37 protein-coding genes and 1 rRNA gene are annotated in these 41,742 nt (G+C 55.0%); 14 read left to right on the top strand and 24 right to left on the bottom strand.

Translation table 11 applies throughout. From position 1 onward, the window contains the following. The 5 genes from BT114_RS15340 to BT114_RS14410 form a co-directional block, all read right to left on the bottom strand. On the bottom strand, positions 1 to 175 hold a 175-nt coding region (locus BT114_RS15340), incomplete at its 3' end, for a helix-turn-helix domain-containing protein (RefSeq protein ID WP_425434794.1). Between the two features lie 267 nt (positions 176 to 442). After that, a complete protein-coding gene (locus tag BT114_RS14425) occupies positions 443 to 724 on the bottom strand; it encodes a type II toxin-antitoxin system RelE/ParE family toxin (protein ID WP_072327202.1) in 282 nt (93 codons plus the stop codon). Next, a complete protein-coding gene (locus BT114_RS14420) occupies positions 721 to 993 on the bottom strand; it encodes a CopG family ribbon-helix-helix protein (RefSeq protein ID WP_054640921.1) in 273 nt (90 codons plus the stop codon). Before BT114_RS14420 ends, BT114_RS14425 begins: the two co-directional genes overlap by 4 nt. A gap of 131 nt (positions 994 to 1,124) precedes the next feature. Beyond that, the gene (locus BT114_RS14415; protein ID WP_245770458.1) at positions 1,125 to 1,607 is read right to left on the bottom strand and encodes a toll/interleukin-1 receptor domain-containing protein; all 483 of its coding nucleotides are present in this window, start codon (positions 1,605 to 1,607) and stop codon (positions 1,125 to 1,127) included. 311 nt (positions 1,608 to 1,918) lie between these two features. Then, entirely contained in the window at positions 1,919 to 2,611 is a 693-nt protein-coding gene (locus BT114_RS14410; protein ID WP_072327200.1) for an HNH endonuclease, read from the bottom strand. 81 nt (positions 2,612 to 2,692) lie between these two features. Between BT114_RS14410 and BT114_RS14405 the strand changes: the two genes are divergently transcribed. Further along, on the top strand, positions 2,693 to 2,899 hold the full coding sequence (locus BT114_RS14405; RefSeq protein ID WP_218163528.1) for a hypothetical protein: 207 nt from the start codon (positions 2,693 to 2,695) through the stop codon (positions 2,897 to 2,899). A gap of 708 nt (positions 2,900 to 3,607) precedes the next feature. Here BT114_RS14405 and BT114_RS14400 read toward each other — a convergent pair. From BT114_RS14400 to BT114_RS14380, 5 genes are all read right to left on the bottom strand, one after another. Beyond that, positions 3,608 to 6,433 (bottom strand): FAD-binding and (Fe-S)-binding domain-containing protein, encoded by a 2,826-nt coding sequence (locus BT114_RS14400; protein WP_072327198.1) that lies wholly within the window; start codon positions 6,431 to 6,433, stop codon positions 3,608 to 3,610. A gap of 302 nt (positions 6,434 to 6,735) precedes the next feature. Further along, entirely contained in the window at positions 6,736 to 8,430 is a 1,695-nt protein-coding gene (locus tag BT114_RS14395; protein ID WP_072327197.1) for an L-lactate permease, read from the bottom strand. Positions 8,431 to 8,781: 351 nt separating this feature from the next. Continuing rightward, a complete protein-coding gene (locus BT114_RS14390; RefSeq protein ID WP_072327196.1) occupies positions 8,782 to 9,441 on the bottom strand; it encodes a LutC/YkgG family protein in 660 nt (219 codons plus the stop codon). Continuing rightward, positions 9,438 to 10,892 (bottom strand): LutB/LldF family L-lactate oxidation iron-sulfur protein, encoded by a 1,455-nt coding sequence (locus BT114_RS14385; RefSeq protein WP_072327195.1) that lies wholly within the window; start codon positions 10,890 to 10,892, stop codon positions 9,438 to 9,440. Before BT114_RS14385 ends, BT114_RS14390 begins: the two co-directional genes overlap by 4 nt. Then, the gene (locus BT114_RS14380) at positions 10,889 to 11,671 is read right to left on the bottom strand and encodes a (Fe-S)-binding protein (protein ID WP_245770457.1); all 783 of its coding nucleotides are present in this window, start codon (positions 11,669 to 11,671) and stop codon (positions 10,889 to 10,891) included. The genes BT114_RS14385 and BT114_RS14380 overlap by 4 nt, the downstream gene beginning before the upstream one ends. 378 nt (positions 11,672 to 12,049) lie before the next feature. Here BT114_RS14380 and BT114_RS14375 point away from each other — a divergent pair, with 378 nt between their 5' ends. The 3 genes from BT114_RS14375 to BT114_RS14365 are packed head-to-tail and all read left to right on the top strand — an operon-like array spanning position 12,050 to position 16,123. Beyond that, complete coding sequence (locus BT114_RS14375; protein ID WP_072327194.1) at positions 12,050 to 12,811, top strand: FCD domain-containing protein; 762 nt, start codon at positions 12,050 to 12,052, stop codon at positions 12,809 to 12,811. Between the two features lie 14 nt (positions 12,812 to 12,825). After that, complete coding sequence (locus BT114_RS14370) at positions 12,826 to 14,763, top strand: sensor histidine kinase (protein ID WP_072327193.1); 1,938 nt, start codon at positions 12,826 to 12,828, stop codon at positions 14,761 to 14,763. Continuing rightward, positions 14,756 to 16,123, top strand: coding sequence for a sigma-54-dependent transcriptional regulator (locus BT114_RS14365; RefSeq protein WP_072327192.1), 1,368 nt, complete (start codon positions 14,756 to 14,758; stop codon positions 16,121 to 16,123). The genes BT114_RS14370 and BT114_RS14365 overlap by 8 nt, the downstream gene beginning before the upstream one ends. A gap of 180 nt (positions 16,124 to 16,303) precedes the next feature. Here the strand turns inward: BT114_RS14365 and ybaK are convergent, their stop codons facing one another. The 9 genes from ybaK to BT114_RS14320 form a co-directional block, all read right to left on the bottom strand. Then, positions 16,304 to 16,771: a Cys-tRNA(Pro) deacylase gene (ybaK, locus tag BT114_RS14360; protein ID WP_072327191.1), complete on the bottom strand. Its 468-nt coding sequence runs from the start codon at positions 16,769 to 16,771 to the stop codon at positions 16,304 to 16,306. Positions 16,772 to 16,796: 25 nt separating this feature from the next. Beyond that, the gene (dgt, locus tag BT114_RS14355) at positions 16,797 to 18,323 is read right to left on the bottom strand and encodes a dGTPase (protein WP_084662304.1); all 1,527 of its coding nucleotides are present in this window, start codon (positions 18,321 to 18,323) and stop codon (positions 16,797 to 16,799) included. A 1-nt stretch (position 18,324) separates the two neighbouring features. Beyond that, complete coding sequence (locus BT114_RS14350; RefSeq protein WP_072327190.1) at positions 18,325 to 19,119, bottom strand: MOSC domain-containing protein; 795 nt, start codon at positions 19,117 to 19,119, stop codon at positions 18,325 to 18,327. A 2-nt stretch (positions 19,120 to 19,121) separates the two neighbouring features. Continuing rightward, entirely contained in the window at positions 19,122 to 19,958 is an 837-nt protein-coding gene (gene aroE, locus BT114_RS14345; protein WP_072327209.1) for a shikimate dehydrogenase, read from the bottom strand. A 5-nt stretch (positions 19,959 to 19,963) separates the two neighbouring features. Beyond that, the gene (locus tag BT114_RS14340) at positions 19,964 to 21,079 is read right to left on the bottom strand and encodes an NAD(P)/FAD-dependent oxidoreductase (protein WP_072327189.1); all 1,116 of its coding nucleotides are present in this window, start codon (positions 21,077 to 21,079) and stop codon (positions 19,964 to 19,966) included. Positions 21,080 to 21,102: 23 nt separating this feature from the next. Beyond that, positions 21,103 to 22,035 (bottom strand): oxygen-dependent coproporphyrinogen oxidase, encoded by a 933-nt coding sequence (hemF, locus tag BT114_RS14335; protein WP_245770456.1) that lies wholly within the window; start codon positions 22,033 to 22,035, stop codon positions 21,103 to 21,105. 34 nt (positions 22,036 to 22,069) lie between these two features. Continuing rightward, positions 22,070 to 22,669, bottom strand: coding sequence for an L-threonylcarbamoyladenylate synthase type 1 TsaC (gene tsaC / locus BT114_RS14330; RefSeq protein ID WP_084662306.1), 600 nt, complete (start codon positions 22,667 to 22,669; stop codon positions 22,070 to 22,072). A gap of 87 nt (positions 22,670 to 22,756) precedes the next feature. Beyond that, on the bottom strand, positions 22,757 to 23,923 hold the full coding sequence (gene dprA, locus BT114_RS14325) for a DNA-processing protein DprA (RefSeq protein WP_084662302.1): 1,167 nt from the start codon (positions 23,921 to 23,923) through the stop codon (positions 22,757 to 22,759). A gap of 31 nt (positions 23,924 to 23,954) precedes the next feature. Then, positions 23,955 to 24,968, bottom strand: a complete 1,014-nt coding sequence (locus BT114_RS14320) for a LysM peptidoglycan-binding domain-containing protein (RefSeq protein ID WP_072327188.1) — start codon at positions 24,966 to 24,968, stop codon at positions 23,955 to 23,957. A gap of 158 nt (positions 24,969 to 25,126) precedes the next feature. Here BT114_RS14320 and def point away from each other — a divergent pair, with 158 nt between their 5' ends. The 3 genes from def to rsmB are packed head-to-tail and all read left to right on the top strand — an operon-like array spanning position 25,127 to position 27,888. Next, positions 25,127 to 25,633, top strand: coding sequence for a peptide deformylase (gene def, locus BT114_RS14315; protein ID WP_072327187.1), 507 nt, complete (start codon positions 25,127 to 25,129; stop codon positions 25,631 to 25,633). Positions 25,634 to 25,636: 3 nt separating this feature from the next. Continuing rightward, on the top strand, positions 25,637 to 26,581 hold the full coding sequence (gene fmt, locus BT114_RS14310) for a methionyl-tRNA formyltransferase (protein WP_072327186.1): 945 nt from the start codon (positions 25,637 to 25,639) through the stop codon (positions 26,579 to 26,581). Then, a complete protein-coding gene (rsmB, locus tag BT114_RS14305; RefSeq protein ID WP_072327185.1) occupies positions 26,578 to 27,888 on the top strand; it encodes a 16S rRNA (cytosine(967)-C(5))-methyltransferase RsmB in 1,311 nt (436 codons plus the stop codon). Before fmt ends, rsmB begins: the two co-directional genes overlap by 4 nt. On the opposite strand, the gene BT114_RS14300 is transcribed toward rsmB, so the two are convergent. Together BT114_RS14300 and BT114_RS14295 are read right to left on the bottom strand one after the other, a co-directional pair. Further along, the gene (locus BT114_RS14300; protein WP_072327205.1) at positions 27,867 to 28,811 is read right to left on the bottom strand and encodes a lysophospholipid acyltransferase family protein; all 945 of its coding nucleotides are present in this window, start codon (positions 28,809 to 28,811) and stop codon (positions 27,867 to 27,869) included. The two genes, rsmB and BT114_RS14300, sit on opposite strands and share 22 nt — an antisense overlap. Positions 28,812 to 28,824: 13 nt before the next feature. After that, complete coding sequence (locus BT114_RS14295; RefSeq protein WP_084662300.1) at positions 28,825 to 29,106, bottom strand: DUF2782 domain-containing protein; 282 nt, start codon at positions 29,104 to 29,106, stop codon at positions 28,825 to 28,827. A gap of 123 nt (positions 29,107 to 29,229) precedes the next feature. Here BT114_RS14295 and polA point away from each other — a divergent pair, with 123 nt between their 5' ends. The 3 genes from polA to BT114_RS14280 all read left to right on the top strand — a co-directional run bounded on the left by polA (position 29,230) and on the right by BT114_RS14280 (position 34,136). Beyond that, entirely contained in the window at positions 29,230 to 31,983 is a 2,754-nt protein-coding gene (polA, locus tag BT114_RS14290; protein ID WP_072327184.1) for a DNA polymerase I, read from the top strand. Between the two features lies 1 nt (position 31,984). Then, positions 31,985 to 32,272, top strand: coding sequence for a 2Fe-2S iron-sulfur cluster-binding protein (locus tag BT114_RS14285; protein WP_072327203.1), 288 nt, complete (start codon positions 31,985 to 31,987; stop codon positions 32,270 to 32,272). 235 nt (positions 32,273 to 32,507) lie between these two features. Further along, positions 32,508 to 34,136 (top strand): methyl-accepting chemotaxis protein, encoded by a 1,629-nt coding sequence (locus BT114_RS14280; protein ID WP_072327183.1) that lies wholly within the window; start codon positions 32,508 to 32,510, stop codon positions 34,134 to 34,136. Positions 34,137 to 34,227: 91 nt separating this feature from the next. Here BT114_RS14280 and fabV read toward each other — a convergent pair whose 3' ends face one another. Further along, positions 34,228 to 35,436: an enoyl-ACP reductase FabV gene (gene fabV, locus BT114_RS14275; protein WP_072327182.1), complete on the bottom strand. Its 1,209-nt coding sequence runs from the start codon at positions 35,434 to 35,436 to the stop codon at positions 34,228 to 34,230. A gap of 184 nt (positions 35,437 to 35,620) precedes the next feature. Here fabV and BT114_RS14270 point away from each other — a divergent pair, with 184 nt between their 5' ends. The 3 genes from BT114_RS14270 to BT114_RS14260 all read left to right on the top strand — a co-directional run bounded on the left by BT114_RS14270 (position 35,621) and on the right by BT114_RS14260 (position 39,138). Continuing rightward, on the top strand, positions 35,621 to 36,052 hold the full coding sequence (locus tag BT114_RS14270; protein WP_072327181.1) for a hypothetical protein: 432 nt from the start codon (positions 35,621 to 35,623) through the stop codon (positions 36,050 to 36,052). A 100-nt stretch (positions 36,053 to 36,152) separates the two neighbouring features. Continuing rightward, positions 36,153 to 36,581 (top strand): TraR/DksA C4-type zinc finger protein, encoded by a 429-nt coding sequence (locus BT114_RS14265; protein ID WP_072327180.1) that lies wholly within the window; start codon positions 36,153 to 36,155, stop codon positions 36,579 to 36,581. A gap of 133 nt (positions 36,582 to 36,714) precedes the next feature. Then, entirely contained in the window at positions 36,715 to 39,138 is a 2,424-nt protein-coding gene (locus BT114_RS14260) for an AsmA family protein (RefSeq protein WP_072327179.1), read from the top strand. 8 nt (positions 39,139 to 39,146) lie between these two features. Here BT114_RS14260 and BT114_RS14255 read toward each other — a convergent pair whose 3' ends face one another. After that, entirely contained in the window at positions 39,147 to 39,998 is an 852-nt protein-coding gene (locus tag BT114_RS14255) for an AEC family transporter (protein ID WP_342715852.1), read from the bottom strand. Between the two features lie 116 nt (positions 39,999 to 40,114). Here BT114_RS14255 and BT114_RS14250 point away from each other — a divergent pair, with 116 nt between their 5' ends. Further along, positions 40,115 to 41,110 carry a zinc-dependent alcohol dehydrogenase family protein gene (locus tag BT114_RS14250; RefSeq protein WP_072327177.1) on the top strand — a complete coding sequence of 332 codons (996 nt, stop codon included), beginning with the start codon at positions 40,115 to 40,117 and terminating at the stop codon, positions 41,108 to 41,110. Between the two features lie 321 nt (positions 41,111 to 41,431). Here the strand turns inward: BT114_RS14250 and rrf are convergent. Next, positions 41,432 to 41,547: ribosomal RNA gene (gene rrf / locus BT114_RS14245) — 5S ribosomal RNA — on the bottom strand. Positions 41,548 to 41,742 lie beyond the last annotated feature (195 nt).

Below are 41,742 nucleotides of genomic sequence, written 5' to 3'. Positions count from 1 at the left end.
GGTAATCATCCAGCTTTTTAGTGCGGCTGGGATCGGACTGCTGACCATGAATGGCTGCTTCCGATAGGCGCAGATACTTGCGAACGGTATTGCGAGAAATGGACAACTGCTTACTGATGGCTCGGACGGAAAGGCCCTGGCCGTTGTCGTGTAGTGCTTTGATTTTATGAATCACAACCCACTCCTTCAAACCCCTTCCCCTTGAGCAAAATGATTCAGGGAAGGTACTGGTTCTGGTGGCCAAAGCCACCCCGGAGGTGGGTCAAAATTAATGGCCAGAAGAGGGTCAGTTTAGTTGGCCATTAACACCTCCTTTGCCTGAAAAACCCGATCAAAGCATAGTTCGGGTGGTTTTTCTACAGCCTGAACGCAGAGCGCACCGGCAACCTTGATGTAGCGAAGCGGAGACAAGGGCGTCCGAGTGCCGTGTTTGGTTAAATTACTATCGTTCACCCTCAAGGTCATGCCACACCCGGAGAATAATGATGGCACTGGCATGAACTGAATATCGAACGACGTATTTTCCGAAAACCATATCTCGAATAGAGTCAGGCACCGGTGCCATTTCAACTGGTGTGCCCATTTTGGGGAATTCTGGAAGTAATTCGATTTTGCCAACCAGTTCGGTGGCAATCCTGGCTGCCGCCGACGGGCTGTGCACCGCAATGAACTCCCTGAGGCGTTTCAAATCATCAATGGCTTCGTCCGTGTAAACCAGCTTCACTTACCTGACCTCGGCGCATCTTGCTCGTTTTCGGTTCCCCAGCTATTAAGCCAACTGTGGACCTCGCTGGCATCAACAACCTTGCCTTGGGCAGCAGACTCCATTGCCTCTAACGTTTGTTTCCACCGCTCTTGCTCAAGCTGCTGCTTTTCTATGTATTCCGACAATGCCTGGTTGATTACCCAGCCTTTGCTACGGTGCAGCCTGCTGGCGATTGCTTCCAGATGCTGTTCAACTTCTGCTTGAAGGCGAACTGTGGTGACGCTCATGACTATGACCCTCGAATTTGGTGACTACAGTGTATTACAGCATAGTCTACAAGGGTAGGCAAAAAATTTAACGCCTTGCTCACCGGTAAATCAGGAGCGTAGTGAGTGATTTATCCGTGTGCAGCAAATTGTTAGAGCGCAACCAGCTCGGCGAGCTTGGCAGCGACGTCATCCATTGGATCTTCTGCTGTGCTCAGCCCGCTTCGTGAGCCAAGCAGAGGGCTTACATCGCGGAGGGCCTCGTACGTCGTGTTGTGAACGATGGGGACGAGCAGGTCACGCGCCAAGAGTGCCGAAAGCTCTTTATCGGCGATACCTTCCCCGCGAACACGACTCAAAAATGAAGGGGTCACCAAAACGATGCCGACTCGTGACTTCGCCAATCCTTTGTCGATCTCGCGCAGCAAACTTGAGCCGAGGAGGACATCCTTTTCGCTAAACCACACAGAAACTCCGCGTGCCTCAAGCAGATCGTGCAATTCCTTGGCGGCACCTCCTCGGTCGTCCCATGCGTGGCAGAGAAAAACGTCTCTTATGTCCGGTGCAGGAGTTCGCGTCTCGACGCTACGACGGATCGGCGTGAGAGCCTGCACTTCAGCAGGGGTGTACCACACGGACGACCCGGGTTTCGACCACCTCGGCTTTGCGCTGCGGCTCAACCCGCCGCTGCTTCCAATGCTTCGTGGGGGGGAGGGGGAGTAGGGCGAAGGCGTGTGTGAGCCGTAGCCGCCGTACCCACCATAGCTTCTTCCATAACGTCCACCGCATGCAGGGCAGTTGGCTGCGCCACTCGCCGTTCGATGACCATGTACTGGTGCAGTGCATCTTGCCATGTTGTGCTCCCTTAGTTTAGGACTCGCTCTAACGCCTTGCTCACCGGTAAATTAGGCGCGCAGCGAATAATTTATCCGAGTGCAGCAACTGGTTATACATTCGCTGCGCTCGTCCCTCGAAACCGGGCAATTTTTGCGCGTACTTTATTTGCCAATTCTCGCTTCTCAGCGCCGTAATGCAACTCACGATGGCAGTTCGGGCAAAGTGCTACAGCATTATTCACGGTATCTTCACCGCCATCTGCCAAGCGCTGGACGTGATGCACCTCCAGGAAAGGTGAACCGTCCTCTCGATAGAATGGAGCAGGAGCTTCGCAGCACTCACAATGTCCAGATGCTTGATCCAGGACCCATGCAACCACAGCAGGATCTCTGACATATTGCGTCACTGAAGCCTGAACTGATTCCGGTTTTTTCTTGCCCTTTGGAGGTGATGCCGGTGGTTTTTTCCTCAGCTTCTCAACTTTCGCGTCAAAGTCTGTATTTGAGCCAAGCTGCTGCCCCTCACTGGCAGCTATTAGCCGCTCAAGGTGCTGGATAACATTACTCCCAACATTCCGAGCTGGCTTTAATCCATAAACCCACTGGCGACCTTGTAGCGAATAGACGTAGGAAATATTCTGCATGCGATATTCATACGACTTTACGGTCCGCCCAAACCTATTAGCCAAATCTTCATAGTACGACTTTTTTGTGAACGGCTGACCAGCAGCCTCAAGTCGATGCATTTCAACATAGGCATCAACCGATGCACGCAGCTCTTCTTCAGTCCAATTATCGCTCAAGGCTTACCTCGATATGTATAACGCCGCAATCAGCGGTTTATCCGCTGCATTGCTTTGTTAAATCCGAACCGAGGAATGAGAATGAAAAAAGCACCGTGGAAAGATTATCAAGGCGAAGATATTTTTGAGGGTAGCGTAATATCCCACCCCAGCGGACAACAAGGAACCGTTGTTTTTGATGGTACGCGTCTCCACGTAGAAGATCAGTGGCTTGTTGACTACGGTAGTGAAATCAAATCACGACTGATACTGCAAATCGGAGCTAAGGGCCAAGCTATAAGGATTTAACGCCGTGGACAGCGGTGGCCTTGCAGCGCAGCGGAAAGGACATCCGGCCGCCGCAGGCGGCGAACTGCTGCACTTTGTTATTGCCAACACCACCTAAAATAACCACTGCCGCCCTACTGGCTGAACCACTGAATGTATAGATGCACCAATCCGGACAACAGCACCTGAATTTCTGACTGCGTTACCCGCAACAGCTCAACAGCTCAACAGCTCAACAGCTCAACAGCTCAACAGCTCAACAGCTCAACAGCTCAACAGCACGATGCTGGCAACGACCTAAAACAAAGCCCGATACTGCGGCGGCGACCTGAACATTTTTCCGAAGTCGCCAGCCTGAACCGATGCAACCAAGCCCCGGCAATAACATTTTGTTCAAAGGCATGCTTGATTGGTCACGCTGGATAGCAGCCTGAAATTACACTCAACTTACCGATTTCACTGGTAAAAGTCTATTGATCCATCGCAGGGGCGGGGGTGTAAACCCGCAAGCTCGGTTTTATCCTTTTTGCTTGCGCGTTATTTTCTCAGGGGCGATCTCAATATATTGTTTTTATTGAGTATTGCGCTTAAATCCTGGGTGTAAATGAGCAGACGCAGTTTGCATACGTGCAGTTTCTGAGGATGCGACCAAAATAGACTGTATAGAAGAGCAGAATCTGTGTAACGGGTTCACCATGCGTGGGGACCCGTTACGACAGGTGTTTTGTTTTACCTGCTGACTTCATCCACCAGGTAAAGAATGGACTGGTAGTGAATCCCGGCATGTTCGGTCAGGCCAATTTCACAGGTGCGGCTGTTGGAATAACCCGCTTCACAACCGGCCACTTCTTTCGCCAGGTCTTGCAAGGATGAGGCGTTCAGTTCCGGTTGCTGGAAGCCACGATCTCCGGCAAAGCCACAGCAGGTTACGGATTCCGGCAATACCACTTCCTCTACACAGGCTCGCGCCAGTTGCACCAGCAGCTCACCCTTGCCGCGTCGGGTGGTGGAGCAGGTGACATGCACCGCCACCTTGCCGGGTTTACGACGGATGTTCAGTTTCGGCAGCAGGTTATTGGCAACAAACTCGCTGGCCTCCATCAACTGCAAGTGTTTTAACCCACCTTCATTCACCCGCAGATTACAGGGGCTGGTATCGGTGATCACCGGCCATCGGCCCTGCTCTGAAGCCTGCATCAGTGCAGCCAGCAGTTCAGTCTGTTTCTGGTCGGCCACTTCAAACAAGCCCTTGGACTGAAACGGCATGCCACAGCACAGGCTGTTGATGCCTTCGGGGATAATCACCCGATATCCGGCCTTGTGCAGCAGGTTCAGCGTCACTTCACTGAGAGAAGCCTGTTCACCGGCATGAACATCATTGCCCAGCACGCGACTGGCACAGGAGGGCCAGTAAACCACTGCAGGCGCATTGGCATCCGTGGGTGGCGGGGTAACCGGTTTGATTTTGTTGAGCGGGCGAGCCGCCCTGGGCAAGCTGGGTCGCCAGTGCCCCACGGCATCCACACCCAGTTTGCGCAGGCCATTCAGGCTGGCTTTCATGCCAGCATCACCGATCACCTTACGACCCACCTGGGCCAGTTGGAGGCCGGTGCGAGCCATGCGGGTGACGCCATCAAAATGGCTGGCAATCCATTCTGCTTTGTTCTGGTGTTTGAGGTTCTGTTCACGGCGGATGCCACGCACCAGATCCCCGGTGTTGATACCCACCGGACACTGGGTGGAACACAGGCCATCGGCCGCGCAGGTATCCAGCCCCTGATATTGATAGGCTTCGGCCAGTGCATCAATACCTGCCGGATCTTCCCCAGCCTGACGGCGGCGTTGTAACTCCCGCCAGATCACAATGCGCTGACGCGGGGTCAGGGTCAGTCGACGTGACGGGCAGACGGCTTCACAGAAACCACATTCAATGCACTTGTCCACCAGCGGATCAGCTTCCGGCAGGGGTTTGAGGTTTTTCAGGTGAATGCTGGCATCATCCGACAGAATCACGTCCGGGTTCAGCAGGTTAGCTGGGTCAAACAGCCGCTTGATGCTTTTCATCAGGGCATAGGCATCACTGCCCCATTCCAGCTCGACATAAGGAGCCATGTTGCGTCCGGTGCCGTGTTCGGCTTTTAACGAACCGCCATATTTCACAGCCACCAGTTGCGCCACTTCATCCATCAGCGCTTCATATCGCTGCACTTCCGCCGGATCATCAAAACCCTGGGTGAAGACAAAATGCAGGTTGCCTTCCAGCGCATGACCAAACAGGATGGCTTCGTCATAACGGTATTTTTTGAACAATGCCTGCAGTTCGGCCACGCCTTCTGCCAATCGCTCCAGCGGAAAGGCCACGTCTTCGATGATCACCGTGGTACCAATCACTCGTTCGGCACCCACTGCCGGGAAGGTGCCCTTGCGGATTTTCCAGTAGAGCTCGTAGGTTTTGATGTCGGTGGTGAACACCACCGGCTGCAGGGTGGTCATGCCATCCAGCGCAGCGGTCACACTGGCAATGTTTTCTGCCAGATGATGGTCATCACTGCCACGGACGTCCACCAGCAGCGCGGCGGCTTCTTCCGGCAGATGTTTCAGATTGTCCGGCATGCCCGGCATGTCCTGCACCGCGCGTAATGCCGCCCGATCCAGCAACTCCACTGCGGCCACCGGGGTAGGTTTCATTGCCGTGGTGGCGCGACAGGCAGTGGCCATGTCCGGGAAATAAATCAGTGCCGCCGCCTTGTGCGGGTAGTCTGGCACCGTGTGGTAGGTGATCTCACTGATAAAGCCAAGAGTGCCTTCGGAACCGATCAGCAGGTGTTTCAGGATTTCCAGCGGGTCTTCAAAATCCACCAGCGCATTCAGGCTGTAACCCGTGGTGTTTTTCAAACGGTATTTATGGCGGATTTTTTCTGCCAGCGCTGTATTGGCGCGGGTCTGTTCAGCCAACTGCGCCAGACGCCGCAGTAGAAAACCATGGCTGCTGCCAAATGCCTGCACTGATGCCGGGTCAGCCGTATCCAGCAGGGTGCCATCCGCCAGGATCACCCGCAGGTCTTTTAAGGTGTTGTAAGAATTCTGTGCCGTACCACAACACATGCCCGAAGCATTGTTGGCGGCAATACCCCCAATCATGCAGGCATTGATCGACGCCGGATCCGGCCCGATCTTGCGCTGCAGGGGAGCAAGGTATTTATTGGCCTGTGCACCAATCACGCCTGGTTTCAGACGGATCGCCTGGCCATCATCAAGAATTTCGTGGTCTTTCCAGCCATTGCCCAGCTGCATCAGCACCGAATCCGTCACCGCCTGACCCGACAGCGATGTACCTGCTGCCCGGAAGGTGATGGGCAAACCTCGTTCACCACAGGCTCGCAACAACTGCTGCACCTCCTGCTCCGACTCCACTCGCACCACCAGCTCAGGAATCAACCGGTAAAAACTGGCATCCGTACCATAAGCCAGACGACGCAGCTCATCACGGATCAGCCGGTGTTCCGGAACAAAGGCAGCAAGGGCGGAATGCAGTTCGGAGTAAGCAGAAGACATGGCGCATTACCTTGAAAAGTAAAAAGTGTTGGTGGCCGGAATATTGGTGGTTAAGAAGTCGGTGAAGCAGGGGCAAAGTTGTCAGGACGCACAAGTACGTCCCTGTATGCTCTACTGCAACATCCATGTTGCAGACAGCCTGACAACTTACCCCAACTCCACCTTATCGTAACGATCTCATTTATTGACGCTCACCTGGTGCAGGTCACGACAAGCCTGGACGAAAGCAAGAGAGGTAAGCAGTGGCCGCAAAGCGACCCTGCTTTACCTCGTACTTGTTATTACAGCTTGCTAAAGACCACCTACATCAAGCCGTCTGTCACGCCCAGTCCATACACGGCAATCATCGCCAGCACACCGGCAAAGACCAGGTAATAAATGGTCGGGATCACTGTCATGCGCAGGGTGCGACCTTCATGACCCAGCAGGCCCACTGTGGCAGAAGCCGCCACCACGTTGTGAATGGCAATCATGTTACCGGCTGCGGCACCCACCGCCTGCATGGCCACCAGCAGTGCACCGGAAATGCCCAGCAGCTCACCCACACTGAACTGGAACTGCGCCAGCATCAGGTTGGATACGGTGTTGGAACCGGCAATAAAGGCTCCCAGACCACCCACTGCAGGTGCAAAGAAGGGATAAATGCCACCCACCGAGTCAGCCACCAGTTGTGCCATGGCAATCGGCATGGACGGCAGATCCGCAGCATTGACACCGGAGTTGATCAGAATACGCACCATCGGGATGGTGAACACCAGTACAAAACCGGCACCGATCAAGGTACGTGAAGACTCACTCAGCGCAGCTTTCATTTCATTGAACTTCATGCGATGCAGGAAGTAGGTCAGGATCACCACCATCACCATGATGCCACCCGGCAGGTAGAGCGGCTGAATGCTGCCGGATACACCGGCTTCACCCAGAATGTTGCTCCAGCCAAAGCTCAGGAAGCTGGTGAAGAAGGACTTCACTTCCGGTACCACACGAGACACTACCAGCAGCACTGCCAGCAGCAGGTAGGGCAACCAGGCCAGTGCACCTTTCATTGGCACCTTGCCAGCCAGACTGTCGAGTTTGATTTCGATGTTGCCCATCCACTCGCTTGGCCAGTCTTTCGGGTCAGCAAAATCCCACTTTTCTTTCGGCAGCAGGAAACCAGCCTTGGCAGCAGGAACCACAATCGCCAGACCCACCAGCGCACCAATCATGGACGGGAATTCCGGACCCAGGAACACACCGGCCGCCGCGTAGGGCAATACAAAGGCCAGACCGGCAAAAATGGCAAAGGGAGCAATGGCCAGACCTTCGGCCCAGGATTTGTTCTTGCCGAAAAAGCGGGTCAGCATGGCACACATGAACAGCGGCATCAGTACACCCACAATGGCGTGAGTGATGGCCACCTGAGAGGTGATCAACTGATAAAAGACATCCCAGCTGGAGCCATTGGCAACCAGTTGTTCACTGATGCCGGTACGATCCAGACCGGCGGTGACACCCACCACAATCGGTGTACCCACGGCACCGAAAGAAACCGGCGTGGACTGAATCATCATGCCGATCATCACTGCACCCAGTGCCGGGAAGCCCAGCGCCACCAGCAGCGGCGCAGCCACGGCTGCAGGCGTGCCAAAACCGGAGGCACCTTCAATGAAGCAGCCGAACAACCAGGCCACAATCACGGCCTGAACCCGACGGTCCGGCGAGATGTTGGAAAATCCACCACGAATGGCGGTGATGGCACCGGAGTGCTTCAGGGTGTTGAGCAGCAGAATGGCGCCAAAAATGATCCACAGGATGCCGCCGGTCAGAATCAGACCTTGCAGACTGGATGCCACCACACGGGTGAAGGACATTTCCCAGGCAAACAGGCCGATCAGCGCGGTCACCAGAAAGACCACCGGCATGGCCAGCCGGGCAGGCCAGTTCAGGCCCACCAGCAGCACACCGGCCAGCACCAGTGGCACAAAGGCCAACAGGGACAGGAGTGTTTCAGACATGTTATATTTCCTTTCGCTTAATAGCTCTTGTTGTCGTTATTGACAGCAACCCCTGTTTGGCGAGCCGCTAAACTCCGCCGGCAGGGGCTTCTTTTTCGGGGCTTTTGCCCTCTTTTATCTTCCGCCTGATTTCAGACAGAAAGAATCTTCTTCGATACCATCCAACACTGCACATGGCCAACTGACCGGACAGGGTTGGCATCAGATCCGGCTGTCTGCAACAGGATGTTGCAGCCAGAGCTTACATGGATGTATTCACGCGTCCGGAGGTGATGCCACCCTGAACGGTTCTCCATCACACTCGGCAAGCTGAGTTTTCGCGTCCGGAGGTAATGCCACCCTGAGCGGTCATCATTCCAGCACCAGCACCACCAGTTCTTTCGGGCCGTGCACGCCATAAGCCAGGGTCTGCTCGATGTCCGCCGTTTTGGACGGGCCGGAGATCAGCAGCGCATTGGTGGGCATGCCCTGGGTGGCCCAGCCCTGTTCAGCCATGGCTTCAATGAAGGTGCTGTAGATCTGATCGGCCTGCAGCAATACAAAGTGCACCGGTGGCACCAGGCTCATCAGGCGGGGTTCGTCTTCATCCGGCCACAGGATCAGTGATCCGGTTTCGGCAATGGCACCCCGACAACCGGTGACGGCAGCATCCACCTGGGTGAACAGCTGCTCTTTCCAACTTTCAATCTTGCGGTCATAAGCCAGCAGCGGCGGCAGGCTTTCATGCCACTGCTCCCTCAGCTCCAGCCCGTGTGCCTTGATGTCACTGACCAGCAGGTTGCCAAGCTTTTTTTCTGCCAGCAGGCGGATCAGTTCCTGAATCCAGCGTTCTGCAGCCACCCGGTGCACTTCACCGTGGACGGATTCAATCTTCTGCTGGAACAGGTCGAGTTTTTCAGCCGCCGTCCAGTTGCGCTCACGCACCACGGCAAAATCACTGGTCGGTACGGCAAACCCTTGCTGCCGACCGTCACGCAAACGCTTGAGAATGTTCTGTCTGGCCTGGTTCATCCTTTTGACTCCTGTTTAACCGCCTGACTTTTAACGCTGCGCTCCTGCATCAGTTGGTGCAGGGTTTTGGCGGCAGGCTTCGGGGCTGACCGATAACGAGTCCAGGCACCGAGCTTGCTCGGCATCAATCCACGCAGACGACCCATCATGCGACCGGCAAAACGATACAGCCCAGGACTGGCATGCATGCGCGTCCAGCCACTCCAGACCAGGCTTTCCAGCCAGCGGCGTTTGATGCCATGTCCGGCCACGCGGGAAGGTTGCAGGCTGTCACCATCCACTGCTTCCTTGCGTAAACGCTGCAAGAGTTTCGGAATCGGAATTTTCACCGGGCAGACTTCACCACAGGCACCACAGAGGGTGGAGGCTGAAGGCAGGTCGCGGGTATCTTCCAGCCCCAGCAGGTGAGGCATCAGGATTTTGCCGATTGGTCCTGGATAGGTGGTGCCATACGCATGGCCGCCCACGCGGGTATAAACCGGGCAATGGTTCATGCAGGCACCACAGCGAATGCAACGCAGGGTGTCGAGCAACTCCTGATCCTGATAAATGTTCGAGCGACCGGAATCCACCAGCACCAGGTGCACGGCTTCCGGGCCATCCTTTTCAGCAGCCTTGCGCGGCGAAGAAATCATGTTGAAGTAGGTGGTGATGTGCTGGCCAGTGGCCGAACGGGTCAGCAGCGCCAGCAGCGGGGTCACGTCTTCAAGCTTTTCTACCACCTTTTCGATGCCGGTCACGGCAATGTGGCAGGGTGGCGCAGTGGTGGTCAGGCGACCATTGCCTTCGTTTTCCACCAGGCACAGGGTGCCGGTTTCCGCCACGGCAAAGTTGACACCGGAAATGCCCACATCGGCACGCATGAACTTTTCACGCAGCTGCTGGCGGGCACTGGCGGTCAGGTAGTCCACATCGTGTGAACGCCGAGTGCCGGTTTTTTCATGCATCAACTCAGAGATTTCATCGGTGTTCTTGTGAATCGCCGGCATGATGATGTGAGACGGGGTTTCCTCTGCCAGTTGGACAATGTATTCACCCAGATCCGATTCCAGCGCTTCAATGCCGGCGGCTTCGAGGTAATGGTTCAGCTCCATTTCCTCGGTCACCATCGACTTGCCCTTGATGACACTTTTGGCACCGCGTGCCTGGCAGATATCACGAATAATTTCACAGGCCTGTTCACCGGTTTCCGCCCAGTGCACCTGAACCCCTTGCTGCACCAGATTGGCTTCCAGCTGCTCCAGCAGTTCCGGCAGACGAGACAGGGCACGCAGACGCACCGCAGCACCCAATTCGCGCAGGGTTTCCAGATCCCAGCCAGCAAAAGCCGCCGTGCGCTTGGTCATCAGACCATCCATCGCCCGGCGGAAGTTGCTGCGAATCTGCGGGTTGTTTAATGCGGCCTGCACACGTGGATGAAATTCACGCACCTGAATCGGCTGGGCACTCATGCAGCACCTCCATCTTTTGCCTGCAATCTGTCCCACAGGAAGCTGACGATGTGCTGACCTTTTAACGGCAGGCCCTGTTTTTCGGCATAACCGGCAATGTTCATCATGCAGCCGCAGTCGGTGGTGACAAACTGTTCAGCACCGGCATCCAGCAAGGCCTGCGCCTTGTCCTGCACCATGGCAGCGGAAATCTCGGGATGACGCACGGCAAAGGTGCCACCAAAACCACAGCATTCCGCCGGACGCGCCTGCTCCACCAATTCCACCTGAGCCAGTTGTCCCAAGAGTTTCGGGCCAACTTCTGCCACACCCATTTCGCGACGGGCAGAACAGGAGGTGTGCATGGCAACTTTCACAGGTTGTCCCTGATCCTCCAGCTTGATCTGACACACCTGCAACAGGAAATCGGTCAACTCCCAGGTACGCGCCGCAATGGCTTCTGCACGCGCCTGCTGGGGAGTACCGGCAAAAAGTTCGGGGTAGTGTTTACGCATCATGCCGCCACAGGAACCGGATGGCACCACAATCGGGTAATCTTCGGGGAAGAGTTCCAGCTGTGGCAGGATCACTTCCCGCGCCTGATCGTTGTAGCCGGAAGAATAAGCAGGCTGACCACAGCAGGTCTGGTTCTGCGGGAAAATCACTTCAATGCCTTCGCGCTCCAGCAGCTGCACACCCGCCAGCCCGGCATCCGGGAAAAACAGATCCACCAGACAGGTGGCATAGAAGTAAACCTTTTCCGGCTTGGCCGGGTAAACCTTGAGCGCATCACTCATCATCAATACCTTCTGTCCACCCGTTGCTGGCACACTCACCACTGATTTAAGGTCGACTGTCAAAACCCTGGTTAGCCGGTTCGGCTTGGCTGATCGCCAAAATTGGTAATACCAATTGACAGATGAAAGTTTGCTAATGCTAGGTAGTGATCCCCGGAGTGTCAAACAGGGATTCATCGCTTTTAGACTTTTGTCTAAATTCGAAAAACCGGCTTTTGCACCGCAATATTCAGCAAACAGGTCGCTAAATACTGTTAAATAAAGCATTTTTTAGCAGACAGAAGCAAAGCGCTCCAGACCCGGCAATCACAAGCCTTTACTGGTAAGACCAATTTCAATATGATTGTTTTTAACGTGAATCAGGGCAAGGATCCGTCAATCATGAGTTACACCCGCGTGGAACCCCGGCGCATTTCCGATGTGATCATGCAGCAACTGGAAAGCATGATCCTGGAAGGCAGCTTTAAACCTGGCCAGAAACTGCCTCCGGAGCGTGAGCTGGCCAGTCGTTTTGGCGTCTCCCGTCCTTCCCTGCGCGAGGCAATCCAGAAACTGGCTGCACGCGGCCTGCTGGTCAGCAAACAAGGGGGGGGCACCTATGTCAGCGAACAGGTTGGCTCTTCTTTCAGCGATCCCCTGATGCAGCTGCTGGGTGGTCATGCCGAGTTTCATTATGACCTGCTGGAATTCCGCCATGCCCTGGAGGGCCTGTCCGCCTATTACGCCGCACTGCGTTCCACTCCGGCTGATAAACAACTGCTGCAGAAGCGTTTTGAAGAACTGACTGCCACCTACGATGCCATGGACCCGGTGCTGGAAGCCGAAGCGGATGCCGCTTTCCATCTGGCGATTGCTGAAGCCGCTCACAACGTGGTGCTGCTGCACACCATGCGCGGCCTGTTTAATCTGCTGGAAAAAAGCATTGTGGATAACCTGTCCAGCCTGTTTGAACGCAAGGACTCCCGCCCCATTCTCTATCAACAGCACAAGGAACTGCTGGATGCGATTCTGGAAGGGGATCCGGAACGCGCTCAGGCCCGTTCCCACGAACATCTGGTGTATGTTGAAGATGGCCTGCTGGAGCTATCCAAACAGGAAACCCGCGTGCAACGAGCGTTGCGCCGCGTTCAAACTGCAATCTGAACACGGACCATCAGATGCCGGACCAAACCCTACCCCCCGCGCTGCGTCGCTGGCTACCCAGCCTGGCTTTTACACTGGTTGCCATCCTGGTGCTGTGGCAGAGCGCCCAGCAGACCTGGAACATTGAACTGCAACGCCTGCAGGATCAAGCCACCAACGAACTGCTGCTGCACGTTACCAGCCTCAGCGGCAAGCTGGAAAAACACGAGTATCTGGCAGAGCTGCTGACCACCAAGGAAGACTTAAGCCATTTTCTGCGACCCGAAATCACCAGTGATGAGTTGCAACAACTGAATCTGGTGCTGGATACCTACCGGGTGATTGCTGATGTCTCAGATATCTATCTGATGAACCATGACGGCTTCACCGTTGCCGCCAGCAACTGGTGGCGAGCCGACAGCTTTATTGGTCAGAACTTTGCCTTTCGCCCTTATTTCCAACTGGCCATGCAAGGCCAGCAGGGGCGCTTTTATGGCCTGGGAACCACCTCTGGTGCTCGTGGTTATTACTTCTCCTGGCCGGTTTATTTCAAGGATGAAGTCCAGGGTGCTCTGGTGGTGAAAATTGAAATTCATGCCATTGAGCAACCCTGGCGAGATCCGGCCGGTGAGCTGCTGGTCACCGATCCGGATGGTGTCATTTTTATCAGTTCCCGCCCGGAATGGCGCCTGTCCACCATCACCGAACTGCCACGTGAAACCCTGCAGGAAATCAGTGACTCACTGCGTTATGCCGGGCGCATCCTGCGTCCTTTGCCGGTGATGGAGCGTCATCAGATTGCAGATCAGGCCGAAGCGCTGACCATTCGCATGAACAACAACCAGGCCCGCGACTACCTCTTGCTCAGCCATCCCATGCCAGAAGCTGGTTGGCAGGTGCACATGATGAAAGAGCTGAATCCGGTGCGTCATCAGGCCATCATTGTCAGCCTGCTGTCCGGCTCGGCACTGGTGCTGGTCACCCTGATTGGCCTGTACCTGTTTCAGCGCCGCCGCAGCCTGCGGGAACGCCAGCAATGGAAGGAAGAAGCCCACCGGGCTTTGCAGCAGGCGCATGATGAACTGGAAACCAGGGTTGCTGCCCGTACCGCCGATTTGTCGGCCAGTAACCAGCGATTGCTGGAAGAAATCCAGCAACATGAACGCACCGAAGCCACGCTACGAAAAACCCAGAAAGAACTGGTGCAGACCGCCAAACTGGCCGTGCTCGGCCAGTTATCTGCCAGCATCAATCATGAGCTGAACCAGCCACTGGCAGCCCTGCGCAGTTATGCCGAAAACGCCCGCACCTTCCTGACCCGCAACCAACCGGAAACGGCCGATTCCAATCTTGAGCAGATCCTGCTGCTGACGGAGCGGATGGCTGAGATCAGCGCCCAGTTGAAAATGTTTTCCCGCAAAAGCGGTGATCAACTGGTACCCGTTTCGGTGCAGGCTGCGTTTGATTACGCCTTGAAGCTTTACTGGAACCAGTTCCAGCAACAAAACATTGAAGTGATCCGTCGTTTTCCAGCACAGGAGGTTTTTGTGCTGGCTGACATGGTGCGGCTGGAGCAGGTACTGGTGAACCTTTTATCCAATGCTCTGCATGCCATGAAACAGGCACCACTGCGTCAAATCCATCTGTGCACCGAGTTCCTGCAGCAGGATGGCCGCGAATGGGTACAAATCCAGGTCTGGGATACCGGCAGCGGCATTCCACCCCATCAGTTGGAAGAAATCTTTGACCCCTTCTTTACCAGCAAGGAGCCCGGTCAGGGTCTGGGTCTGGGGCTATCCATTTCCAGTCGCATTGTGCAGGACCTGGGCGGACGGCTGGAAGCAGGTAATCACCTGCAGTTCCAGCGCTTACAGGACCCCGCCTCTGCCAACAGCTGCACCGGCGCCGTATTCACGCTTTACCTTCCGGCCTGTCATCCGGAAAACAGTCACCAGGAGACATTGCATGGCTGAAACACCCCATCCGGTCATCATCATTGATGATGAAAAACACCTGCGCATCAGCCTGGGGCAAACGCTGGAACTGGCCGGTTATCAAGTGCAGAGTTATGAAAGTGCCGAACTGGCCTTGCGTGCACTCAGCCCCGAATGGCCCGGCGTGGTGATTTCCGACATCCGCATGCCAGGCATGGATGGCATGACCTTTTTGCAACAGGCCCACGCACTGGACACGGATCTACCGGTGATTCTGATCACCGGGCATGGTGACATTTCCACCGCTGTGGCAGCCATCCGTCAGGGTGCTTATGATTTCCTGGAAAAACCCTTTCGCAACGAAATCCTGCTGGATGTGGTGGCACGGGCACTGGACAAACGCCGACTAACGCTGGAAAACCGCAGCCTCAAAGAAGAACTGGCCCGCCACACCACACCCGGCCCAAGGGTGCTGGGCCGCACCCAAGCGATGCAGAAGGTGATGTCGCTGGCCAACCAGATTGCCCGAGTGGAAACCGACCTGCTGCTGTGGGGAGAAACCGGAGCCGGTAAAGACATGCTGGCCCGTTACATCCACGAACAAAGCAGTCGCGCCGGGCGTAATTTTGTTGCCATCAACTGTGGTGCGGTGCCGGAAAGCATCATTGAGTCCGAACTGTTCGGGCATGAACCCGGCGCCTTTACCGGTGCCAACAAACGCCGGGTCGGCAAGTTTGAACACGCAGACGGTGGCACGGTGTTTCTGGATGAAATTGAATCCATGCCGCTGAACCTGCAGGTCAAGTTGCTGCGGGTGCTGCAGGAGCGCCAGCTGGAACGCCTCGGCTCGAACACCCCGGTCAGCCTCGACATCCGCATCATTGCCGCCACCAAAACCGATCTGAAACAGGCAGCCGCCGAAGGCTTGTTTCGGGAAGACCTCTATTACCGGCTGAATGTGGTGACGCTGGAAATTCCCCCACTGCGGGAGCGCCGCGAAGACATCCCACTGCTGTTCCAGCACTTTGCCATTGTGGCAGCCACCCGCTCCGGACTGGAAGCACCCACCCCGACACCAGCACAAAGCTCCATGCTGATGAGCCATGACTGGCCCGGCAACGTGCGTGAACTGCGCAACCTGGCCGAACGTTATGTGCTGCTGGGAGCCACCTGTGATTACGACCTGGAACAACTGATGTTCGGCAACAGCGGCAAACAGGCCCTGACCCTGCCGGAACAGGTGGAAATGTTTGAAAAAAGCCTGATCGAACAAGCCCTGGCGCGCAACAAGGGCTCCATCAAAAACACTCTGGAGGACCTCTGCCTGCCCCGCAAAACCCTGTACGACAAACTCAAGAAGTATGGTTTGTCGAGAGAGGATTTTCTGGCAGAAGACTAAGCAACCACTGATTCGCTATTGCGCTCGACCATGCTGCGTTGAAGTTGATCTCAAAATGCTCATTTACTCCGTGTAAACTCCGCTTTTTCGATCAATTTCGCCTTGCCTGATCCGCGCTCATAATGCTAATCAGAGGCCGCTTGGAACAAGCTCTGAGACCTCTCAAGGAGGCTTGGAGCATCAAGCATCAATCAGGTCAGCAACAATAGCATTCGTCAACCTCTGCAAGTCTGAAGGGGCCAAGCTGATTTCCAGCCCGCGCCGACCGGCACTAACATACATCAGCGCCAGGTTTTCTGCGCTGGCATCAATGAGCGTGGGCAGGGCTTTTTTCTGGCCCAGCGGGCTGACCCCACCCAGCACATAACCGGTGGTGCGTTCCACCTTTGCCGGGTCAGCCATCACGGCCTTTTTACCACCGGCAGCACGCGCCACTTTTTTCAGGCTCAACTGGTGATCCACCGGCAATACCGCCACCACCAGCTTGCCATCCACTTCCGTCACCAGTGTTTTGAACACCTGTGCGGTCGGTACACCCATTTTTTCAGCGGCCTCCAGACCATAAGAAGCAGCGGCAGGATCATGGCTGTATTCGTGCACCTGATGGGCGACTTTTTTCTGGCGAACCAGATTGATGGCGGGTGTCATGCTTTACTCCCTGAGAATTCATGATTCAAGACTGAATGGCCGCCAGTGTCTGATACTCTTCCAGCGCAAACTGGTCGGTCATGCCACTGATCATGTCCTGCAGCAGGCGGCAGCGACAATAGGCTTCCCAGACATCGTCCGGCAACACCCCCGCACCCAGCTGAGCGGCTGAATCCCGCAACTGCTGGTAGGCTTTCAGGTGTTTGCCTGGCAGGCGCTGGAACAGACGGCTTTCCAGCAGGTAGGCATGCCAACCATCACCCTGCTCCAGTTTGCGAAAATCAGCCAGGGGCAATTGCAGCAGTGGCAGGTAAATATCCAGCAGCCCGGTCAGAATCCGATAACCCTGCAACATCAGTGTGGAGACTTCCGGCACATTAAAAACGTGTTTGAAGCCGATCTGCTTGAGGGTTTTCACTGCAGCATGGCAGGCGGAAGCATCTTCCAGCAGGGCACGATTCAGATTGCCCGCTGTCACTTCCGGCAGATGGGTCACAAATGCCCCGGCGGCATGCTGCACCAGCGGATGTATCAGACCAACCCTTAACCAGACAAAAAAGGCATGATCCTTGTTGATGGGTTCCTGCTTTGCGCGTTGCAGTGCGGCATCCACCAGCCCGGCAAAGGACTGGTCATTGAAGTGCAATCCATCCGGGTCCTGCGGGAACTGCTCGGCAAACTCGGCCTTTAACAGCTCAGCCAGTTGCGGATGAGTGAGAATACCCTTGTCGACACTGTCCTCGATGTCTGCCAGACAATAAGCAATGTCATCCGCAGCTTCCATCAGGTAGGTCAGGGCAAAACGATGGCCCGGCTGAAGTTGTAATGCCTGCTGCAGCTCCTGGATAAAACGGCTTTCAGAAAAATAATAACCCGGCTTTTTCTGCAGGTAATTCAGTGCTCCGGCTGCATCAGCGGCTGGACGTGGATCAGTGGCACAACGGGTGTACTTGAGCACACAGGCTGATTGCAGGTAGGTGAGGTTCAGCTGTTGCAGGCTGACCATCAGGCGAATCGCCTGAGCATTGCCTTCAAAACTTTCCAGCTCGCGCCGCAAATTATCGCGTAATGCACTCTGTTGTGGGTCATCCAGCACACGGGAAAAAGCGGGCAACTGATGCAAATGCTCACTGAACCAGCGCGACAAGGCCGCTTCACCAAAGTGCCCGAAGGGCGGGTTGCCAATGTCATGCAGCAGGCAAGCCATTTCGACCAGACTCTCACTGACTCGCTCCAGTGCCAGCAATTCCGGGGCGGCACCTTGTTCACGCAGCAGGCGAAACACACTACGGGTGATGAAACGCCCGGTTTGCTGCACTTCCAGCGAGTGGGTCAGGCGACTGCGCACTGCCGCGTTGCGCTCCAGCGGAAACACCTGAGTTTTCTGCTGCAGGCGGCGCACTGCTGCCGAGTTGATGATGCGGCCGCGATCACTTTCCAGATGCCCTTCCAGATACGTCAGACCGGCGGCATCCAGCTGAAAGCCCTTCACCGGACTGTTTTCACGCTGATAGGGTCGCAGTGGAATAAAGCGTTTTAATAATGCGTCCATGTCACCAGACCTCCACCGGCATGCCCGTTTGCAGCCGACCTTCATTCAGGGGAATCAGATTATGACCGAACAGGGGTTTGCCGGTGGCTGAAGCATGATGGCGGATCAGGGTGCGCAATGGCTCCTGCCTGGTATCAAAGGTTTCACTGCCGGGTGGCAAGGTGATCAGCTTGCAGCGTTCACAAGGCGAGTGCACGGCAAAGGTGATATCACCCACCCGAACCCGTTGCCAGCCATCCTCGGCCCAGGCATCAGCACCGCTGATCACCAGGTTGGGACGGAACTGCTGCATCTGAATCGGTATGGGACAGTGTTGCTGCAACCAGTCCAGTGAGGCCGTGCTGGTCAACAGTAGCGGGTAGGCATCAGCAAAACTCACTTGCTGATCTGGCTGGTCCTTGATCGGCCTCTGTGTCTGCTCATCAAAATAAAGCAGCTGGCAAGGATGCCCGAGAAAACGGGTTAACCAGGCATCCACCTGTTCACCACAGTGCCGGGCATCCAGTTGCTGTTTCCAGATGGTGATGGGGCGATACTGCTGCGGAAAATCTGCCACCCGTAAATGCAGATCCGGCTGACCCGCTGCCGCCAGGTGCAAACCATCTGCTACCGGTTTTGCCTGAAGCTGCACCAGCCGAGGGAAGCTGCGGGCGGTGATGAATTGCCCGTCCAGGTCGGTCACCAGATAACGTCGATCACCTTCCAGCCCCCGGGATTCCACCCAGGCATGATCCAGCGACTGGGGCTGACAGGATTTCACCGGGTAACGCCAGAGGCCGGACAGGTAAAGACTCATGCTCAGCCTGCCATCAACTGTTCACGCAGGCGTTGCAGCACGCCACTGGTCTGAGGACGTACCTGACGCCACAGAAAAAAGGCTTCAGCGGCCTGCTCGACCAGCATGCCCAGACCATCGGCCACCTGTGCAGCACCCTGTGCCTCTGCCCAACGCATGAAGGGAGTGGCTTGTCTGGCATACATCAGATCATAGGCCAGCGCGCCAGCGGCCAGCAGCCCATCAGGAAGTGGCGGCAGGTCACCGGACAGGCTGGCAGAAGTGGCATTCAGGATCAGGTCGTACTGACTGGCATTCAGACTGGCCCAGTTACCCGCTGAAAGCTCAGCATCCGGTTGCAGACCATGAAAAATCTGCACCAGTTGCTGGGCCTTTTCCGGTGTGCGGTTGGCAATTTTCAGACGTGCAATACCCGCCTTGAGCAGTGGCTCAATCACTCCCCGTGAAGCCCCACCGGCACCGAGCAACAATACCCGCTTGCCGCGCAGGTTAAAGCCAAGGTTATCACTCAGGTCACGCACCAGCCCGATGCCATCCGTGTTGTCACCGTAAATTTCACCATTTTTGCCCTTTTGCAGGGTGTTCACTGCACCGGCTCGGCGGGCCCGGGGGGACAACTGATCACTGAACACCAGCGCATCCAGCTTGAAGGGAACCGTGACATTGGCACCCAGCCCCCCGGCATCAAAAAACTGCCGGGCACTGCCTTCAAAATCATCTTCCGGCGCCAGAATGGCCCGGTAATCCATCTGTTGACCGGTTTGTTCAGCAAACCAGCCGTGAATCTGCGGCGATTTGCTGTGGGCAATCGGGTTACCGAATACGGCGTAATGATCCATGGCCATCAGGCTCCTGTATTTAATAAGCGGGCACTCACCACTTCGGCCAGTGCCAGACAGGCAGTCAGTCCGGGTGACTCGATACCGAACAGATGCATCACCCCGTCACAACCATGCAACCGGGCATCTGCCAGCAGAAAGTCTGCAGCCTCCACACCCGGTGCAGTAATCTTGGGACGCACCCCGGTATAATCAGGCTGCAGTGCATTGCTGTCCAGTACTGGCCAATAAGCGCGTATGGCCTCAGCAAAGGCCTCTTTACGTGACACATCCACCCGGTAGTCAATCACCGATGCATCCGGGATATCCAGCCACTGCACATCCGGCCCGAAGCGGGCGCGCCCCTGCAGGTCCAGCGTCAGATGAATGCCCAGTCCAGCCTGTTCAGGCAGGGGATAAATCAGGTGTTGGAAAGGGTTTTTACCACTGAGTGAAAAATAATTGCCTCGCGCAAAAGCGGGTACCGGTATCCAGTCTGCAGCACCGTGTAACTGTCGCGCCAGCGCCGGAGCATGCAAACCGGCAGCATTCACCACCAATGCGGCCTGAACATCATAACCATCCAGTTGCAACACCCGTTGTTGCGGGTTGATCTGGCCACCGGTCACCGGATTGGCCGTCACCAGCTGACCACCGGCCGCTTCCAGATCAGCCAGCAGGGCCTGCATCAGGCTGTGACTGTCAACAATGCCGGTGGAGGGTGACAAGAGTGCCGCTTCAGCGCGAAGTTCAGGCTCGATAGTCTGCAGTTCCGCCTTGTCCAGCCAGGTCAGGGGAACACAGGCATTGTTGGTTGCTTGCTGCTGCAAGGCCTGAAGTTGTGATAGCTGGTTGACGTCGGTGGCCACCACCAACTTGCCGCAGGCCTGGTGAGGAATGGCTCGCTCGCGGCAATAGTCATACAGCAGGCGATTGCCTCGGACACAGGTCTGGGCCTTGAGTGAACCCTGAGGGTAATAGAGTCCGGCATGGATGACTTCGGAATTGCGAGCGCTGGTTTCTTCCCCGAAGCGGGTGTTTTTTTCCAGTACCAGCACTTCACGCCCTGCCTGGGCCAGGTTTCGTGCGATTGCCAACCCGACCACACCGGCTCCGATCACCACGGCATCCAGTTGTTCCATAGGTTTTTAACCTGTTGTTGTTTTTATGGTTCAGCAGCCAGCCAATCACGCGGGCGCAGAAAGTCACGGTAGAGTTTTTCTTCCACCGAGCCTGGCTCCGGTTTCCAGTCATAACCCCAGCGCACCTGAGGAGGCAAGGACATCAGAATGGATTCCGTACGACCGCCACTTTGCAGGCCAAACAGGGTGCCACGATCCCAGACCAGGTTGAACTCCACGTAACGCCCACGTCGGAATGCCTGGAACTCACGCTCGCGCTCACCGTAAGGCATGTCTCGACGCTTTTCGATGATCGGTTGGTAAGCAGGCATATAGCTGTTGCCGATGGCCTGCATAAAGGCAAAACACCGCTCAAAATCAGGCTGGTTCAGATCATCAAAAAACAGGCCACCCACACCACGCGGTTCATTGCGGTGTTTCAGGTGAAAGTACTCATCACACCATTGTTTGTAACGCGGATAAACCTCCGGTCCAAAGGGTGCACAGGCATCCCTTGCCACCTGATGCCAGTGCACCACGTCTTCCATAAAGGGGTAATAGGGTGTCAGGTCATAACCACCGCCAAACCACCAGACGGGTTCACTGCCGGGCTTTTCAGCGATGAAAAAACGCACATTGGCATGAGAGGTGGGAATATAGGGGTTACGCGGGTGAATCACCAGTGACACACCCATGGCCTGAAAGCTCCGCCCGGCCAGCTCCGGTCGGGCAGCAGTGGCAGAAGCAGGCAGCTGATCGCCAAAAACATGGGAGAAGTTGACACCACCCTTTTCGATCAATGCACCTTCCTGCAGCACCCGGGTACGTCCACCACCACCACCGGGGCGTTCCCAGCTGTCTTCCAGAAAAGACTGACCATTCAGGGATTCAAGCTGAGTACAGATGGAATCCTGCAAACCCAGCAGATAGTTTTTGACGGCGGCTGTATCCACAGCAGCCGGTAAGGATTCAGACAAAACACCTTCTCCTGTGATTCAGTTGAGTGCTGCGTCAGGCGCGCAGCACTTCACCGGTGGCAAGATCCGTGATGCGACTTGGCCGCTCCAGCCCCCCCAGCGGACCATCCAATACAGCGTCAACATCCTGTCCAAAAGCGGCCATCACTTCCTGATGGGTACACAAGGGCGGCTCTCCCGCCATATTTGCCGAGGTGGAGACCAGTGGGCCACCAAAGGCTTCACAAAGCGCCACCACCCAGGGATGATCAGTCACCCGCAAAGCCACCTTGGTGTGTTTGCCGCGAATCAGCTCCGGGGTATAACCATTGTCTTCAACCAGCCAGGTTTGTGGGCCTGGCCAGCTCTGTTGCAGCTGCAGCTTGTGTTCAGCACTCAGGCCCGTCAGCCAGGGTTTTAACTGCTCCATGGATGCAGCAATCAGAATCACGCCTTTGGAGGGGTCACGTTGCTTCAGCAGCAATAAACGCTGAACAGCACGACTGTTAAAGGGGTCACAACCCAGTCCCCAGACAGCCTCGGTCGGATAGGCCACCACGCCGCCCTGCCTCAGCACGGCAGCCGCTTCCCTGATGGCTGCCTGATCCACTTCTGTCAGTTTAACGGAAGTGGAAACAGCATTTTCAGATGACATGATTTTCACTCAACACTTCAGGAACAAAACCGGGAATCTCCGGCAAGTCGACAAGGAATGGCACGTTACCCCAGACCCGCACCGGACTCAAGCACTTCGACACCAGCCGCCGGGGCACTGTTCAATCAGCCCATCCAGTTCCAGCTCCTGCAACAGCGCCAGGCCCTCGGCAGTCTCACAATCCAGCTGTAACAATAACTGATCTGCGGTCTGCGGCACATCACTGATCAGTTGATAAAGGGGTTGCAGGTGTTTTGAAACCCCAGATTCTGAAACCCCGGACCCGGCAACAAAGGGTGACAAACCATCAGTTGCCTGAATGATCTGTTGAAGGGGTAGTCGCAGCTCTGCCAGCACCTCATCCGGATGAGTCACCAGTGCGGCCCCCTGACGGATCAATTGATGGCAACCCTCACTCTGTTTCCTGCGCACCGAACCAGGAATCGCCATCACTTCACGCCCCTGCTCCAGCGCATGGCGTGCACTGACCAGTGAACCACTGCGCAGCGCAGCCTCCACCACCAGCACCCCCAGAGACAGACCAGTCACAATGCGGTTGCGCGCCGGAAAGTTGCGCGGCAACGGGGAAGCACCCAGAGGATACTCCGATAACAAAGCTCCCTGCTCACAAACTCGCTCTGCCAACGACTTATGTTCCGGAGGATAGATTTGATCCAGGCCTTGCGCCAATACCGCAAAGGTTGCGCCACTGGCTCCTCGCTCACGAGCATCCAGCACCCCTTGATGAGCATAAGCATCCACACCACGTGCCAGACCGCTGATGATGTTCAGCCCCTGATGGGCCAGATGGGCTGACCAGTGGCTGGCATTATGCCGCCCTTCCGGGGTGACATTGCGGCTACCCACTACGGCCAGGGCGGGCGAATCAAGCGCTTGATGCTGACCGGAAACACAAAGTAATAAAGGCGGGTCAGCAATCTCAGCCAGGCATTCAGGCTGCTGCTCTGGTGTTAACAACCAATGTTTCGGATGTTCAGCCCATAACAAGTGCCGATGAATCTGATCAGCAAAAGGCAGACGCCAGGGGTCGTGCAAAGCCTGTCTGCACAGGGCAGCCAACTGCGGCTGAACGCGTGGAAAGGATGACAGGGCTTGCAACAAGGCATGCGGATCTGCAGCCGCTGAAGGCTCCAGTTGCTGCCGTATTTGCGCGATACGACGCTGATTGTGGCCAGGCAGCAGCCACAGGATCAGGTGCGGCAAGAGTTGTTCGACATCCCTGTCGTGCGGCATCAGCCCTCCTGGCTAAAAGAAAAGCGTGCGGTCAGCGACGTGGCCCCTGCCGGAAGGCATCACCAGGCGCCATCGGCTGATGCGACTGCAATACCAGTGCAAAGCTGACATGGTCAAAAGTACGATAAACCATGGCCAGACCACGCGGATTCTCAGCAGCAAACACCACTTCTCCAGTCTGAGGGTTACGCACTCGGCGGCCAGGTGCCAATACTTCCACCATATGGCCGGGCTGCAGTTGTTCACTGCCCAGATCCAGCATGATCGGTTGATAAGGGCCTATCAGCTGCTGCTCACTCGCAGCCAACGCCCTCAATACCATGCCATGTAACGCAACTGCCGGTGGGCGCGGCTGAAAACCGGCATCAAAGGGTGAGTCGGTAAACGGCAGCAGTCGGTCACCCACACGGATCTCTTCCTGACTTTCAACAATTCTGAAGCTGGCCATACGATCTTCATCGGAAACCAGATAAGCCACACCGATGGCACGAGCCTTGAATCCGAGGTGCTGACGGGTGACTGGATGGCGTATTTCCTCCAGATCACGATAAATACCGTAACGGGTAACGCCCGCTGTCAGACTCCCTAAAACCTGGACCTGATCACCCCGTCCTGCAAGGGTTCGCTCTTCGCTCAGGCCAACAATGTACAAGGCATCTTCAAAATCAGGACGATCAATCATCACGTCTCGATTGAGAAAAGCATCAACCTGCTCCAGCGGCATGAAGGGGATGGGTTCCTGCAAGGTCATGATGCGTAAACGGGGTCGCAGTTGCACAACTGTGCGGCCATCCACTTGCAGTAACTCAATAATGTCGCCGGGATACAGCAAGTGAGGGTTTTGTACCTGAGGGTTGGCACGCCAGAGATGCGGCCACATCCAGGGATCATCCAGAAAGCGTTCCGCAATCGACCAGAGGGAGTCACCACGCTGAACTTCGTAGCGTTTGGGCGCATCTACCTTTAAACTGGTCGCCTGAACCATCATGGAAAAGCCAGCAACCACAACCAGCAACAACAGACGGCGAAATCCTAATGTGAACATAATTTTACCCGTTGTGAATCCAAACTCTCAGGCCCCGGAACAGTCCAAGCCTCCATGCACTTACTTTAAGTTACACTTTGCCTGAAAGCTTGAAACGCGGCAAGTACATTTACTTGCATTTATCCGGCAAATGCCTTTTTTGAACCCAGAGACAAACCATGAGCTTGCTGACCATTCTCGAATATCCAGATCCGCGCCTGCGCATCAAGGCCACTCCACTGACCGAAGCAGATTTCACTCCAGCTCTGCAACAACAGATCGACGACATGTTTGAAACCATGTATGACGCGCCCGGCATTGGCCTTGCAGCTACACAGGTGGACTTCCATCGGCAACTGATTGTGATTGATGTTTCGGAAGAAAAAAATCAGCCGCTGGTACTGATCAATCCTGAGTTCACACCGCTGGATCCAGCCTGCGAGCTGATGCAGGAAGGCTGCCTCTCAGTACCGGAATACTACGCTGATGTTGAGCGCTATATCAGGATCCAGGTCAAAGGACTGGATCGTCATGGCAAGCCGTTGTCCTTTGAATGTGATGGCTTGCTGGCTCACTGCGTGCAACACGAAATTGACCATTTGAAAGGCATCGTGTTTGTCGACTACCTCTCCCGCCTGAAACAGGATCGGGTTCGCAAAAAATTGATGAAACGCCTGAAGGCCTGACCGATGCGTATTGTTTTTGCCGGCACTCCGGAATTTGCTGCCACCTCACTCAAAGCAGTGTTGGCTGCGTGTGACACCAACCACCAAGTGGTGGCTGTTTATACCCAACCGGATCGGCCCGCTGGTCGTGGTCGCAAATTAAAACCCAGTCCGGTCAAGGAACTGGCGCTACAACATCAGTTACCGGTGTATCAGCCCCTGAGCCTGAAGGATGAAGCTGCACAAGCTGAGCTGCGTGCCTTGCAACCCGACTTGATGATTGTGGTTGCCTACGGCCTGTTGCTGCCTCAGGCAGTGCTGGATATTCCCACGCTCGGCTGCATTAATGTGCACGCCTCACTGCTGCCACGCTGGCGTGGTGCCGCCCCTATTCAACGGGCACTGTTGGCAGGTGATTCCGCAACCGGGGTTACCCTGATGCAAATGGATGCAGGCCTGGATACCGGCGCAATGTTATTAAAAACACACTGCCCCATCACTGCAACAGACACCAGCGCCAGCCTGCATGACAAACTGGCCATCCAGGGCGGTGAAGCCCTGCAACAGCTTTTGCAACAGCTTGACCAGTACCAGGCCACTGCGGAGACACAAAACCCGGCCGAAGCCTGTTATGCCGCCAAGCTCAGCAAGGAAGAAGCACGGGTAAGCTGGCCACGCCCTGCAACTGAACTGGATCGGACTGTAAGAGGTTATAACCCCTGGCCGGTGGCATGGTTTACCGAAGGTGATGACGTGATCCGTATCTGGCAGGCAAAACCCCTGAATATAGAACACAATGCTCAACCTGGCACACTACTGGATATCGAAAAAGACGGCCTGATCGTGGCCTGCGGTGAAGGCTGCCTTAAGCTGACCCAACTGCAACTGCCCGGTGGTCGCCAGATGAATGTGACTGATCTGCTGAATGGTCACCCCGAACGCTTTGCAGCGGGGCAGCTTTTTGCATGAATGATGGCGTCCAACCGCGACTGCGGGCAGTCAAAGCCCTGCTACCCGTACTGCAACAAAAGGCTTCACTGAGCAGTAGCCTGCCACGTGCTCAACAAGGGCTTAACAACGAAGATGCCGCCCTGACCCAGGCGCTGGCCTTTGGTGTCTGCCGCTTCCAGCCTCGATTGCAATTCTGGGCTGATCAGCTGCTGCAGCAATCACTGAAATCCAAAGACCTGGATGTGCTGGCGCTGCTGCTGATCGGCATGTATCAATTACAGGAAGGGCGTGTTGCTGACTATGCCGCCATCAACACCTGTGTTGAAGCTGCCAAAAAACTCAACAAACCCTGGGCTGGCAAACTGCTCAATGCTTGCTTGCGGCGCTTTCAACGTGAACAGGAAGCTCTGATACAACTGGCAGAAGGCAAAGAAACAGCTGCCAGTGCCTTTCCTGCCTGGTTGTTAAAACGCATCAAAAAAGCTTACAGCAAGGACTGGCGAGACATCTGTGCAGCCAGCAACCTGCAGCCACCCATGACCCTGCGCATCAACCAACGCAAGACCACCCGTGAAGCTTATCTGCAGCAACTGCAACAGCTCGACATTGTTGCCACAGCCACAACCTTCAGTCCCTGGGGCATCACGCTGGAGCAGCCAACACACCCGGCTTTGTTACCTGGTTTTGCCGAAGGGCATTTCAGTGTGCAGGATGAAGCAGCGCAACTGACACCTCTGCTACTGGATTTACAGGCAGGGCAGCGAGTGCTGGATGCCTGCTGTGCACCCGGTGGCAAAACGGCTCATTTGCTGGAAACAGCCGACCTGAATCTGCTGGCACTGGACGTGGATGAAAGCAGGCTGGGGCGAGTGCATGAAAACCTGCAACGACTGCAACTCAAGGCGGAAGTAAAATGTGCTGACGCTGCGGCAGTGGAGCACTGGTGGGATGGGCAGGCTTTTGATCGTATCCTGCTGGATGCCCCCTGCTCAGCCACGGGTGTCATTCGGCGCCACCCGGATATCAAGCTGCTGCGCCGCGACAGTGACATCAAGGAGTTGGCGGATATCCAGCTAAAACTCCTGCAGAAGCTCTGGCCGTTACTGAAACCGGGCGGCTTAGTGCTTTATGCCACCTGCTCCATTCTGCCGGAAGAAAACCAGCATCCGCTGGCCAGCTTCCTGCACCAGACCGCAGATGCGGTTCATCAGGACATTGAGGCTGAGTGGGGACAAGCCCTGCGCTTTGGCCGGCAGCTTTTACCCCAGCCACAGGGCCATGATGGTTTTTTTTATTGCCTGCTTCAAAAGCGCCTGGATTTATAGGGTTTTGGAGTGCCTTTCGGAACCCGCTTAAAACGCTTGTAAGCCCACTGATACTGCGTTGGTGCGTAACTGATGATCTGCTCTACACTGGCATTAACACCAGCCGTAGCCTCCTGCTCATCAGTAGAATAAACCCGTTCATCAGCAGGAATCAGGATCAGTTCATAACCCTCGCCACGAGGCAGGCGCTTGGCCAGGGCAGTAAAAACCCTGGCACCGGTCTTTTGCACCAGTTTTGGCAACAGGGTGGCCGTCAGCACCGGATGGCCATAAAAAGGTGCAAACACCCCTCCCTGCCCCCTATCCGGCACCTGATCTGGCAAGATGCCAACCGCTTCACCACGCCTCAAAGCCTTTAACAGACCGGCTACCCCTTTCACATCTGCCGGCACCAGAAAACCACCGGTACGACAGCGACCTTGCCGAATCACCGGATCCAGCTCACGAACTTTGGGCAAGGAATACATGCAGGTCAATGGAAAGCGGGCTGAGAACCACTGGCCGATCAACTCCCACTGGCCGATGTGGGGACCCAGCAGGATTACCGGTTGCTGTTGTTGCTGCAGCCGCTCAAGCTCTTCGGCACCCTGCACACTGCGAACGCTGGCCAGCACCCTATCTTTGGGCGCCATCCACATAAAGCCCATTTCCAACAGAGTGCGAGTGCTTTCTATCAGGGACGCCTTACCGAGCGACTTGCGCTCTGCCACGCTCAAATCAGGAAAAGCCAGCTTCAGGTTGGTCAGAGTGACACGTCGCTCACGCCTGGAACCACGCCAGATCAGCCAGCCAAGCGGCACAGCCAAGGCCTGCAAGGCTCTGAGCGGCAAATATGACAAAAGCTTCCAGCCGTTACGAATGAAAAAAGCCCTGACCGGGCGGGAGTACTTGTTCTTCTTGCTTTTTTTTCTGCCTGCTTTCACTTCAGACTGCACCTCACCAGCGGAACAGAATCCAGCTTGGAATCAACAGGCGACCACGCTCCTGACGATCCAGCTCACCATCACCTTCGGAATCCACCAGATAATAGGGTTCACCACGGGCCGGTATCACCTTGATGGCATACAGACGGCCATTGATGCGGTATTCTTCGATGGTTTTGTCACCCTCCTGACGAATGGTGATTTCCGGCTCCGGCGTATTGGCATGTGCCCAGCCAACAGAAAGCATCAGCGCCAGCAATAAAACCAGCAAGCCGGTGAGGCGTATTTTTTTCATCGGGAAAATCTCCGAAGGGTGCGTTGTCCGGCAGAGTTCAGTATCCTTTGATCAACAGCCTCTGCATCATCGGATTATTCTAACACATACCGGCATTTTGCCGCGGATTTCGGAACACTGCCCATGGCTTCTTCAACATCCCTGCCACCCCTGATTCTGGTCGACGGTTCGTCCTACCTCTATCGTGCATTTCATGCCTTGCCGCCACTGACCACCTCGCGTGGGCAACCGACTGGTGCCATCAAAGGGGTGTTGAACATGCTGAAAAGCCTGATCAAAACCTGGCCAGACAGCCCTATGGGGGTGGTGTTTGATGCCAAGGGCCCCACCTTCCGGGATGCCCTGTTTGCTGAGTACAAATCCCATCGCCCCCCCATGCCGGACGACCTGCGTAGCCAGATTGAACCCCTGCATGCTTGCGTGAAGGCGCTGGGGTTGCCGCTTTTATGTGTGGAAGGTGTCGAGGCAGATGATGTGATCGGCACCCTGGCCAGACAGGCCGCAGCCAATGGCCGTGATGTCATCATCTCCACCGGTGACAAGGACATGGCGCAACTGGTCTGCCCCCATGTATCGCTGGTCAACACCATGACCGGCAGCCATCTGGATGAGGCCGGTGTCAAAGAGAAATACGGCATCGGACCGGAGCTGATCATCGACTTTCTGGCCCTGATGGGTGACAAATCTGACAATATCCCCGGCGTACCCGGCATCGGTGAAAAAACCGCTTTGGCACTGTTACAGGGCATTGGCGGCCTGGATGACTTGTATGCCCGGCTGGATGAGATTGCCCAACTGGATTTCCGTGGTGCCAAAACCACTGGCAAAAAACTGGAAGAACACAAGGACCAGGCCTACCTGTCCTATCAACTGGCCACCATCAAAACCGACTGCGCACTGGATGTCACCACCGATGATCTGGACATTGCTCATCCGGACCGGAAAGCCCTGCAAACCCTCTACACCGAGTTGGAGTTCAAAAGCTGGCTGGCTGAGCTGCTGTCCGGTGAAGGACAGGAATCGGCGCCAACCACCTCAGCTGTTAACCCAACCACCCAACCACCGGACGAGACTCACTACACCACCCTGTTAACCCAGCATGAACTGGATCAGTGGTTGAACAAGCTGCGCCAGGCCGGGTGTTTTGCACTGGACACCGAAACCACCAGCCTGAACTACATGCAGGCAGAACTGGTGGGCCTGTCTTTTGCCGTGCAGGCTGGTGAAGCCGCTTACCTGCCACTGGCGCATGACTATCCCGGTGTACCGGAACAGCTGGATCGCCAGGCTGTACTCCAGCAATTGCAACCTCTGCTGGAAGATCCATCCATCGGAAAGATCGGTCAGAACCTCAAATACGACATGAGTGTACTGGCCCGTTATGGCATCACCCTGCGTGGCATTCGCTCGGACACCATGCTGGAATCCTATGTACTGAACTCCACGGCCACCCGGCATGATATGGATTCACTGGCATTGAAGTATCTGGGACATAAAACCGTCAGCTTTGAAGACATAGCCGGCAAAGGCGCCAAACAACTGACCTTTGATCAGATTGAACTGGAGCAGGCCAGCTTTTATGCCGCCGAGGATGCGGACATCACCCTGCGTCTGCATCAGACACTGGCTCCTCAGGTTCAGGCGGCCGGACGCCTGCAACAAGTGCTAGAGCAGCTGGAAATCCCCCTGCTCAGCCTGCTGTCAAAAATTGAACGCAACGGCGTCAAGATTGATGTGCTCCACCTGCAGCGTCACTCGCAGGAAATGGCCCGACGCATTCTTGAACTGGAGGCAGAAGCCCATCAACTGGCCGGACGGGCATGCAATCTGGGCTCACCCAAACAACTGGCCGAAATCCTGTTTGATGAGCAAAAGCTACCGGTGATCAAAAAAACCCCCAAGGGTGCGCCATCAACCGCTGAAGCCATTCTGGAAGAACTGGCACTGGACTTCCCCCTGCCGAAAATCATCATGGAGCATCGTGGCCTGTCCAAACTGCGTAACACTTACACGGACAAACTGCCGCAGCTGGTGGAGCCAACCACCGGTCGGGTGCACACCAGTTATCATCAGGCGGTCACCGCCACCGGGCGGCTGTCCAGTTCTGATCCCAATCTGCAGAACATTCCGATTCGCTCGGAAGAAGGACGACGCATCCGTCAGGCCTTTATTGCCGAACCCGGTTATCAACTGGTTGCGGCCGACTACTCTCAGATCGAACTACGCATCATGGCCCACCTCTCCGGCGATGAAGGCCTGTTGAAAGCTTTTGCCGAAGGTCTGGACATTCACCGTGCCACCGCCGCAGAAGTGTTTGGCACTACACCGGATCAGGTCACCGCAGACCAGCGGCGTAATGCCAAGGCCATCAACTTTGGGTTGATTTATGGCATGAGTGCTTTTGGTCTGTCGCGCCAGCTGCACATCGATCCCGGTCAGGCCAAACTCTATATCGAAAAATACTTTGAACGTTACCCCGGCGTGCGCCGTTACATGGACGCCACCCGCAGCCAGGCTGCTGAACAGGGCTATGTGGAAACCCTGGCAGGTCGGCGCCTTTATCTGCCGGAAATCCGTTCCAGCAACTTCAATCAGCGCCAGGCTGCCGAACGCACTGCCATAAACGCCCCGATGCAAGGCACCGCTGCAGACATCATGAAAGCCGCGATGCTGGCAGTGGATCAATGGCTGGAGGCATCCGGACTGGATGCCTGCATCATCATGCAGGTGCATGATGAACTGGTCTTTGAAGTGAAAGCAGACCAGGTGGATGCCTTGATTCAGGGCATCAAGCCCTGCATGGAACAGGCCGCACAACTGCATGTCCCGTTGCTGGTCGAAGCAAGCAGTGGCAGCAACTGGGATGAAGCCCACTGACATGTCACTGCAACTGAGCCAGACACCGCAACCCGGTGAGCTGCAATTGCACCCCGAACGAACCCTGCTGCAGACTCTGCAGCAGGCAGGTCATCCCTGGCGTGAGGCTTGCCGCAATGGTGTCTGTGGCATCTGTGCCTGCAAACTGCTGGTCGGAACCATTGATTATAAAACCCACCTACCGCGCGGCCTGAACCAGCTGGAGCTGGATGAAGGCCTGATCCTGCCCTGTATTGCCTATCCGACCAGCCAACACATGCAACTGGATACACCCCGTTATCCAAAATAATCACTAAAAACCGCAGCAAAACATCCCATATCGTCGGCTCCAAAAACCTTGGAAGCCTCCTTGCTAGTCTTTTTATGGCATTCAACCCCATTAAATTGACACGAACAGAAGTCTTTAAACAACAAATTGATACGCTTAACCAGCCCTGCCACCACTGTCTTGTGTCAAACTTCAAGCAGAAAGATATCCAGCAAAAGCAGCATTTGTAGCCTTAACCAAGAACAAGGAGTTTTTTATGAGCACTCTGCTGACGACCATCAAGGGACGTCTTTATCTGGTTTTTACGGTGATCTTTGCGTTGATGCTGGCGGTTGCCACGCTCATCACCACGGAAAAATCTTCCCTGCAAAGTACCCTCGACAATGCCATCCGCACCGGCAATATGATGGAAGCACTGGGCGACATCACCACGGCCTTGAACGGTATGGACGCCAGCGCCCAGAGTTATGCCAGCACCGGCCTAAGCGAGTATTACCAGCGCTTCCAGCAGCAGGAACAGGAATTGCTGGAGCAGATCAACTTCACTCGCCAGCAAACCAGCAGCGATCAGACAACTCGCCTGCAACAACTGACAGCACTGCAGCAGTCGTTTGATCAACATAAAAACCGCTATTACGCCCCTCTGCTGGAAACGGGTCATCAACTGGCCCGCAGTCAGCAGGATCCGGAAGCACTGCAACTGGCCCGCAGCATGCTCACCTCCCTGAACGGCATACTGGAGCTGGCCGACACCATAGAAGAGGAGGTTCAGGCCGCTTTTGAACGACGCATCACCCGTGCCGATGACCAACTGGACCGTCTGCAGTGGGTGGCCCTGGCCGCCGTTGCACTGGTACTGCTGGTGATCCTGCTGCTGGCCTTGCCGGTGGTGATCAGCATCGCCCGCCGCCTGGATGATGTGATTGAAGTCGCCGAGCAGGTGGGAGCTGGCAATCTGAGCAATAACATCCAGGTGACTGGCAAAGATGAAGTCAGCAAGGTATTGCATACTTTTGCCAGCATGCGCCAAAGACTGCGCGATCTGGTCCAGACCCTGCAGTCCCAGTCAGAACAATTGGCATCGTCCAGCAGCCAGGTGGCAGAAAGTGCCGGTGCCATCAGCCAGGCCACGGAAGAGCAATCCCAGGCCAGCGACCTGATCGCCGCTGCCGTGGAAGAGTTAACCGTCAGCATTGGTCATGTTTCAGAAAGTGCCCGCCAGGCCTTTGACAATTCAGAAGAAGCACGCAGTGCCAGTGAACGGGGCAGCAGCGTGATTCAGGCCACCGTCAGCAGCATGAATCGAATTGCCGAGGAGTCACTGGAAACTGCTGAAAAGCTGCATGAGCTGAACCAGCGCTCCACCAAAATTTCTCAGATTGTTGATCAGATCCAGGCGATTGCTGAACAAACCAACCTGCTGGCACTGAATGCTGCCATCGAATCAGCCCGTGCCGGTGAACATGGACGTGGGTTTGCAGTGGTGGCTGACGAAGTGCGCCAACTGGCACAACGCTCCAGTGATGCCACAGATGAAATTGCTACGATGGTCAGCGGCATCCAGACAGAAATCGAGCAGGCGGTCAGCTCCATGCAGCGCACCGTGGAAGTGGTTAACACTGGGTCCGAGCAGGCGGCTGAAGCAGGCAAGGTGATTGAAGAAGTGCGTAACGGCGCCATCTCAACCGCAGACGTGATCAACCAAACCTCCAGTGCCCTGGAAGAACAGACCGCCGTGAGTCAGGATGTCGCTCAGCAGGTAGAGAACATTGCCAGCATGACGGTGGAAACCGCTGCCGCTGCCACTCAGGCCAGTACTGCTGCTCGTGCACTGCAAGAGATAGCCGAAGAAATGCGCAGCTCAGTTGCCTGGTTCAAAACCTGAGCAGTACAGATCTGACACATCTGTGAAAGTGATAGTGAAAGTAAAAAGGGGCCAGATCGGCCCCTTTTCAGTTGCTACAACTGATCGTTGATCAACCAACATCCACGGCATCAAAGGCTACTTCCGTTGCCACATCAGCCTCATAGTCCACATCATCCCGTTCAAAACCGAACAGCTTGAGGAAGTCGTGTTTGTAACCGGCGTAGTCGGTCAGCTCAAACAGGTTATCATTGTTGACTCTGGCCCAGAGTTCCTTACAGGCATTCTGTACATCATCACGCAATTCCCAGTCATCCAGACGCAGACGACCCGCATCATCCAGATCCATGGCCCGACCATCCTCACGATAGAGTTGGGTGCGATACAGGCGATTCAGCTGCTCAATGGTACCCTCGTGAATGCCCTGACTTTTCATCACCTTGTAAACCAGCGCAATGTATAACGGCATCACCGGAATGGCAGCAGAGGCCTGGGTGACCACTGACTTGAGCACCGCCACATTGGCAGTACCACCGTATTTCTCAGACAGCTGACGGTTCAGCGCTGCTGCGGCACGGTCCAGGTCTTCCTTGGCCTTGCCCAGTGCACCATGCCAGTAGATCGGCCAGGTGATTTCGGTACCGATGTAACTGAAGGCTGTCGTTTTGGCACCCTTGGCCAGCACACCAGCCTGATCCAGTGCCTGCATCCACAACTCCCAGTCTTCACCACCCATTACACGGATGGTGTCAGCAATTTCCTGCTCAGTCGCTGGCTCCACTTCAGCTTCAATGATCTGATCCTTGTTGGTATCAATGGCCGTGGAACGATACACCTCACCAATCGGCTTCAACGCGGAGCGTTTCACTTCACCGGTATCCGGCAGTTTACGAACCGGTGAGGCGAGAGAGTAGATCACCAGATCCACTTCACCCAGATCAGCCTTGATCATCTCAATGGCCTTGGCGCGTACTTCATCCGAAAAAGCATCACCATTGATGGACCTGGCATAAAGTCCGGCCTTGCGGGCTTCCTGCTCAAATGCCCAGGAGTTGTACCAGCCGGCGGTGCCGGGTTTACGGTCAGTGCCCGGCTTTTCAAAAAACACACCCAGGGTTGCTGCCTGATAACCAAAAGCAGCTGTAATACGCGCAGCCAGGCCATAACCACTGGAAGCACCAATCACCAGCACCTTTTTGGGGCCACCTTCACTTACACCCTGCTGACGGGTCAGAGCGATCTGCTCCTCAACATTTTTGTAACAACCAGTCGGATGTGTTGTCGTACAGATGAATCCACGGTACTTGGGCTTGATAATCATGGGTTGGCCTCAATTTTTTTCGTAAGGGTCTGACAATTCAGCGGTGCACCATTATAAACACCTCTGCCGAGTGTCACACCTGCCGAATCACCAAAACCGGCGCAAGCGGGATTGTTTTCGGCTAACCTGTTGATATGATTTTTGTTTAACTCGCTTTAATTGGTCTTCTTCAGGGATTAAAACCATGCTGCAGCGTCTGATCTGTTTTTCTTTGTTGTCTCTCTGGCTGCCCTACAGCAAGGCAGTTGAGTTACCTGACTCTTTCATCCGGCTGCAACCCGGCAGTGTATTCCAGGGCGAGCTGGGGGAACGCGAAGTGGTGCGCTTCTATTTTGTGCTCGATCGCCGCTCAGATGTGCTGCTGGAAAGCAGCACCCCATCACGTACCAACAATGTATTTCCTGATGCCGTACTGTTTTATCCGGATGGCCGCGTTATCACCCGGGACTGGAGTAGTGGTGAAGGACGTAATTTCCGCATTCGCCGACAACTGGATGCAGGCACTTATGTACTGCGGGTGGAGGATGGGCGTGGCTGTGGCTCCCTGCATGGCTGCCCGGAAATCAATCGGCGCTACATGATTCATTTTGAAGTAACCGAGTCTTCGGCTTTCTGAACCAGATGATCCGTTCATTCATCGCGCAGGAATCACAGAACTGAGCTATAACCAGGACTGTAAAACAGACCTCGAATCACTGATCCGCAAGGAGAAGGCCATGAATAATCTGCCCATCATCAGTGAAGCCCAGTTACTGGCCATGCCTGATGACCAATACATGAATCCACAACAGCTGGCTTTTTTCCGTTCTTTGCTGTTGAACCAGCAACAGGAAGTGACCCAACACCTGGAGGCATTACGCCTGGCGATCAGTGAGCCAGCAGAGCAGGGTGACGATACAGACAAGGCCAGCCTGGAAGAAGAAAAGGCACTGTTATTACGCCAGGCAGACCGAGAAACCAGGCTGCTGAGCAAGATACTTCACAGCCTTGAACAGATCGAAAAAGGTGCATACGGTTTCTGCCGGGAAACAGGGGATCCGATTGGCCTGCAACGCTTGCTGTTACGGCCAACCGCTGAACTGTCACTGGAAGCCAAACAGCTGCAAGAGCAGAAAGAACAACAGTTTGCACATAACCGGGGGTAACAACTGTCCCGGGCTCTGTAAATTTTTGCTTACCGCCCCTGCAGATGGTCGATTTTATTCGTTCCATGGGTAGAATGGTCAGAAGCTGTGCAGGCGTGGCCTGCCCTTCAACTTTGTAAAAGGAGTTCGGCCCATGAGGCGTCTTTTGAAGTGGCTGCTGGTAGGTGTATTCAGTCTGTTTACCCTGGTGATCCTGGCAATTCTTGCTCTGGTTCTTTTTGTTGACCCGAACAACTTTAAACCGCGAATTGAACAGCTGGCTGCTGAACAGGCTGAAATTGACCTGCGTATGCCAGGTGATTTCAGTTGGAGTTTTTATCCTTATCTGGGTATTCAGCTAGGAGAAGTTCAGGTACGCCCCCTCTCCACTCCCGATGCCGAACCCCTCGCCAGCATGCAACAAGCGGCTATCGGCGTCGCAGTACTGCCCCTGTTGACTGGTGAAGTACGTGCCAGCCTGATTCACCTGATTCAGCCCGAAGTATTCTTGCATCGTAATCAACAGGGCGTTGCCAACTGGGAACTGATTCAGCAAAGCCTGGTAACCGACTCCACTGAAGATGCAGTCACTGAGTCTGTCACTCCTGAAACAGACCAGAGCAGCTCAGATCTTGCCATCAACCTGCTGATTGATGACATCTGGCTGGATCGGGCCAGAGTCAGACTGCTCGATGAAGTTGAAGGCCTTGCCCTGGAGCTTTCTGATGTCAGCCTGCGCATCAGGGACTTCAGCCTGGATCAACCGTTTAATCTCGAAGCAACGGCCAGACTGGCGCTGGCAGAACCTGAACTGACACTGGCGCTGGCGTTGAATACCGGCGTCCAACTGGATCTGGCAGGTGAAACTTACCGCTTGAGTCAGCTTGACCTTAAACTGGAAGCTGGTTTTCCTGAGCTGCTTGCTGCACCCATCAGCATGCAACTGAAAGGCGGTCTGCTGGCAAATATGCAGACGGGCAAAATTGAACTGCCACTCACGCTGGATCTCAGTGCGCCTCGCTGGGCTGATACCGAGCTTCCGCAGCTGGATGCAACACGCATCAGGCTCCAGGCCGGCCTGGATCTGTCAGCAGAACAATATCAATTGGAGCTATTTGAGCTCAGCTCCGGCGTAAGGCTTGAACCACAAGCCAGAATGCTACCCATGCAGCTATCCCTGCAAGCCCTTGCAGACCTTGCCAATCAACAAGCCAGCATCCAGCAATCCCTGTCTCTTGATCAGTTGCAGCAACAACTTCAGGTAAACGTCAGTCAATTACTCGATGATCCTCAGTTCAGTGGCAAGCTCCAGCTTGAAATCCCACAACTGCGTCAACTGCTGACGGCTCTGGGCATTGAACTGCCTGAAATGCAGGATACAACCACCCTCAGTCGTACAGCATTAAATCTGCAGTTCTCAGGTAGTACCGCAAAACTCCTGCTTCCTCAAATGCATCTGGTATTTGACTCCACCCAGTTCCAGGGACAGGCCGCGGTAGACCTTGAAAAGCTTGCCATCGTACTTCGCCTGGCCGGTGATGAACTGGATGCTGATCGCTATTTGCCACCACCAACTGATGAGGCTGTTGCTGTGGGAGCCGCTGAGGTTGAAGCGAGTGATGAGGAGCTACTGCCGGTTGAGCTTTTACGCTCTCTGAACCTGGATCTTGGTTTTACTCTGGACAAGTTGGGTATTGCCGGTTTGACACTAGAGAAGCTGGATCTTGCACTGCTTGCACAGGACGGTCTGATTCAACTTCAACGTGCCAACCTGGACTTGTATCAGGGCCAGTTTCGTAACCAGGCCACAGTGGATGTTCGTGATGAAACGGCACGCCTGCAATTCAGTACTCGACTACAGGACATGAATCTGCGCCCGCTGCTGAATGACCTTGAATTAGAGTCCATCCCCCTGCGAGGCGCACTGAATATCAATGGTGATTTCCGAACCACCGGTACCCGTATGTCGGAGTGGTTGGCAGGCTCCAATGGCAAGGGGTCATTACGCATTCAGAACGGAGCTATCACAGGAGTCAACATCTCGCGTGAAGTCTGTGTGGCTGCCGCCGGCCTGGATGGACGCACCAGCCAGCAGCAGTGGAGCCCCGATACCGAGTTTACCAGCCTGCTGGCCGATATCGACCTGATCAATGGCAAGCTGCACAACCGGGAGCTGCGGATTGCCATTCCCGGCTTTGAAGTTTCAGGTTTGGGTTATTACCACCTGGTTGATGAAAACTTCCTCTACAACCTTGGCATTCGCTTCACCACCGATGCGGATCAGCATGCTTGCCGGGTTAGCCCCAATCTGGCGCAAGTCCGGTGGCCCGTTGAGTGCCGTGGCTCACTGGCCGGTGAAACACCAGCCATCAGTTGCCGTCCGGATACACGAGCCGTCACTGATGTGATTTCAGGCATGCTGCGTGATACGGCACGGCGTGAGGCAGAACAAGCACGTGCAGCGGCTGAAGCCCGTGCCAGAGAAGAAGCAGCAGCCGCCCAGCGCAGAGCAGAACAGGAAGCTCGCAGGCGCATCGAACAGGAGGCACGTGACCGTCTGAGGTCACTGAGCCGTTAAATCCTTTCTCAGAACAATGCCAGCCAAAGTGCCGCAGGGATGAAGGCCAGGCTGGCAAAGTTTCCTGCCAGTACAATCGATGCAACCCGCTGTGGTTCCTGTTGATATTTCTCAGCCAACATAAAATTTAAAACTGCAGGCGGCAGCGCGGCAAACACCAGCAGGATACCCCACTGATCACCCGGCAAGGTCAGAAAGGGTGCCACCAGATAAGCCATCAGCACACCAGAAACCGGACAGGCAATGGCACCGATCACGCCCAGCTTCATGTCGCTCAAGTCCACATCCAGCAGACGCACCCCCAGTGCAAACAACATCAAGGGGATGGATATCTGCCCCAGCATTTCAATCGGTAGCGCCAATGAGCCCGGCATAATAAGCTCAAAGTGACTGAATACCAGACCGGCCAACGTTGCCAGCACAATGGGGACACGCAATAAAGAGCTGAAACGTGTTGAGCGATCCAGAATGTACAAACCCAGCGTGAAATGCAGCAGGGTCACAGTGATGAATACCGTCACGGCAGCAGGTAAGGCTGATTCACCAAAAGCCAGCACCAGCAAGGGTATTCCCATATTACCGGTATTGTTAAACATCATCGGAGGCAAAAACGTTCTGGCCTCAACGTGCAAGGGCTTTACCAACGGCCAGAGTAATAAGCCTGAACCAAGTGCAACCGCTGCAGCACCCAAAGCAAGATGCAAATAGTTGACCAGTTGGAAATCACTGCTTGAGAGCACAGAAAAGATCAATGCGGGTATAAAAACATCCATATTCAGCTTGTTGATCCAGGCCAGATCAGGCTTGAACCAACGTGCATAAACTGCACCTGTTGATACGATCAAAAATACCGGCAACACAATATTTGCTATGGTCAGAAACACAAGTAATCCTTGAACACATGATTTTGATAGCTACAGCAGCTAAACTTCAGTCACCCGCGACTCTAACTCCAACCAGAATAAAGAGCAAAATCATGAGAGCAATGGTCATCAGGCAACCCGGTGGATACGATGCATTTGAAGCAGCAGACATTGCTGATCCAGTTGCAGGTCCAGGGCAAGTTCGTATTCGCGTCAAAAGCTCCAGCGTTAACCCGTTAGAGCTTAAAATTCGCTCCGGAGCTGTACTGGCCGGCCCAGCCTTTCCTGCGATTCTAAATGCCGATGTAGCAGGTGTTGTGGATCAGGTCGGCAAAGGCATCAAGCACTTCCATATTGGTGACCAGGTGATTGGCTGTGCTGGTGGCTTAAAAGGCAATCAGGGTGCCTTGGCCGATCTCATGGTAGTGGATGCACGATTGATCACCCATGCACCTGACAAGCTTTCACTGGAAGAAGCTGGAGTGCTGCCGCTGGTATTCATGACTGCCTGGAGTGCACTGGTGGAACGCACAAATATTCAGCCCGGCGAAAAAGTCCTGATCCAGGGTGGCACAGGCGGTGTTGGCCACGTAGCCATCCAGCTCGCCAAGGCACGTGGAGCAGAAGTTCACACCACGGTTTCATCTGCTGAAAAAGCGGCCCTTGCCAGACAACTGGGTGCAGACGAGGTCATCAACTACAAGGAAGAAGCTGTCAGCGACTATGTTCAGCGCCTCACAGGTGGAAAAGGTTACCCGGTTGTATTTGATACTGTTGGTGGACGCTCGCTGGATGATAGCTTTCAAGCAGCCAGCCTGTGTGGTCGCATTGCATCGATCAACACACGCTCCAGTCATGACCTGTCACTGATGCATGGCAAAAACCTGACATTACACGTTGTATTCAGAGCACTGCCACTGCTCACCGGTATGGACATAGAGTCGGAACCAGCCCGTCTGGCCGCGTTGACACAACTGGTGGAGGAAGGAAAAATCAAACCGCTACTGGCCGCTGAACGCTTCAGTTTTCGCGATGTTGGTAGGGCTCATGCCTATCTGGAAAGTGGGCAGGCAATTGGCAAGATATTGCTGACCCACGAGGGTATTTAAGCCCTGAAATAAAACCCCGGTCATTGGCCGGGGTTTTATTGATCCATCGTTCGCAGTATCAGCGGTCTTTTTTTATCCCACTTTTTTATCCCACCCCAAAAGTAAAACCCCTCAAGCTTTCGCTCAAGGGGTTTTTTGAAAAGGCGCCTGACGATGACCTACTTGATTCGCACCCTCCCTGGCACTCACCCTGCGGGCCGTCCTTCGGCCGTTCTGATCGGTTCCAGACCGATCAGTCACATGGCATGTTCAAGTCGTCTTTTTCAGACGCCATAAAAAAATCCCCCTGGCTCACTGAGCCAAGGGGATTATCTTATAGGTGCCTGACGATGACCTACTTTCACATGGGGAGGCCCCACACTATCATCGGCGCTGATCGGTTTCACTTCTGAGTTCGGCATGGGATCAGGTGGTTCCCGGACGCTATGGTCGTCAGGCGTAACTGTTGGAGGTTGGCGTGTTTTTTGATACTTGTGATGCCTGTGCTGTTGTACAGCGACGCCAACATCCTTAAAAGGGGCAAGAACCGAGTTTTTAATTTACGCTTGCTTGTTAATGCTGCTTGTTGCTTTTTCTTGAAGCTTGCTGTGTCAAAGCGGGATCAGTCTCACTGTATCCGGTGTTTCGTTCAC

The sequence above is a fragment of the Marinospirillum alkaliphilum DSM 21637 genome, assembly GCF_900119735.1.
Classification (GTDB): Bacteria; Pseudomonadota; Gammaproteobacteria; order Pseudomonadales; family Halomonadaceae; genus Marinospirillum; species Marinospirillum alkaliphilum.
The sequence above is the reverse complement of the archived record's forward strand: the minus strand, read 5'-3'. Positions and strand labels throughout refer to the sequence as shown.

Coding starts and splice junctions, on each gene's coding strand:
- BT114_RS14405 (WP_218163528.1), top strand. CDS start 2,693: ATGAAAAAAGCACCGTGGAAAGATTATCAAGGCGAAGATATTTTTGAG.
- BT114_RS14365 (WP_072327192.1), top strand. CDS start 14,756: ATGGCTGAAACACCCCATCCGGTCATCATCATTGATGATGAAAAACAC.
- BT114_RS14420 (WP_054640921.1), bottom strand. CDS start 993: ATGAGCGTCACCACAGTTCGCCTTCAAGCAGAAGTTGAACAGCATCTG.
- rsmB (WP_072327185.1), top strand. CDS start 26,578: ATGAATGATGGCGTCCAACCGCGACTGCGGGCAGTCAAAGCCCTGCTA.
- BT114_RS14260 (WP_072327179.1), top strand. CDS start 36,715: ATGAGGCGTCTTTTGAAGTGGCTGCTGGTAGGTGTATTCAGTCTGTTT.
- fabV (WP_072327182.1), bottom strand. CDS start 35,436: ATGATTATCAAGCCCAAGTACCGTGGATTCATCTGTACGACAACACAT.
- BT114_RS14270 (WP_072327181.1), top strand. CDS start 35,621: ATGCTGCAGCGTCTGATCTGTTTTTCTTTGTTGTCTCTCTGGCTGCCC.
- BT114_RS14280 (WP_072327183.1), top strand. CDS start 32,508: ATGAGCACTCTGCTGACGACCATCAAGGGACGTCTTTATCTGGTTTTT.
- aroE (WP_072327209.1), bottom strand. CDS start 19,958: ATGGATCATTACGCCGTATTCGGTAACCCGATTGCCCACAGCAAATCG.
- tsaC (WP_084662306.1), bottom strand. CDS start 22,669: ATGTCATCTGAAAATGCTGTTTCCACTTCCGTTAAACTGACAGAAGTG.
- dprA (WP_084662302.1), bottom strand. CDS start 23,923: ATGCCGCACGACAGGGATGTCGAACAACTCTTGCCGCACCTGATCCTG.
- dgt (WP_084662304.1), bottom strand. CDS start 18,323: ATGGACGCATTATTAAAACGCTTTATTCCACTGCGACCCTATCAGCGT.
- BT114_RS14390 (WP_072327196.1), bottom strand. CDS start 9,441: ATGAACCAGGCCAGACAGAACATTCTCAAGCGTTTGCGTGACGGTCGG.
- polA (WP_072327184.1), top strand. CDS start 29,230: ATGGCTTCTTCAACATCCCTGCCACCCCTGATTCTGGTCGACGGTTCG.
- BT114_RS14285 (WP_072327203.1), top strand. CDS start 31,985: ATGTCACTGCAACTGAGCCAGACACCGCAACCCGGTGAGCTGCAATTG.
- BT114_RS14380 (WP_245770457.1), bottom strand. CDS start 11,671: ATGATGAGTGATGCGCTCAAGGTTTACCCGGCCAAGCCGGAAAAGGTT.
- BT114_RS14350 (WP_072327190.1), bottom strand. CDS start 19,119: ATGAGTCTTTACCTGTCCGGCCTCTGGCGTTACCCGGTGAAATCCTGT.
- BT114_RS14395 (WP_072327197.1), bottom strand. CDS start 8,430: ATGTCTGAAACACTCCTGTCCCTGTTGGCCTTTGTGCCACTGGTGCTG.
- BT114_RS14250 (WP_072327177.1), top strand. CDS start 40,115: ATGAGAGCAATGGTCATCAGGCAACCCGGTGGATACGATGCATTTGAA.
- BT114_RS14265 (WP_072327180.1), top strand. CDS start 36,153: ATGAATAATCTGCCCATCATCAGTGAAGCCCAGTTACTGGCCATGCCT.
- ybaK (WP_072327191.1), bottom strand. CDS start 16,771: ATGACACCCGCCATCAATCTGGTTCGCCAGAAAAAAGTCGCCCATCAG.
- BT114_RS14370 (WP_072327193.1), top strand. CDS start 12,826: ATGCCGGACCAAACCCTACCCCCCGCGCTGCGTCGCTGGCTACCCAGC.
- BT114_RS14385 (WP_072327195.1), bottom strand. CDS start 10,892: ATGAGTGCCCAGCCGATTCAGGTGCGTGAATTTCATCCACGTGTGCAG.
- BT114_RS14320 (WP_072327188.1), bottom strand. CDS start 24,968: ATGTTCACATTAGGATTTCGCCGTCTGTTGTTGCTGGTTGTGGTTGCT.
- fmt (WP_072327186.1), top strand. CDS start 25,637: ATGCGTATTGTTTTTGCCGGCACTCCGGAATTTGCTGCCACCTCACTC.
- BT114_RS14375 (WP_072327194.1), top strand. CDS start 12,050: ATGAGTTACACCCGCGTGGAACCCCGGCGCATTTCCGATGTGATCATG.
- BT114_RS14340 (WP_072327189.1), bottom strand. CDS start 21,079: ATGGAACAACTGGATGCCGTGGTGATCGGAGCCGGTGTGGTCGGGTTG.
- def (WP_072327187.1), top strand. CDS start 25,127: ATGAGCTTGCTGACCATTCTCGAATATCCAGATCCGCGCCTGCGCATC.
- BT114_RS14295 (WP_084662300.1), bottom strand. CDS start 29,106: ATGAAAAAAATACGCCTCACCGGCTTGCTGGTTTTATTGCTGGCGCTG.
- BT114_RS14400 (WP_072327198.1), bottom strand. CDS start 6,433: ATGTCTTCTGCTTACTCCGAACTGCATTCCGCCCTTGCTGCCTTTGTT.